We start from the raw sequence: 50,428 nt of genomic DNA on the forward strand, positions 1-50,428 counted from the left end.
CAAATGCTTCAGAAATATTAGGAATGAACGCAGAAGAGTTAAAGCAAAGTATTAAAGCAAGTGAAGGAAGAGTTATTCTTTCAGAAAATGTAGCAACAAGGGAATCATTTATAGGAGATATTACCAATTCAGAAATTGCTAGAGCTTTTGGAGCAGATTTAATTCTTCTTAATGGAGTAGATGTTTTAAAACCATATATCTTTGGTTTGGAAGTTAAGGAAGAATCCTTTGTAAAGGAACTACAAAATTTAGTGGGACGTCCTATAGGTGTGAACTTAGAGCCAGTAGATTTAGAGGCAAATATGGCGGAGGATCGTTTAACAATCAGTAAGGGGAGACAAGCTAATCTTGAGACAATTAAAGAGATTGAAAGACTAGGAATGAATTTTGTTTGCTTTACTGGAAATCCTGGTACAGGTGTAACAAATACAGAAATTGAAAAGACAATTAGGTTGGCAAAAAAATATTTCTCTGGGTTGATTATTGCAGGTAAGATGCATGGTGCTGGTGTTGATGAACCAGTTGCTGATATGAAAGCTATTGAGTCCTTTATTGAGGCAGGAGCAGATGTTATTTTGGTTCCAGCAGTTGGAACAGTACCTGGTTTTGATGAAAGTGAATTAAAAGAAGTGGTTAAATTAGCACATAGTAAAGGTGCACTTGTATTAAGTGCAATTGGAACTAGCCAAGAAAGCTCTGATGAGGATACTGTTAAGCAAATTGCTATTAGTAATAAGATTTGTGGGGTAGACATTCAACATATTGGAGATGCAGGCTATGGTGGAGTTGCACCTTATGAGAATATTTTTGCTATGAGCAAGGCTATTCGTGGTGTTCGTCATACTGTATCAATGATTGCACGTTCAATAAATCGTTAATTAAATAAATATTTGTATATTGTTATAAATACATAAATATAAAAATATATAAATATATAGTTAAAATGGTGATTCTCAGGACTTTTTTGAGATGAGTTCTAAAATTCATTTGGTTATTTAAAAGGATTTAAATTTTAAATTAGGATACAAAAATAGAGGATAGGTAATTAGCTATCCTCTTACTTTTGTAATTAAGGAGTGTATACATATGGTGTAAATAAAATATAAGTTATAGTATCTTTGAGCCAGCCGAATCCAAACAAACCAGCAGTACAAGCATAAAGAACAGCTATGGTAGGTTTGCCTTCATAAAATTTATGTGCTCCTAAGAAACCAAGGAATAGGCAAAGTAAAATAGCGGTCCATTTACTTTTTTCTTTTTTAGGTAATTTATTATATTCTTCATAAGGCTCTCTTAATATATCTATAATTTTCATATGTATCCTCCAATCTAAAATACTATTTGCTTATATTATACACCATTAATTGTAAATTTATAAAAATAAAAAAAGGAAAGTAGATAGAATAAGTTTATAAAACTATCTGCTTTCCATATATTATTTGTGAAATTAATTTTAGAAGCTGCCGCCGCCTCCACCATGAGTACTTCCACTGCTACTAGTATGAGTTGTACTATGACTTGAATTATTAGATTGCTTTTGAATCTTTCTTCTAGTGGTATTTTCTCCAACAAATATATCTTGTTTATTAGTTAAGGAGAAAGATCCTTTATCTTCGTAAGTTCTATTGTTAACAGTAACATTTCTCTTAGATCTTAGTGTAACTACTAATGTAACTAATAGCGATATTATTAAAGCAATAGCATAAGTGGCTGGAGATGTAACTTTCTCTTTTAATCTACTAGAAAAAGGAGGTGGAGTAGAGTTCTCTTCTATACTTAAATCCTCATCATCAGTAACTACTCCTTTAGTACCATAGTAATCAACCCTTTCTAGGAATTTGCTACTAGCACCTTCATAATCTCCATCTGATAAATAAGATGTTATTTCATTTATAATAGTATCTATTCTAGTATCACTAAATATATTAATTGCCTTTCCTGTTGTAGAAATCCAAATTTCTCTGGCATCCATATTTATTAATAATAAAATACCTGATTTTTCTGAATCAAAACCATAATTATTATAATCATAAAAATCATCCGCATACTCCATTGAAGTTTTACCCTCTGTATTATCAGTGATAACTATTACTGTGTCTAAATTATATTTATTTGCAACTTCATCAATACTATTTTGTAATTGTTGAACTTTGGGTTCTGATAAATAATTTAAATAGTCCTTTATGTTTTTAGTTTCAGCTGCCTTAACATTAATGGGTGATAAAGTTATTAAAAATATAAATAAACAAATAAGAGATTTAAATTTTCTAGACAATTGCAGCACCTCCAAACACAATAATTAACCAAGTTATTATAAATATAACGGATGCATATTTAATCTGACTACCATGATCAGTAGGAGCTTCACCTATAACTTTTCCAGTTTGTCCATTTATAATAAATTCATATTTTTTACCTTTGTACTCATTAACTAGTAAATAAATTGGTAACATAGCATAACTATGCTCAGTTTTAGTTATAGTAACTGTATTAGAGTTTTGTTTAAAAGTGCTATAACCAGATACTGTTTCAGCTAATCTAGACCTTAAATATTCTTTAACTCTCTTACTTGCAACCTCTTTTGCTTCTGTTGAATCTACATTATATTTTTCAGCCATAAATCCAGACATATATTTTATAGAGAAATCTGTTAGTTCATCATAATTATATGGCTCTATTTCCTCCATTAAGGAATCATCTAATTTTTTTAATCCATCTACAGGTATCCCATTATATTTAGAAGTACATTCCCTTATAATACTGTAGTACTTGGTTTGTGTATAATTGTAATCACCATCTGACCAAGTATGAACTTTTGTACCTTCACCACTAAGTTCTCCTCTTACATTATTATCAAATAACCAAAAAGGCACATATATACCAGTGATTTTTTCAATACTTTTCTTTTCCTTAAACCCTTTAGGAGCAAATTTCTTTTTCTTAATCCAATCTCTATAGATCTCTTGAGCCTTTTCTTTACCTATTTTAAATGGAATAACACTTTTGGGTGCGAATTTTCCAGAAAATCTAGTTTTAATTATAGAGTGACTTCTACAATAAACACAAAATGTTGCTGCTGTTGTATCATCTGCTATTAATTCTGCACCACAATTTGTACAAGTATAACTATCTAAATCATCTATATGTTCTTCAGTATGACTGGTATTTTCCTTAGTCATAGCATCAACTTCATCTTCATTAAATTCACTAAAGCAGTAATTACATTTCCATTTTTGAGTTTCAGGATTAAATTCTAATCCTGCATTACAGTTAGGACAATTATACTCTGTTATAGTACTCATATTTTCTCCTCCGATAAAATAATCTATAGTATATTCCACATAAATGGTATCATAATCTTATATGTGGTGTAAATTGAATTTAGGACTATTGTATGAGGTTAAAAAATATTTTAATAAAAGTATTGACAAGCCGTCAAAAACTTGTTATCGTATACATTGTAAGGACTGTTACTGATTCGATCAGGCATGACCAAAAATTAATGTGATTATCTATGGGTGATTATATTAATCTTTGGTCATTTTTTATTTTCAAATATAACAAGGGATGGAGATAATAAAGATGAAGATAGTTAAAAAGTTAAATAATAATGTTGTTTTAGCTTTAAATGATAAAGATGAAGAAATCATTGTTGTTGGAAAGGGATTAGGCTTCCGTAAGACACCATATGTTTTAGAGGATTTATCATTAATTGAGAAGAAGTATGTAATTCATGAAAACACAAAGGCTTTTGATATATTAGATTCTATCCCTAATGAAGTGATCAAAGTAACAGAAATGATTATGAGATATGGATATAAAGAACTTAATATAGGATTTAGTCCAGATATCTTATTAGCCTTATCAGATCATATTAATTTTGCTATTCAAAGAAATAATGAAGGGATAGAAATGAGAAACCCACTTCAGTGGGAAATAAAACATCTTTACCCTAAAGAGTATAGTATAGGAAATACTTCTTTAGATATTATTGAAAAAGAATTGGGTATTAGACTTCATAAAAATGAAGCTGCTTTTATAGCACTTCATTTTATAAATGCTCAATTGGGTAAGCATGATATGACTGAAACAACTAAGGTAACAAGTATAATGGGAGAAATCCTTAGTTTAATAAAGTATAAATTCAAAATAGAGTTTGATGAAGATTCATTTGAATTTACAAGGTTTGTAACTCATATAAGATACTTTATAATGAGGCAGGTAAATAATAAACCATTAGAAAATGAAAATAGTGATATGTTTACCCTTATGCAAGATAAACTGACTGAAGAGTTAGAGTGTGTTGAGATAATAGAGAAACATTTAAATAAAAACTATGGATGGAAGTGTACAAATGATGAAAAATTATATTTGATGCTTCATATTCAAAGAATAAGAAAACAAAATAACTAGGACTGTTACTGATTCGATCAGGCATGACCAAAAATTAATGTGATTGTATAGCTATAACTACAATTATGTTAGTCTTTGGTCATTTTTATTTTAGTTTAATAACTAATAAATCAATGCTAGCTAGGATTTAAAGGTTTTAAATATATATTTTAAACAAAGGTGGAGAGATACATGAATAATAAAGAATTAGCTCAAAAGATTCTTGAGTTAAGTGGTGGAGAAAAAAATATTACATATGTTACTCATTGTGCTACTAGATTAAGACTTGTAGTGAAATCTGAAGCAGAAGTAAATTTAAAAGCAATAGATAGTTTAGAAGGTGTTTTAAAAGCACAACATAGTGGTGGTCAATTACAAGTTGTAATTGGAGCTAAGGTAAACAAGATTTATGATGAATTCACTAAGCTTGGAAGTTTTACAAATAATAGTGAATCAGATATGCCAAAGGTAAAGAAAAACCCAGTCAATGCCTTTATTGAAACTATTTCAGGAATATTTACTCCAATACTTCCAGCACTTGTTGGATGTGGTATGATGAAGTGTTTATCATCACTAATGACATCAACAGGTATGGTAGATCCTTCTACAGGTTTTATTACAGTATTTAATATGATAGCTGACTGCGTATTCTATTTTATGCCATTCTTCTTAGCTGTAAGTGCAGCAAGAAAATTTAAAACTAATGAATATTTAGCAATAGCTTTAGCAGGATGTTTATTACATCCAACTATTTTAGATGCTGCAGGTAAAATTGCTGAAACTGGTATTGATAAAATAGACTTTTTAGGATTACCTATTTTATTAGTTAAGTATACTTCAACAGTAATTCCAATAATTTTATCAGTATGGCTTTTAAGTTATGTTTATAAGTTTGTCGAAAAGATAGTTCCAGATTTACTTAAGGTATTACTTGTTCCAATGATAACTTTATTAATTATGGTTCCAGTTCAATTAATAGCAATAGGACCTTTTGGTTCATATGTAGGTACATGGATAGCTGAAGGATTAAACATATTATTTGCAAAAAGCGGAATTGTTGCAGGTGCTTTATTAGGATTCTTTAGGCCTATACTTGTTATGTTTGGTATGCACTATTCAATTATGCCAATGCAAATTCAACAAGTTGCAGAAACAGGAGTTACTGTATTAACTGCAAGTGCTTTAGCAGCTAATCTTGCACAAGCAGGTGCAGCATTTGGTGTATTCTTAAAGACTAGAAATAAGACTATGAAGGCAGCAGCAGGTTCAAGTTCTCTAACAGCTCTTTTTGGTATTACAGAACCAGCTATTTATGGTGTTACTTTAAGATTTAAGAAACCTTTCTTTGCAGGATGTTTAGCTGCAGGTTTAGTAAGTGGATTCTTTGGATTAGTAAATGCAAATGCAAATGCTATTGCTCTTCCTGGTATTTTATCACTTTCAACATATAATGCTGATAAATATATTTACATTATAATTGGTGTTGTAGCAGCATTTGTTTTAGGATGTGTATTTACTCTTATTGCAGGGGTTGACGATTCTGTAATGGGTGAAGATAAGAAAGAAGAAACTGTAGTTTCTAATGAAGGAATTATTGTAAAGAGTCCAGTTGAAGGAACAGTTAAAGATTTAGCAGAAGTTAATGATAATGTGTTTGCAGAAGGTTTAATGGGAAAAGGAATTGCAGTTGAACCAAATGTTGGTAAAGTTGTAGCTCCATTTGATGGAATAGTAGAAGCAATTTTTAAAACAAATCATGCTATTGGTTTAAAATCTAATGATGGTGCAGAAGTTTTAATTCATATTGGATTAGATACTGTAAATTTAGAAGGTAAACATTTTAAGAGTCATATAGAAAAAGGTCAAACTATAAAAGCAGGAGACCTGTTAGTAGAATTTGATATAGATGCAATTAAGAAAGAAGGTTATGATGTTATAACTCCAGTTATAATTACAAACTCTGATAACTTTACGGATGTTATGGCAGTAAAAAATGGTGAAGTAACAAATAAAGATGATTTATTAAATTTAATATAAGTAGTAAAAGAGGTAGATTAATATGAAAACAGTATTTCCAGAAAACTTTTTATGGGGAGGTGCCTTATCAGCTTGTCAAGCTGAAGGTGCCTACAATGTAGATGGTAAGTCACTTACTATTCCAGAAGTAATGAAATTTAACGATAAGAACGACAGAAAAGTAACTAAACAGCTTAAAATTACAAGAGAAATGATAGAGGAAGCTAAAAATGACCCGGATACAGTTAAGTATCCCAAAAGAAGAGGAATAGATTTTTATCATACATATAAGGAAGACATGGCCTTATTTAAAGAAATGGGATTTAAGGTGTTTAGATATTCAATTTCTTGGGCACGTCTATTCCCAAATGGTGATGATAAAGAGCCAAATGAATTAGGATTAAAGTTCTATGATAGTGTTATAGATGAATGCTTAAAAAATGGAATGGAGCCATTAATAACAATATCACATTTTGACTTCCCGATTGTTCTTGTTGAAAAATTTGGTGGATGGTACAACAGAGAATTAATAGATTTATATCTAAGATATTGTGAAGTAATATTTAATAGATATAAAGGAAAAGTTAAGTATTGGGTAACATTTAATGAAATAAACATGAGTATTAAAGCTGGTCCTAAAACAATGGGAGTAATTGATGAAGGGCAAGAAAACTATGAAGAGATGTTATTCCAAGCTTTACATCATCAATTTGTTGCAGCTGCAAAGGCTACAAAACTTGCTCATGAAATAGACAAAGAAAATAAGATAGGTAGCATGGTAGCTTACTTTACTACTTACCCTTATACATGTAAGCCTGCAGATGCTTTAGCAATGCAAAAAGATGACCAAATGAAAAACTTATTCTATTTAGATATTCTAAATGGTGGTAAGTACCCTTATTATTCGAAGACATATTTTAGAGAGCATAACATTAATCTAGACATTAAAGATGGAGATTTAGAAATTATAAAGGAACATACAGCTGATTTTGTAGGAATGTCATACTACAATTCTATGATATCAAGTAATGATGGAGATCAATTAGAGCTTACTGCTGGTAATGTTCATAGTGTTTATAAGAATCCACATCTTGATGCAAATGAATGGGGATGGCAAATTGACCCAATAGGATTAAGATATACATTAAATCATGTATATGACAGATTTGGATTACCAGTATTTATACTTGAAAATAGTTCTGGATTCTTTGATGAATTAACAGAGGATAATAAAGTTCACGACCCATATAGAGTAGATTTCTTACGTAAGCATATTGAACAATTAAAGCTTGCTATTGAAGATGGAGTAGAAGTTATTGGCTACACAATGTGGGGACCAATTGACATGATTTCATCAGGAACTTCAGAAATGTCAAAACGTTATGGATTTATATATGTAGACCAAGATGACTATGGTAATGGAACAATGAAACGTTACAAGAAAGATTCATTCTATTGGTATAAAAATGTTATAGCAACAAATGGAGAAGAGCTATAATATATGAAAATACTAAAGAGTATTAGGAAAGTACCAGGGGGACTGCTTATAGTTCCCATGATACTTACCGCAGTAATCAACACTTTTTTTCCTGATATTTTTCAAATAGGAAATCCAACTACAGCACTTTTTACTAATAATAGTACTATGGTTTTAATAGGTCTTATGCTATTTGCATCTGGTACCCAATTCGATATAAGAAATATGGTAGATGTTATAAAAAGAGCTGGATTATTATGTGTTGGAAAGTTGATAATATCATATCTTATTGGAATATTAGTAATTAAGGCCTTTGGAATAGAAGGGATATTTGGAATATCAGCAGTTGCCATCATTGCTACAATAACAAGCTGTAATCCAGGACTATATCTAGCTTTAGTTAATGACTATGGAGATGAAATAGATAGAGCAGCTTTTGGATTTTTAAATCTAATAGTTGTACCTGCAGTTCCAATAATGATTTTAAGTTCAGCTAGTGGACAAGGAATAGATTTAAAAACAATAGTAGCAAATCTATTTCCATTTATATTTGGAATGATTTTAGGAAATTTAGATAGCGATTTTAAGAAACTTTATGCCCCTGCTACAGTAATACTTCTACCTTTTATGGGAATATGTTTTGGTAGCAGCATAAATATTATGGTAGCTTTAAAATCAGGAGTATCAGGAGTAGTTCTTACAGCAATATTCTATTTAGTAAGTTTATTTCCTCTATTAATATTAGATAGAAAAGTTGGAAAACGCCCTGGTTATGCGGCTATTGCAATGTCATCTGTAGCTGGTTTATCTATTTCAGTACCCTCTTTGGCTGCTGAAATGAGTAAAGTATATGCTCCTTTTATAGATATTGCAATGTCTCAGATAGCACTATCATCAATAATAACAAGTGTAATAACTCCAATGATAATTAAATATATAACTAAGAAATAGGGGTATAGGATACAGGAACGGGAATTCCAAAGGATAAGGAAATAGGTTTTGTTTATAATTCCTAAATAATTAGTGAATATCAAAAAAGTAGAAGTGATGGATGTTTTAGACAACTCTATTAGATTAGATAAGTGTAAACAGAATTTTTAGATATTTATAGTGTACAATAAACATTTTATAATAATGCTGCTTAACAAGTTAGTTAAGCAGCATTATTATATTAAGTTTTTATTTTTCTAAATTCTAAGGGAGTCTTTCCGTGAACCTTTTTGAACATTTTTATAAAGTTTCCACTATAATTATATCCAACTAATTTAGATATTTCATCTACACTTAATTGAGTAGTAGATAGAAGATTTTCTGCAATAGCCATTCTTATAGAAGTAGTATATTGGCTAATGGACATATGATATTTTGTAGAAAAACCTGCCTTGAGTTTTTGCTCATTTAGAAAAACCATTTTACTTAAGCTCTTTATAGTAGGGGGATTGCATGCCTCCTTAGTTAAAATCTCATGAGCTTTTTGTATGGCACTTACATCTGAAGCTGTTAATGTAACATATCTATCTTTTCCTATTTTTATTTCTCCATAATTTAATTGATTAGTAAAAACATTTTTAGGAGATGAATCTATTTCTTTATTAATTAAAGCTATACATTCTAGAATTTTACTTTCTAAATATAGTAGACTAAGTTCATTAATTTCTGCTAAGTTTCTTAAGTTTTGAATAATTGTAGCTATTTCAAGAGGAAGATAGTGATAAGTATAGTTTATGATAAAACTATCAAAACTCATTGTGCTTGGAAAGTTTGGATTAATAATTTCATCAAAATACTTTTTATATATAGTTATTTCTGCTCCGTGAAAGTGCTGACCGTTCTTCCAAGCCTGTTTTCCCTTTAAACCTCTCTCTGCAACAAAGAAGGAGGAGGGAGAAAAAGAGGAAAGGGGGCTATCTTCAATTTGAAAATTAGTTTCACCTTTATATACTGTTCCAAAACGTATTAGTTCTTCTTTATGATCAAAGGAAAGTGAAAAGTTAGAGGGGATTGTATAATCTCCAATACCAAAATCATAATATCCTTCTCTTGAATATTTAATAAAAAATCCAAGTTCAGTTTTTTTCTCATTTTTATATATGGTGTAATGTCCCATTGGATAGGGGGTAAATGTCATATATTCTAAAACTCTATTTTGAAATTCTTTCGTTGTTTTGCAAATCATAGCTTATTCCTTTGTTAAATTATTTATTTAGCTCTTGGTTATAATATTCTTAAGAACTTAGATTATTATAGCAGAAAATTATTAAATTGGATGATAAAATTATTAAATTAGGTGAATGGATTGAAATGAGAATCAATCTCACATAAAATTAGACCAGTAAAATAAATATAGAATTTAGTTATGGATTAACACGGAGGTATGATATGAAGAAGAATATATTAAAGACATTAGTTGTTTCATGTTTAGCTGCTATGATGTTAGTAGGATGTGGAACTAATGGTGGGTCAAATAATGATAAGTTATCAGAAAAGAAAATTACTGTTACTGATGTAAGAGGGGAAGTTGAAATACCTGCAACCCCTGAAAGAATAGTGGATTTAAGTGGAAATAGTGATATATTATCAATTTTAGGATATAAGGTTGTAGGAACTGCAAACAGTGATGCTTATGATTACACTAAGTTTCCTACATATTTAGAAGAAACTTTAAAGGGAGCAGAAATTCTAGGTTATAGCATGCAAGATACTATGGATGTAGAAGCAGTTATGAACTTAAATCCAGATTTAATTGTTATATCAACAGTTCAAGAAAAGATGTATGATCAATTAAGTGAAATTGCTCCAACAGTTATGATTCAATTAGAAGCATTAAACTGGAAAGATGATGTTAAGGCTTTTGCAAAGGTATTTAATAAAGAAGATGTTGCTAATAAGTGGTTAGCAGATTATGAAGCAAAGGCTAAGGAAGCTGGAGATAAGATTAAAACAGAATATGGTGAAAATACAACTTATCTTTCATTCTTAGCAAGTGGTGGGCAATTCTTTATCTTTGATGGAGCAGGATTTGGTAGCGTATTATATGAAGATATGGGTCTAGCTAAACCTGAAGGAATGCCAGAACAAAGTGATATTAGTTTACCAGTTGTAACTTATGAAGGATTAGCTTCAATTAAATCAGATTATATATTCTTAATTTCAACACCAGAGGATTTAAAGCAACTTGAAAGTAATGCTATATGGAATAGCTTACCTGCAGTAAAAGAAGGTAAGGTTGTAGTATTAGAATCATCACCTTACTTTAATCAAGGATATAGTTCAATAGGTAGACAATTATTAGTAGATGAAATAGGTGAAATGTTAAATGGAACAAAGTAAGAAACATACAACAATTTTTGTAATTGGTAGTTTGTTACTTTTAATAGGAGGACTGATTCTGGCTATAAGGCTAGGATCCGTCCATATTAATTTTTCAGACATTTGGAATAGTATCTTTAATTATAGTGAAACATTAGAGCTTATGCTTATTAGGGATGTACGAATTCCAAGAGCACTTTCTGTATTATTAACAGGAGGTATTTTAGGAGTAACAGGTGCCATGATTCAAGGCGTTACTAGAAATCCAATAGCTGAACCATCTATATTAGGTGTAAGCCAAGGGGCAACTTTAGTAATAGCTATTTTTTATGCAACTGGAGTAGCAATTAATACTAAAAATGTAATGATAGCTTCATTTATAGGAGCATTAATAACTGGAATTATAGTTTTAGGATTTATATCTAAGAAAGCAAATAATAATTCTATTGCAAAGATACTTTTAGCAGGAACAGCTATGAGTACATTTTTTATTTCATTAACAACTGTAATAGGATTATTATCAAATCAATCTCAAATGATAGGTTTTTGGGTATCAGGAGGCTTTAGAAATGCAAGCTGGTCTGACTTTAAACTTGTATTTATTGTAGGAATAATTGGACTTATTATAGCAATTTTATTATCACCAAAAATAAATATTTTAAATCTTGGAGACGACGTTGCCATTGGTCTTGGTGAAAATCCTGAAAGGATAAGATTTTTAACTCTTATGGTTATGATACCAATGTGTGCAGCAGCAGTTGCAGTAGGGAAAAATATAGCCTTTGTTGGTCTTATAGTTCCTCAAATAGTTAGAAAATTACTTGGGGAAGATTATAGAAGAAACATACCTTGTGCTTTTTTACTAGGAGCAGTTCTTTTAACTTATGCAGATATTGCAGCAAGAATGTTATTTGACCCTTATGAAACTCCAATTGGTGTGTTTACAGCTTTAATAGGAATACCATTCTTTATATCAGTAGCTAGAAAGGAGAGAGGATAATGAAGAAAAAAAGATTTAAAATTGCTTTAATAGTTTTACTAGCTTTATTAGTTCTCTCTTTTGTAGTTACATTGTGTTGGGGAACTTATAAGGTTTCTGTAGGGGAAGTCATAAATACCTTACTTGGTAATGGTACAAGACTTCAAAATACAGCAATATTAAATATTAGGTTACCTAGACTTTTAGTTGGTGCATTTGTAGCAATTGCCCTATCAACAGCAGGAGCAATTCTTCAAACTATAACTAAAAATGATTTAGCAGATACAGGAATTATAGGTATAAATGCTGGTGCAGCAGTAGCAGCAATTTTGTTTATTACATATCAAACATCTAATTATTACAGTGAGCTTGGGCAACTTTCAATTTTTGTATTGCCACTTATGGCTATAATAGGGGCAGCTTTAACTTCATTTGTAATATATATGCTATCTAGTAGACATGGAATAAGACCTAAAAGACTTTTATTAATAGGTATAGGACTAAATGCTGGCTTAAATGCCTTTATAACCTTCTTTACTTTTAGAGGAGGAGTGGGAGATTATAATAGAGTATTAGTTTGGACATCAGGAAGCCTTTGGGGATCAGGATGGAGCTATGCTAAAGTAATTATTCCAATAGTAACACTTATGTTTGGGGTAGTTATGTTAAATCATAAGAAACTAGATGTTTTAAATCTTTCTGATGAACTTGCCTTATCTCTAGGGTTAAATTTAGAAAGGGAAAGAAAGAAGTTCTTAAGCTATGCAGTTATATTAGCAGGCACAGCAACAGCTTTTGCAGGAAATATTGGATTTTTAGGACTTATATCTCCTCATATAGCTAAAAAGTTAGTTGGGCCATATCATAAGAACTTTGTTGTAATATCAGCAATGATTAGCGTAATAATAGTTCTTCTTGCGGATTCAGTTTCAAGAAATCTATTTTCTCCAATAGAAATTCCAGTTGGAATTACTGTGTCTATATTTGGAGTACCATATTTTATTTATTTAATGATGAAGGAGAAATAATTATGGAAGCTATTAGTGTAAGGAACTTATCAGTATCATATGAAAATAATACAATAATTGAAAATATGGATTTAAGTTTCCCAAAGGGGAAAATAAGTATAATAATTGGAGCAAATGGATGTGGAAAATCAACTTTGCTTAAGACCATATCTAGAATTAATAAGCCAAAATCGGGAGATATCTTTATAAATAATAAAAATATAAAGAAGATAAAGGAAAAGAATATAGCAAAGGAAGTTGCATTTCTTCCTCAAGGACCAGTTTGTCCAAGTGGTCTTACTGTAAGAGAGCTTGTAGCCTTTGGAAGATTTCCTCATCAAAAAATGATAGGTGGACTTAATAACCATGATAAGGAAGTTATTGATTGGGCTATAAAAGAGACAGGTCTTAGTGAGTTTGCTGACAGAGAAGTTGAAAATCTTTCTGGTGGTCAAAGACAGAGAGCTTGGATTGCTATGACTTTAGCACAAGAGACAGAAATTATAATGCTTGATGAACCTACTACTTATTTAGATATGTCTTATCAACTTGAAGTATTAGAGGTCCTTCAAAAGCTTAATAAAGAAAAGAATATTACAGTAGTTATAGTTTTACATGAGCTTAATAATGCATGTAGATTTGCAGATAACATTATTGGACTTAAAAAAGGTAAAGTAATATGCCAGGGAAAACCAATGGATGTAATTAATAAAAAAGCATTAAAAGAAATTTACGGCATAGATGCCAACCTTAAAGAAAGTGAAAATGGTGAATATCCAATATGTACAGAGTACGAGCTTTTTAGGGAGGGTGCATGAGAAATAAAAACTTTATAATAATAGTTATAGGGCAGATTATTTCACTTTTTGGAAATGCTATTCAAAGATTTAGTATGTCCCTATACTTATTAGAATTTACAGGGAGTACAGCTGCCTTTGCTAATATATTAGCAATATCAACAATACCTTATATACTATTTGCACCAATTGCAGGAAGACTTTCAGATAAAATAAATAGAAAAAAGATAATGGTTTATTTAGATCTATTCTGCTCAATTTTAATAGGGATATATGCATTTATATTACTTAGAGGAAAAGATAGTGAGTTGATAGTAGCCATAGTAATGTTTATGTTATCCGTATGTTATACTCTATATGGCCCTGCAGTAGTGTCTTCAATTCCACAAATAGTTGAAGAAGATAAGCTAACATCAGCAAATGGAATAATTAATCAAGTAGGATCTGTTGTTAACTTCCTTGGACCAATACTTGCAGGAGTACTTTATGGATTAGTAGGTATAAAATTAATAGTAATAATAAATGCCATAAGCTTTTTAGTATCAGCAATAATGGAGTTATTCTTAGATATTCCAGATGTGGTTAAGAGAGATGAGGATACAGATAAGGGCAAGGTTTTATCTGTAGAATTTATAAAGAAATCCTTTATAGATATGGGACATAGCTTTGTATACTTAAAGAAAGAAAAGAAGATAATATTAGGAATTATAGCTTCATATGCTTTATGTAATATATTCTTAGTACCTATATTATCAATAGTAGCACCATACTTTATAAATATATTACTTGGGCTACCTTCACAAGTTTATGGAGTAGTAGAAGGAATATGTGTTTTAGGTATGATTTTAGGTGGTTTTTGGATAAGTATAAAACCAAAGATGTTCTCAATGAAGAAGGTACATTATACATATTTTCCTATGATAGTAGGGGTTACTTTAATGGCTACGTTAGGATTTATTAGGTTAAATAATTATGTTTTGGCTGGACTTTTTGGTGTTAGTGGTATGGCAATTATGCTATCTCTAGCATTATCAAATGTACTAACACTAACTTTTATTCAAAAAGAGGTGCCTTCAGATATGCTAGGACGTGTATCAGCCTTTTCTACAGCAGTAGCAACTATAAGTGTAGCTCCTGGACAGTTATTGTTTGGACAAGTAATAGATATGGGAATACATATAGGAATTATATTGATAATAACAGCTATAGTTAATGTTGGGCTTATTTTATTTGTTAAGTGGAATGTAAGAGAATTAAATTAAATATTTTACTTATATTTAGTTTAAGTAGTTGGATATTTATTTTGTGGCAGGAATAGCAAAATGAATATCCACTATTTTTTATATCTTACTAGATAATTTTTTGTATGTGCTTAATTTATAGTTAACGTTTTTTTCATAGTCAAATTTAAAATAGCAAGTATATATACAATCTAAAAGATACAATAATGATAGTCTTGTTGAAAATGATGAAATTTTATTGAAATGATTTTCATTTGAACTTAAATATAAATGATAATCAGCATATTTAGTAATTGGATTCTCATTTGTAGAAGAAATTAAAATGATAGGGGTATTATTCTTTTTTAAAATATTAGCTAAGTTTTCTATTATTAATCCTCTGCCTTCAAAAGAAACAATTATTGCAACATGTTTTTCATCACTAGTAGGAGCAGTTAAAAGTTGATGATATTCTTCTATAGGTACATTTATAAAAGTGCCGATTTCTTGCATTTGAAACTTAAAGTTTTCTGCAAAAAATATGTTTCCAGCAGAAGTATAAAAATCAATATATATAGCTTTTTTTAGAATGCTTGCTACCAATTTTAATGTATTTAAATCTATCAAATTTAAAGAAGAGTGTATAGTTTGTTCATATAGTTCTTTCATTTTTAATATAACCTGATTTTGTGTTTCATTTTGTTTAAATGGATAATCAAAGTTAAGTGAATTTTGTTCCTTTAAATACTCATTAATTGATAAGGAGACTTGTACTTTTAATTCAGCCAAGCCAGCTAAACCTATCTTTTTGCATAGTCTATAAATGCTTGATGTTGAAACAAAGCAAGCTTTACTAATTTCAGAAGCACTCATTCTTATAAAGTCTTCAGAATTATCCTGCATATAGCATACTAATGTTTTTTCATTTTGAGTTAAATCTGTTAATTTATCTAGTTTACTAAAAATGTTCATGAAGATCACCTCATGAACATTATACAACATATTATTTAACTTTCTAATCCTTTTATATATTTGCTTAGAGTATAAGCAATTCCATCTTCTTCATTTGATAAGGTTATTTCATTAGCTATAGCCTTTAAATCATCTACGGCATTCTCCATAGCAACTCCAATACCAGCGTATTTAACCATTGAAGCATCATTGTGCCCATCTCCAAAAGCAATCATTTCTTCTTTTTTATATCCCATAGGAATAAGTACAGTATCTAACGCCTTTGCTTTATCAATGCCTTTTGCAGTAAATTCAAAATAGAAAGGTCCTGTAAACATACAGTTTAATGTATCCTTAAAAGGCTCCATCATTTCTTTATAATGTTCTTGTAAATAGTCAGGATCTCCAGCAGTTAAAATTTTATTTAGTGGATAGTTAGCAAAAGCAGCTAAATCATCCACTTCACATAGTTTAAACTTACCACCACGAGATTCATATTTAATTACATTAAAAGGTGCTCCTTTAAATTGGATTTCATTATCAAAAACATTATTAACATACATGTAGTCGTCTTTATCAATCATAGGCTTAACTTTGAATTTCTTCATGTGTTCAAGAACTGCTTGTCCTTGTTCTACCGTCATGGTTTCATTAAATAGAACTTTATTAGTTTCACAGTCAACTACCTTTGATCCATTAAAAGAAACTAAAAGGCCATGATTTTCATCCATTTTTAATTCCTTTGCAAAATCAATTAATCCAGATGTAGGTCTTCCAGAGGCTAATATTAGAATAGCTCCTAGCTCTTGGGCTTTAATTAGAGCATTTTTAGTTTTTTTAGGAATTTCTTTTTTGCTATTAGTTAATGTGCCATCAACATCCATAATAATTACTTTAATGTTACTCATATATCTTTCCCCCTTCGTTATATATTTCATTATACTAATACTAAATTTAGGAATAAACAGGTTAACTTAAGATTGAATAATATGTATCATAAATAGTAAAGTTATCTAACAAAACAATGGAATAAATTTTTCGTTGTAGAATAATCTTGTATGATGTTTATATTTTGTTAATATAGGAGTATAGTATATAATAGATAAGGAAAAGGAGCGATATGGATGAAATTAAGTAGAAATGACGCATGTTGGTGTGGTAGTGGAAAGAAATATAAGAATTGCCACCTAAACTTTGATGAAAAAATCCTATCTTATGGATTAAGAGGTGCTATTGTTCCACCTAGACAAATTATAAAAAATGAAGCTCAAATCCAAGGGATAAAAGAGAGTGCTAAAATAAATACAGCTGTACTAGATTTAGTTGCTGAGAATATAAAGGCAGGAATGTCTACAGAAGATATAAATACTTTAGTACACGATTTTACAGTTTCACAAGGTGCCATTCCTGCACCATTAAATTATGGTGGATTCCCTAAGAGTGTATGTACTTCTATAAATGAAGAAGTATGTCATGGAATTCCAAGTAAAGATATCATACTTAAGGATGGAGATATAATAAATGTAGATGTATCTACTATATATAATGGATATTATTCAGATGCATCAAGAATGTTTATGATAGGTAACGTACATCCAGAGGTTGAAAAGCTTGTTAAAGTAGCGAAGGAATGTTTGGATTTAGGGCTTCAAGCTGCTAAGCCATGGGGATTCTTAGGTGATATTTCAGAGGCTTGTCAGACACATGCTGAGAAAAATGGTTACTCAGTAGTTAGAGAATTTGGAGGACATGGGGTAGGAATACAATTCCATGAGGATCCATTTGTTCCCCATGTAGGTAAGAAGGGAACAGATATGCTTTTAGTTCCAGGTATGATATTTACAATAGAGCCAATGATTAATATGGGTAAGAAAGATATATATGTAGACTCTGATAATGATTGGACAGCTATTACAGAAGATGGTTCACCATCAGCTCAATGGGAATATACAGTTTTAATAACTGAAGATGGAGCTGAGATATTAACTTATTAATAAGATGAAGAAAACTAGCAGTATTGCTAGTTTTTTTTATTGTAACTATTATGTATAATAGAATAAAAAACAAAGGAGGAGAGTTATGGAACTTAGAAAAACTAATATAAGTGATGTAAATAGTGTTATGAAAATAATATCTCAATCACAAGATTACTTTAAATTAAAAGGTATTGACCAATGGCAAAATAATTATCCTAATGAGAATACTATAATAGAGGATATTAATAATGGCTATAGTTATGTTCTAGAAAAGGACAATAAAATTATTGCAACCTTAGCTTTATCATTTAATGGGGAAGTAACTTATAATAAGATATACCAAGGAGAATGGTTAAGTAATAAAGAATACGCTGTAATACATAGAATAGCTGTAGATAATGACCTAAAGGGTAATGGTATATCTTCCTATTTAATTGAATGTGTTAAGAAGATAGCATTAGATTTGAATGTCCATAGTATAAAGGTAGATACACATGAAGATAATATATCTATGCAAAGGTTATTAGAAAAGAATGATTTTAAATATTGTGGAATTATATATTTAGAAGATGGAAACAAAAGAATAGCATTTGAAAAACTAATATAGGACGAGGTTGAAAATGAATAAAAAAGTTTTACAAAGGATAGGAATAATTTTATTATATGGAATACTAGCAGGAATAGGTGTAAACTGCTTTTTAACGCCTGCAAAGGTATATTCAGGTGGGGTAACAGGGTTATCTATGCTTTTATCATCAATAGGAAATGACTTTGTAGGAGTTAATATTGATATATCTACTTGGGTATTAATAATTAACTTACCACTTTTATATTTATCTTGGAAAAAGCTTGGAAATAAATTTACTATATACAGTTTATTTGCTGTAATTTCAGCTTCATTATTTATTAAGGTTATACCAGAAACCCTAGTAACTGAAAATGTTTTCTTAGCTGCAATATTTGGAGGTGCCTTAACTGGAGTAGGATCAGGACTTTGTTTTAGAGCAGGTTTTTCTACAGCTGGAACTGATATAATTGTTTTAGTTGTACAAAAACTTACAGGTAAATCTGTTGGGGTTATAGGGTTTATATTAAATGGTATTATAGTTTCGCTTGCAGGAATAATGTATGGAATAGAAATGGGGCTTTATAGTTTAGTATCTATATTTGCAACAACAAAGCTTGTGGATATATTCTATGTTCAACAATATAAACTTACAGTAAATATATATACAAGAAAAGAAAAGGAAGTTGTAAAGGCGTTATTAGCCAATAATTTAAGGGGAGTTACTGTTCATACAGCATTAAAAGGTGGATACACAAATGATCCTTTATCTTCAATTGTTACAGTAATTTCAAAGCATGAATTACTTTTTATAAAGAAAATTCTTATGGAAGTTGATGAAGATGCCTTTATTAATGTTCAACCTACTGTAGAAGTTGTAGGAAAGTTTATAGATAAATCTCTTATATAAATTAACAAAAGAATTAAATTGGAATATAATATTATAGATAAAATATTTCTAAAAAATATATGGGGTGTCGTATAGCGTAAAAATTGGCAGTATAGTTCTTATTACTGCCAATTTTTAATATGTTAATTAAATTTATAAATGTCAGACAATTCTATGTTAAACCTTTCCACTCTTGAATCAATAGATTTCCTATTAGAATTGATTTCTTTATTATTACATTTTCTAATAGGAAGATAAAAAATAAATTCTGTTCCTTCAGTATAGTTTTCATTTAAATAAATATCCCCACTATGCATTTCTATAATGGATTTCACAATGTTTAAACCAAGACCACTACCTATATTAGATTTTGTTATTTCATTATTAACTTGAGTGAATCTTTTAAATATATAATGAGAATTTTCTTTTGATATACCAATGCCATTATCCTTTAATGAAACATATAATCTCTTATTATTCCAATCAGTTGATATAGTAATATTTATAATTCCGTCATCACTTGTGTACTTCAGAGCGTTAGATATTAAATTTAGCATAACCCTTTCAACTTTTTCAAGGTCACAGCATAAATACACTTCTTCTTCATCAGTATCAAATATTATATTTTTACCAAGGATATGTATATAATCTGCTATAGAAGTTACAATACCTTCTAAAAACTGTATTATATTTACATTTTCTTTATATAAATTTATAGCACCATCATCTAATTTTGTCACATCGATTAAGTTATTAATTAAGCGTAACAGCCTATAAGAATTATACTTTATACTTTCCAGGTAATTGCAATACTTACTATTAATAGTTGAGGCATCGTTTTCAAATCTTTCTAAAATTAACTGAGAAGCAGATATAATTATATTTAAGGGGGTTTTAAAATCATGGGACATATTTGCTAAAAACTCAGATTTATGAGTTTCTAAGTTTATTCTGTTTTGTAAAGTTAATAATTCATCCATATTTTTTCCTATTATAAAAATCTGTTCAGTGCTTTTATCATAAGAGTAGCTAAGCTCTATTAGTTTTGTGCTAGTATCTTTGGCTAATATGTTGCAATAGATATGAGTATCGTTACATTTCTCTTTCATTTCACTAATAGAGGGTAATGCGTTTTTGTAAAAAGGGCTTAATAAATGATTTAATTTCTTATTTGCTATATCTTTATTTGACCATCCTAAAAGCTTTAAAAAGCTATTGCTAACTTTTTTTATAACACCATCATCATTAGTGATTATATACAAATCTGTGGATATATTTAAAAAGTATTCAAATTCTTTTTCAATCTCCTCTTTAAGCTCTAATTCTTTTTTTAAAGAGTTGGTTAGATATAAGTTATCCAGAGATAATATAAGTCTTTTAGCTATGTTATTTATACAATTGTTTACTGTAGAGTTAAAATTATCTTTAGTAAAATAAACAGTTATAAGTCCTAAAAGATTATGACCAGATACTAATGGATAAGCAGTCATATATTCATTTTTAAACATTCTTTTATAATAAGGGTCTTCAAAAATATAATAACCCTTCCATAAATAATATTCTGACAAGTTATGGGTGGTACTAATAATATTACAATCTAAAAGTATTTCTTTTTTATTTTTATCTAAGTCTATACAAATATTTTGTGGGGTAAGTTCTGAAATTCCCAATGCATATTCCTTAATTAGTTGTTTAGCAGTAGTGTTATATGTCCATAAAGTAACTCCACTTAAGTTCAGGTCTTTATAAATATCAGATATATATTCGTATATTTCCCTTACAGAGTTTGAACTATTATCAAAATAGTTACTAAAGTCAATAGTGTTAGTATTACCTACCTTATCATGTAATTCTAACATATAAGTCACCTCCCTTTATGTGTAATCTTTTTTAATAAAAAATCTAATATAAATAAAACCATAATTATAGTATCCTATTTTTGCAAAAACATATAAAGAGAATTTAAAAAAAATTAACTGATAATTAACATTAAATTTTATTTATTGAAACAAATGGGATATATAATAGCACTAAATATTTTAAGTATATTTATTTTGCTGAGGAGAGTGTATCATATGCCGCTGATAAAAAAGATTAGTCCAGGCAGATTAATTGTATTAGGATTTGCACTAGTTATAATCATGGGAACCATATTATTAATGTTACCAATTTCTCTGAATGAAGGAGTAGAAATATCCTTTATAGATGCATTATTTACTTCCACTAGTGCTGTATGTGTAACAGGGTTAATAGCAGTTGATACAGCTGATACCTTTAATGTTTTTGGAAGAACTGTAGTAGCCATGCTTATTCAAATTGGTGGACTTGGAGTTACCTCAGTAGGAGTTGGATTTATACTTCTAGCAGGTAAGAAGGTAAGTATTAAAGGACGTAAATTAATTAAAGAAGCTATGAATTTAGAGAGCATGAAAGGGTTAGTGAAAATAGTTAAGGCAGTGCTTTTAATGACTTTACTATTTGAATTAGTAGGGGTAATACTAAGTTACATTGTATTTTCACAGGATTATGAACCATTAAAGGCTTTAGGAATAAGTGTTTTTCACTCCATAGCTGCATTTAATAATTCTGGATTTGATATATTAGGGGGATTACAAAATCTCATACCATATCAAAGTAATATTCTTTTAAATTTAACAACATGTTTTCTTATTATTTTTGGTGGACTAGGTTTTTTAGTAATAAAAGAAATATTTGAAAAAAGATCTTTTAAGAAGTTTTGTCTTCATACAAAAGTTGTATTGTTAATGACTACTTTATTGCTTATAGTTGGCACCATTCTTTTAAAGATGACAGAAAATATATCTTGGCTTGGAGCGTTCTTTTTTAGTACTTCAGCTAGGACAGCTGGATTTAGTACATATAACTTAGGTACCTTTACAAATGCAGGGTTATTTACATTGGTAATATTAATGTTTATAGGAGCATCCCCTGGATCAACAGGTGGTGGTGTAAAAACTACTACAGCCTTTATTATAGCTAAGAGTTTATATGCTAACTCTACTAATAAACATTGTGGTGCATTTAAAAGGAAATTTCCTGTAAGTGTAATATGGAAGGCATTTAATCTTGTGATTCTAGCTTTCTTAGTAGTTATTATAGGAACCTTTATCTTATGTATATTAGAGCCAGAAAGTTCATTTATGCAATTACTATTTGAGGTTACAAGTGCCTTTGGAACTGTAGGATTATCTACTGGTATAACTCCACATCTTGCATCATTAAGTAAATTTATTATTGTATTAATTATGTTTATTGGAAGGCTTGGACCTATTACCATGGCAACAATTTGGTATCAAAAGAAGCTTCCAGAAGCACGTTATTCAGAAGAGTCTGTAATTATTGGATAGGAGGATTTTATGTTTAAAGAGAATAAATCTATGGAGTATGGAATAATTGGTCTTGGGAGGTTTGGATTTGCTCTAGCAAAAACTTTAATAGAAGCTGGAAAAGAAGTATTAGTTATAGATAGTGATGAGAGCAAAATAAAACAAATAAGGCAATATACAAGTAATGCTTTTGTGGTAGAGATACTAAATAGAGAAACATTAGAAGAAACAGGAATACAAAACTGTGAAACAGCAGTTGTATGTATTGGTGAAAAAATGGATGCTAGCATTCTTACAACTTTAAATTTAATTAATATGGGAATCCCAAGAGTTATAGCAAAGGCAGTAAGTTTTGACCATGGATCTGTGCTAACAAAGATTGGAGCAGGAGTGGTATATCCAGAAAATGATATGGCTATAAGAGTTGCAAATAGACTTTTATATTCAAAGGCTTTAGATTTTATAGAGCTTAATGATGATATAAATATTTGCGAAATGGAAGTGCCTAAAAAACTTGATGGAGTTCAAATAAGAGAGTCAAACATAAGAAAGAAGTACAAGCTTAATATTATTGCTATTGAAGGAGAAGGGGGAACCATATTAGAAGTATCACCAGATTACATTTTAAAGTCTGGTGAACTAATAGTAGTAATAGGAAAAAAGAATAATATAACTAGGTTTGAAGAATATTTACTTGATGAGTAATAGATATAGTTTATATCATTTACTTTAGGAGAAATAGTTGACAAAATATTTATAGAATAGTATTATCTAAGTGAGAAGAATAATCAATAGTGATTAGTAATTACAATTATGAAAAAGTACAATATTTTTATCAATGTACTTACACACTACATTGACTTAGTTGAATACATCGTGAATTATATAAATTGTACTGCATAATTATAAGTAGTTGGAGACCTATACACTATGTGTAGGTCTCTTTTGTAAAATAGCTAAATTTTTATTTATATAGATTTAAGGAGTGATATTTATGAAAACTTATGTAGAAATAATCGACATAGTTGGAAGACAAATTTTAGATTCTAGATGTTTCCCTACTGTAGAGGTTGAAGTTTACTTAGAAGACGGAACAGTAGGAAGAGCAGCTGTACCTTCAGGAGCATCAACAGGTATATACGAAGCTGTAGAATTAAGAGATGGTGACAAAGATAACTATCTAGGAAAGAGCGTAGAAAATGCTGTTAAAAACGTTAATGATATAATTGCAGAAGAATTAATAGGTTGTAACGTATTCGACCAACCATATATTGATAAAACTATGATTGAATTAGATGGTACACCAAACAAAGGAAAGCTTGGTGCTAATGCTATCTTAGGAGTATCTTTAGCATGTGCACAAGCGGCTGCTAACTCATTAGGATTGCCTCTTTACAAGTATATTGGAGGAGTTAATTCTAAGACTTTACCAGTACCAATGATGAATATTATAAATGGGGGATCACATGCTGATAACTCAGTTGATTTACAAGAATTCATGGTTATGCCAGTAGGGGCTAAAACTTTCTCAGATGCTATGAGAATGTGCGCTACAGTATACCACACTTTAAAGAAGACATTACATGATAAGGGATATTCAACAGCTATTGGAGATGAAGGTGGATTCGCTCCAAATCTTAAATCAAACGAAGAAGCTATTGAAGTTATTATCGAAGCTATAACTAAGGCTGGATACAAGGCAGGAGAAGATATGTTTATCGCTATCGATGCTGCATCTTCAGAATACTACAAAGATGGTAAGTATGTATTAGAGCATGAAGGTAAAACTTTAACTGCTGAAGAAATGGTAGACTTCTTAGAAGCTTGGGTTAACAAGTATCCAATAATCTCAATCGAAGACGGTATGGCTGAAGAAGATTGGGAAGGATGGAAGCTACTTACTGACAGATTAGGTAAGAAGGTTCAATTAGTAGGAGACGATTTATTCGTAACTAACACTGAAAGATTAGAAATGGGAATTGAAAAGGGAGTTGCTAACTCAATTCTTATCAAGCTTAACCAAATCGGTACTTTAACTGAAACTTTAAATGCTATTGAAATGGCTAACAGAGCAGGAATGACTGCAGTAGTTTCTCATAGATCAGGAGAAACTGAAGATACAACAATAGCTGATTTAGTTGTTGCTGTTAATGCAGGACAAATTAAAACTGGTGCACCAGCTAGATCTGAAAGAGTTGCTAAGTACAATCAATTAATTAGAATTGAAGAGGAATTAGAAGATGTAGCTGAATATAGAGGAAGAAAAGCTTTCTTCAACATAAAATAGTAAATGTTTTTTATAGAACTGCCTTAGGCAGTTCTTTTTTAGTAAAATAGATAGGTAATGGAGAAATGAAACTATACCTTTTATATAAGTATAGTTATTTTCATTCCTCTACCTTCAATACTTTCAGCATAAATAGCTCCTGAATGTGCCTCTATTATATCATGAGCTATTGCCATACCTAATCCAGAACCTTCTACCTGACTTGAAGTATTAGTGCCTCTATAATATCTTTCAAAAATGTATCTTAAGTCTTTTTGACATACACCTTTGCCATCATCTTTTATTAGAATTTTCACCCTAGACTTATTTATTCTTTCAACCTTTACTTCTACATTAACCTTATAGTCGTTATGAAGGAAGGCGTTTATAATTAAATTAATAAAAACTCTTTTAATTAAGTTTTCATCTAAACTAATCTTTATATCTTTCTCATAAAAAGTGAAATTAATTGAGCCATTATTAAATTTATCATCATTCATTATATCTATTATTACATGTCTTATTAGAGTAATAATATTTACTTCCTTTTTATTTAATAGTAAGTTCTTATCTTTAAGATGAGAGGAAAGGTTTAAATCCTCAACTAAATTTTTAATGTAATCAACCTTATTAATAATTATGTTAGAATACCTAATTCTTTGGTCATCATTAATTTTATAATCTTTTACAGACATTATTTCTGCATTTCCCCTAATTGAAGTTAGAGGAGTTTTTATATCATGGGATATATTTGAAATCCATTCTTTTCTCATTTCCTCTAGTTTATTTCTTTCAAGTTCATTAGTATACAATCTATTTGAAAGTATATTTAGGCTTTCTCTAACATCTGAATATATTCCTTTTCCAACATTCTCTATAGAATATTTCCCTTTGGATAGATTATTAATTCTATCCACTAATCTCTTAATTGGACGGGTAATATGTATTAAATATATACAGCTAATAAGTAGTATAAAAATTATAACTATTGCTATAAACAATGGGAAATTATGAGCTTTAATCAATTGGTCTTTATTATAAGCAAATATTAATCTTTCGACTTTATTAGGACTAAAAAACAAAAGAGTAGTATAACTATTTCCTTGGAAATAATTGGAAAATAAAAACATGGTTTGATCTGGATTTGTATATAGATTAATTAAGGTTTCATTATTATATTCTGTTGGATAGTCCTTTGGTTTATTATAGCTATAAACTTCCTTATTATTTATATCTAGTATTTGGAGTTTTACATCATTGCTATTTAGTAAAGCTAACCCTTCAGAATCTACATAAATATTATTACTATCATCTAAATGTATATGTGTTTTAAATGAATTAATAAAGTCAGAAGGATAATAGTCTGAAGTAAAGCTATGCTTAACACTTACATCATATAGTCCTATTGTTATGCAAATTAATATTATTGCAATTATAGAAGAAACTATAAACTTTAATGAAGGTTTAAATATCATTTTTACGCTCCCTTATAAATTTATATCCAAGTCCTATTACTGTAGTTATATATTTAGGATTTGAGGGGTCATTTTCAATTTTCTTTCTAAGCTTTCTAATATGAACAGTTATAGTATTGTCGTATCCAAAGAAATCTTCCCCCCAAACCTCGTTACAGATCATCTCTTTACTTAAAATTCTATTAGGATTATCAATAAAGTATAAAAGAAGTTTTAACTCCTTTGCAGTAAATTCTAATAGTTTACCATCCTTATATACTGTTCCTTTATCTTTATGTATTTCTATATTATCAAATTTAATTACTTTATTATCATCTATACTGGTTTTACTAAATCTTCTAAGACGAGCTTTAACCCTAAAAGCAACTTCTCTTGCACTAAAAGGTTTTGTGATATAATCATCAGCTCCTAGGGCAAATCCTAGAAGTCTATCTACTTCTTCTGATTTTGCTGAAAGAAAGAGTATTGGAACTTCACTTGTTTTTCTTATTTCTTTAAAAACATCATATCCTATAATGTCTGGAAGCATTATATCCAAAAGTACTATATCAGGATTTTCTTTTCTAAATAGTTCTATTCCTTCCTTTCCTGAAGTTGCCCTATATATATGCTTAAAACCTTCCATTTCTAAAACAGTAGTTAAAATATCTAAAATTTCAATTTCATCATCTATTAATAAAATTTTATTCATTTCAATCATCCTTTGTTTTTTTATAAATTATAACATAAATAGTTTTTCCTAAAATATTTAAGTAAATTAATTAAGATGGATTTAAGACCATTTTTATTTAGAATAAATAACTCTCCCTTAAAGTAGTAGTGACAAAAGAAAAAAGTGAGGGAAAAACAATGAGAAATAATTTTAAAATAGCTTATAGATTTATAAAGTCTAATAAAGCTCAGACAATTTTAATAGCATTAGGTATTGCTTTAGGAGTTACAGTACAACTTTTCTTAGGGTTACTTATTAATAACTTAAATGATAATTTATTAAATAAAACAATAGGTAATACCTCTCAGATAACAGTTTCTTCAAAAGATAAGGGGATATCTAATTATAATGACATTATAGCTAATATAAAAGATAAAGAAGATAAGATTACAAATATAATGGGGGTATTAGATAATCCTGCAATAGTAAAAGAAGGAGATTCTAATAAATCAATTATAGTTAGAGGGTTAGATTTATCTAAAGAAAATGATATTTATGATTTAAGTAATAAAATAAGTGAAGGGGAATTTCCTCAAAATGAAAATGAAGTGCTAATAGGTAAGGGATTAAGTGAAGATTTAAATTTAAAAGTGGATGATGAATTAGGGTTTTCATCTCCTAGCATTGGGGAAAAGAAGGTTAGGGTAACTGGAATAGTTGACTTGAAAGTAAAAGGAATGAATGATTCATGGGTAATTACAACTTTAGCCAACTCTCAAAAGATTTTCTCTAAAGAGGGGGAAGTTTCATCTATAGAAATGAAGATTAATAATGATTATGTTTTTGAGAGTGATGAAATTAGTAAAAGTATATCTTCCTACATTCCTAGTGATTTAGATATTGTAAATTGGAAAGAGGATAATGAAAGTTTATTAGATGCATTAAGTGGACAGAAGACATCAAGTATTACAATTCAAGTATTTATTATAATATCTGTAACAATGAGTATAGCTGGAGTGTTAGCTATTTCAGTTATTCAAAAGTCAAAGCAAATAGGAATACTTAAGGCAATGGGAATAAGAAATAGAAGTGCAGCAGCTATTTTTATACTTCAAGGATTAATTTTTGGTGTAGTTGGAGCTTTATCTGGAGGAATATTAGGAATAACCTTATTTAAGATATTTACAGTTATGGTTAAAACATCTGATGGAAGTCCATTAGTTCCAGGAAATATGTATTATGGGTTTATTTTAATGAGCATAATTATTTCAATATTAGCAGCAGTTTTAGCATCAATAATAGCAGCTAAAAAATCACTTAAATTAGATCCAATAGATATTATAAGAAACAATTAGGAGGAAGTTATGAGTGCATTAGAGCTTAAAAATATAACAAAAGTATATGGAGAAAAAGTAAAAGCTAAGGTATTAAATAATACAGATTTAACAATAAACGAAGGAGAATTTGTTTCTATTATAGGACAAAGTGGAAGTGGTAAAAGTACATTGCTAAACATAATGGGAACTTTATCTAAAGGAAGTAGTGGAACACTTTATATTAATGGTATTAATGTAGAAGGTATGAACAAGAATGAACTTGCTAATTTAAGAAATAGTGAACTAGGCTTTATATTTCAGTTTCATTATCTTTTGCCTGAATTTACAGTTCTTGAAAATATATTAATGCCTTATTCTATATCTGGAAAAAAGGTAAACAAGGAAATCTTAGAAAGGGCTAAAGAGCTTATAGATTTAGTTGGATTAACTAAAGTAAAAAATAATATGGCTACAGATTTATCCGGTGGACAACAGCAAAGAGCAGCAATAGCTAGAGCCTTAATAAATAATCCTAAAATAATTTTGGCAGATGAACCAACGGGGAATTTAGATTCTAATACGACTAATGAGATATATAATCTACTTAGAGATATTAATAAAAAGTATAATACAACCTTTGTAATAATAACTCATGATAACAGAATAGCTGAAAAGGCAGATAGAGTTATAGAAGTATTAGATGGGAATATAATAAAAGATTATTTAAATTAGGTGAAAATAATAAATTAATCATTGATTTTATTATGAGAAGAGAGGGTATTTATTTTGAACATAATAATCAAAATAAATACCCTCTCTAATTTTATTGCCTAATCCACTCTACAACACCAGGTGTAAGTGAAGCTAAATCTTCTTTATCAACTTTATTTACAAAAATCATATCTTTTTCTTCTAAGAAGTCTTTTAAGAATGAAACTATTTCTTCAGAATTTTTATCAGTTTTTACTAAGAAACTTGTAGGCATTAAATGAGCCCATGCTCCTAATGTTTTTATATGTGCTGTTACTTCGTAGTCATCACGTTCTTCATGATGGTGGTGATGATGATCATGGTCACCATGGTCTCCACATCCACAAGAATGAGATTCTTCTTTTAAATAATAAGTTATTAAATATGTATTCATTTTTGTACCTACCTTTAATTAATGTTTAAATTAATAATAATATAGATAGCTTTTAAATGCTAGTTAAATATATAATAAATAATGGGATCTACACAAAGTAGGAGTATAATATCTAAAGAATTACATGAAGGAGACTAGCTTAAGTAAGAGTTTATATAGATATAGGAGAGGAATATGGTTAAGATACAAAAACCTAAATTTATAGATTTAGAAGAGGTTGAAGATTTTTATGATGAAGTTATATATGAAGAAAAGATAGTAAGTAAAATTGTTGAGGGATATTCTATAAAAGGAAAAAATGAAGGAGGATTAACTATAGATTCCTGCAAGTTTAAAAATGTTGTATTTACTAATTGTTCTTTTGAAAATCTTGATTTAATAGATACTAGATTTGAAAGCTGTGATTTATCAAATGTAAACTTAAGTAATAGTGGAATTCATAGGGTAGAATTTATAAATTGTAAGCTTGTTGGTACTAGATTTGATGAAAGTAATATAAAAGATGTACTAATTAAGGATTCAATAGGAAGATATTCTAATTTCTCATTTTCAAAAGTAAATGGTATGTATATATTAAATAGTGATTTTGAAGAAGCAACCTTTCAAGAGGTTAAACATAAGAAGTTAGCAGTTGAGGAAAGTAGTTTTATAAATGCATATTGTAATAAAACTTCCTTTGAAAAGGTGGATTTAACCTCATGTGATATAGATGGTATAAATGTAGATATTGAAGATGTTAGGGGGGCTATTGTTACAACAATGCAAGCATTACATTTAACTAAGTTATTAAATTTGCAAATTAAATAAGATTTTTAACTGACTATAAGCGCAAATTTTGTTATAATAAGACGAAAAACTAAGACAGATGGAGGAGTTTATGACAATATTAAGTATTATTGCTTCGTTTTTTATAGGGTCTATACCTACAGGATATATTTTAGCTAAGAAATTTAAGGGGGTAGATATAAGAACTGAAGGTAGTGGAAATATTGGTTCCACAAATGTTAGAAGAGTATTAGGTCATAAATTGGCAGTAGCAACACAGGTTATTGATGTGTTAAAGGGGCTTGTACCTGTAGCGATAGCAATAGGGATACATAAAAGTGGACTTGTAGATATGGACTATTCCTTATATGTTTCATTAGTAGCATTAGCTTCTATACTAGGACATAATTTCACACCTTTTTTATCATTTAAAGGAGGAAAGGGAGTTAACACAACTCTAGGATCTTTCTTTTTATTAAGTCCTTTATCAGTAGTGGTAGGAGTAGCTACTTACTTTATATTAAAGTATTTTACTAAAATTGTATCTATTAGATCTATGGCTCTTGGAATATCTATGCCAATTACTTGTTTATTAACAGGAGCAGATATGACAATTACAATTGCAGCGCTTTTATCTACACTATTATTAATAGTAAGACATAAAGCTAACATTATTAGAATAATGAATGGTACTGAAAAATAATTTTATAAGGTATATTAAAACCCACCTAAGTTCAGGTGGTTTTTAATTTTGCTATAAATATTTCAATAAAGATCCAAGCCTTTGGAAATAAAAAATAAAAGGGTTAAATTCTCATTGTAAGAATTTAACCCTTAATTATTATACTATTTAGTATAGTTATCAAAATATCCTTGAATGTATATAATAGGAGTTCCTTTATCACCACTACCAGATGTTAAGTCAGATAAAGAACCTATTAAATCAGTAAGTCTTCTTGGAGTTGTTCCTTGAGAAGCCATATTACCAACTAAATCTGCATCTTTATTCTTAATGTATTCAGAGATAGCCTTCTTTAATTCCTCACCTTTTAAATCAGCAAAATCATTATCAGCAAGATATTTTAATTTGATTTCATTTGGAGTTCCTTCTAATCCAGCAGTATAAGCAGGAGATACAACTGGGTCAGCAAGTTCCCATATCTTACCTACAGGATCCTTGAAAGCCCCGTCTCCATAAACCATAACTTCAACTTCTTTTCCTGTTTTTTCTTTTAATATAGCTTGAATTTTATCAACTATTGGTTGACAGTTACGAGGGAAAAGCTTAACTTTGTCCTCTGTAGATTTGTTAGAACCTAAAAGACCATAAGCTTCATTACATCCACTTCCATCAATTGATTCTGATAATATGTTATCAAGGCTGTATATCTTTTCTCCACCATTAGCCTTTAAGATTCTCTTAGTTCTAAATCTTGAGTGAATATCACAAGCTAATACACTCTTTGTATAATTTAAAATTGTCTTTGCATCATTAGAGAAGATTACTTCACATTCTACACCATATTCTTCAATTAATGACTTGTAGTATTCAACGTAGTCAACACCAGTGAAAGGATGCTTATTATATCCAAATAGCTCACGGAATTTAGCTTCTGTTAAAACATCAGTCCATGGGTTAACTCCCTTTTCATCTAACATGTCTAAATCAACTAAGTGGTTACCAACTTCATCAGAAGGGTAGCTAAGCATAAGAACTATTTTCTTATGAGCTCCTTTAGCAATTCCTCTTAAACATATAGCAAAACGGTTACGGCTAAGAATTGGGAATATAACACCTATTGTATCTTCACCAAATTTAGCTTGTACATCCTTAGCTATATTATCTATTGAAGCATAGTTTCCTTGAGCACGAGCTACTATTGATTCAGTAACTGTAACTACATCCTTATCTTGAATTTCAAATCCTTCAACTTCAGATGCCTTTAATACGCTTTCAACAACTATATTTTCAATGCTGTCACCTTCTTTAATAATAGGGCAACGTAACCCTCTAACAACAGTTCCTACTACTCTTTCCACTTTGTAATCTCTCCTTATTTAAAAATATAATAATTATTTCCATATGCTTGTAATATACTCCATATAGTGATATAAGTAAAATAAATAGATTAAATAGTAGGTATAAGGAGTGCTTATATGATTACAAAGTTAGATTTATATAAAGTATTTAGCCAAGTAGTAAAAAGCAAAAGTTTTTCTAAAGCAGCTAAAGAATTGTATATGACACAACCAGCTGTTAGTCAAGCTATAATGGCCCTTGAAAGAGAGTTAGATATAAGATTATTTAATAGAACTCCTAAGGGAGTATCTCTTACTAATGAGGGAACTTTATTATTTGAATACATTAATTCAGCAATGAATTTGATAAAACTTGGGGAAGAAAAGATATTAGAGTTTCAAAATCTTGCAATTGGAGAATTAAAGATTGGAGTGGGAGATACAATATCTAAATATTTCTTAGTACCTTTTTTAGAAAAGTTTCATAACAAATATCCTAATATAAAGTTCAAAATTAACAATAGTACAACCTTAGAACTTTGTGAATTATTAAAATCAGGAGATATTGATATTGCTATATGTAATCTTCCTATAGAAGATCCTTCAATAGAATCCAGCTCTTGCTTTGAAGTAGGTGATATTTTTATATGTGGCGAAAAGTTTAAGCATTTATCAAGAGAAAGTATAGAATTTAGTGAGATATGTAAATATCCTTTAATATTTTTAGAGCCTAATTCTAACTCAAGAAAGTATGTTGAAAAGTTTTTGCTATCTAAGGGTGTTAAAATATCTCCAGAGTTTGAGCTTGGCTCATATGATTTACTTTTAGAATTTGCAAAGATAAATTTAGGGGTAGCATGTGTTGTAAAAGAATTCACTAAGGAATATTTAGATGAAGGTACTATATACCAAGTGAAATTGAAAGAAGATATTCCAAGAAGAAGTATAGGTATTTGTCATTTGAAAAGTGTTCCTATGTCTATAGCCTCAACTAAGTTTGTTGAAATAATTAATAATGGCATATAGAATTGTAAATAATATAATACTATGATATTATAAAATCTCAATATAAGATACGAAGGAGAAATGTAGAGTATGAACGATTTTCCAAATTGTCCAAAATGTAATTCTGAATACACTTATGAGGATGGAAGTCTTTTTGTTTGTCCAGAATGTGCTTATGAATGGAGTAAAGAAGGAAACAATGAAGCTAGCGATGATGTTTTAGTTGTTAAAGATTCTAATGGAAACATTTTAAGTGATGGAGATACTGTAACAATAATTAAGGACCTTAAAGTTAAAGGTGCATCATCTGCTTTAAAAAAGGGAACTAAGGTTAAAAACATAAAGTTAGTAGAGGGTGACCATAACATAGATTGCAAGATTGATGGATTTGGTGCTATGAGCCTTAAATCTGAATTTGTTAAAAAACTTTAGTATAAAAATTAACTGGACAAAGTAAGATGTTCAGTTAATTTTTTGTTTTATATACATAAAATGATTAATATAGAGGGATTAATTAGTTTTTTTACATTTTACTCCTTAACATCAGGTTTAATTGGTAATATAATAATATAAAGTACATTTTTGAAAGGTGATGAATATGGGGTTAGGTAAATTTGTAAAGAAGACAATAAATGTTGTTGGAACTGCTGCTAAGGTAGGTGTTGAACTTGGGGCTGATGCTGTTGGTGCAATAGCAGAAAAAATTGATGATAACCCAGAGAGCAAGGAAAAATATCAAAACATGGGAAAGAAACTTGGTGCTAATATTAAAAGTGGTGCAAGTAAAATAGCTGATAGTTCAGTAGATGTTGTTGATAATGCAGTAGAATCAGGAAGTAAAATCTGCAGAAATATTGGAGATGAAATAAGTGAAAAGATAAGCTCTGTTAAGACAAAGGGTGCAGATGCAAAAAAAGGTACTGTTGTTAAGAATGTAGATTTTGAAGAAGTAAAAGAAGATGGAAATTACGGAGTAATAAAAATAAATAATAATGATAATATAGATAATTAATATAATGAAGAAACGCTTTTGTATGAAGTGTTTCTTTTTTTTTGTTGCAAACTTTTGGAAGTTGTGGTATATATAAAACATAACAGCGTTATAAAAAGTAATAAAGTTATAAAAGAGGAGAAGAGAATGGGAAGAGAAGGACAAAACAAAAGAAGTGAACGTATGAAGCAAGAGATATTAGATACAGCTATGGAAATAGGTATAGAAGAAGGATTTGAAGCTCTAACAGTTAGAAAAATAAGTGATAGGATGGATTACACGACAGGAGTTATATATCATCACTTTAAGGATAAGCAAGAAATAATTGATGAGATTCAAAAAAATGCTAACTTAGAGATGAAGAAAAGAATTTTAGCAGTAATAAAGCCAGATGGGGGCTTTATAGAGAATGCTACTAGAGTTTTTCATAGCATAATGGAATTGGCCATTAATGAAAGGGAAAGATACAATCTTATTGTTTTGGATAAGTATTCTACAAATAGGAATGAAGAGAGTAGTGAATTTCTTCATCTCTTAGAAGCTAATATAGAAAAGGGGATAGAGCTTGGAGAAATTAAAAAGGTTGATATTAAGAAAACAGCCCTTTGTATCTGGAGTTCATTTTTAGGATTCAATTTAATTATGAGTAAAACTAATATTATAACTATGGAAGAAGCGGAAGAGTTATTTAAAGTTCAAACATCATTAATTTTTAGTGGATTAAAAAAATAAGGGGAGAAGGGAATTGAGAAGAATGGGAAAGATTATTTTAATTATTTTAGGTGTTTTGGTTGTGCTGTTTATTGCAGCTATGTTTTTTTTCAAAATCTACTTAAATCTTAATACTAAAGAATTAAGTCCAAATGAAAAGATATTAAATGGAAACGCTTATAAGAAGGCTTTAGTACTATATCAAAAATCAAAGCATGACACTGCTACTAATATTACTATGGCTTTAGCTGAAGAGCTAAATGAAAATGGATACACTGTGGTTATAAATCATCCATCCTCAGAATTGAATTATAATGTTGAAGATTATGAACTTTTAGTATTTGGTAGTGCTGTCTATATGGGAACAGTATCAGAGCCATTACAAAAATATATTGACAATGCTCCTTTAGAAGGGAAGGATGTTATAGTTTATTCTGTTGGAGGTTCTCTAGATGAAAAGCAGGAACTAGAATTGCTGAAAGATAAAGCGTCTAGAGCAAAGAGTGTTAAGGGTATTAAGGTGTCAAAGGGACAAGAGGATGTAATGAAAAGCTTTATAAAAAAGTGCATAAACAAATAAATATGTAAATATATATTTTTATAAATATATAAAGATATGTTTTTATAAATATACCAATATATAAATATGGGGAGCTCTAGAATTATTCTAGGGCTTCTTGTTTTATCTTTGGAAAATTATAATTGGAATTAAATTGTGATAGCTTCAATATTTTAATGCTAATGAAGTTTGTTTGGTCTTAAAAAATAAAGTATATGTGCAGCAAGATTTCCATCAGATAAGTTTGGAAAATTTAGATGGCAAAAAATTATGGCTTAATAATGGCCTGGGAAATTTTTTATTAATGAAATTTTACCAAGTGATCTTGAAATAAAAAATCTTGAATGAACTGTTATTACAGTGATAGAAGATGAAAAAATAAAAATGAAATCAAATATTCATTTGCTTGGTAAACTTTTTATAAAACTTGAATTAATAAGTGATGAGAGAGATAATAGATTTATTAAATGGCTTATTTCCATTGGATTAACATTAACATGAGATGTATTTAAATTTAGAAACAACTTCATGTGGTAATTGTGAAATCATTGATTAACATTAACATTAACATGATATGTATTAAATAAGGTTAGTTATATTTAGAAAATTAAAGATATGTAGAATAAAATAGCATGTCTTTATTTATTATAAAAGAAAAACCTAGAAAACTAGTTTTTTCTTTGTGAAGCAACATAACCAATAAATTAGTTTAAAGGAGCAATATGTATGTTTAAGATATCAATTTAGTCTTTAAAAAATTATGTAATAGATCTTTACCAGTTCTAGTTTTTATAATTTCTTCCATCCTATCCAAACCAATCTCATAATATCCTTCTTCAAAAACATTAATCATAAGATCAGCCTCAACTAAAACTTGAAAATCAATTCTATCTATTTTTTCATAGCAGTGATGCATCTTTATTAAATATAGTATTCTATGAATTGCTTTTTCTTCATAGCCAGCATTTTTTAAGAACTCACGAGCTAATAGGGGAGCCTCTTTTCTTTGAAGTTTTTGGCTTGCATCTCCATATTTTTCTTTACAAATTTTTATCCCTATATCATGTAATATAGCTGAGGCATGTAATACTAATTTCTCTTTTTCTGAAAGACCTTCACAGTCCCCAATGGTTTTTGCTAGAGCATAGACTTTTAAAATATGATTGCTTCTACGGTTATGACCCTCCTCAAAATTAAGTGCTGAAAGCATAAGTTTAGATTCTTTGTTCATATGTCTTCTCCTATTCACAAAATGAATTTAATGGCATTAATTATAATACAACAATGGATAATATTCAACAAATAGTAAAATATTGTATTATAAAATTTAAATGCTAAAATTATAAATGTACAAAGTTTTAGGAGGGAAAGTATGAAAAAAGGATGGGGCAAGATATTTGTTATATTAATAATATTAATTACTCCTTTATTGTTATTTTTAAATGAGAGTGAGAAGTCAACAGGACTTTCTAAGAAAGATAAGGTAGAAGAAGTTGAATATCTTTGTAAAACTATAGAAGAGAATTATCCTTTTTTAGAGGTTAATGAAAGGCTTACAGGGATAGATTGGCTTAGTAAGAAAGAAGAATATATAAAGAAAGCTAAAAAAACTAAAAGTGATGAAGAATATTTAGGTGTAATAAGCAATATGATTTTTGAATTACATAATGGACATACGCAAATTCTTAGGAATAAAGAAGAAGTTATGGGGTTATATCATATTTATATTCATAATAATAATTGGCAAAGAAGTATGGTAGATGTGATTAAAGATGAAAAAGTTATGAACAGATATGGAATTAATAAAGAGGACCTAGAAAAAGGTGAAAATCAAGAGAATACAGAAAGTACATCAAAGCAGGTTAATGTGAATGCTAGGGTTAAAGATATAGTTTCGGGGAAGGTGGGATATGTTGAAGTCCCTCAAATGATAAGCTTTTTTGAAATGGATAAAGATGAAAAACTACTTAGTGATTATTTTAATAAGGTGAAGAATTATCAAGCTTTAGTAATTGATATTAGAGGAAACAGTGGTGGTGATTCAGCTTATTGGATGATGAATATTGTTGAAAAGCTTGCATCAAAACCCTATAGTAGTACAACTTACGTATTTCTAAAGGATGGGGAAGTAATTAATAAATATAAGGAAGAACTTAAAAAAGTTAGTGAAGATCCTTATGAAAGTATAGAAAATCTAGATACAACAAAGCTTCCTAATCTTCCTCCTGAAGTAGAGGAGAAATTTAAGTATTATGATGAGTTTACAATGACAATAACCCCTAATGATTCAGTTAATTTTAAAGGAAATATATATTTGTTAGTGGATAATGTAGTATATTCATCTGCTGAAGCCTTTGCAGTTTTTTCTAAGGATTCAGGCTTTGCAACATTAATAGGAAAGACAACTGGTGGAGATGGTTTAGGTAGTGATCCTATTCTTTTATCCCTTCCTAAAAGTGGCTATATTTTAAGGATGTCTAAGGATATGGGAACTTCATATGATGGAACATGTAACGAGGAATACAAAACTATTCCAGATTATGAAGTTACAATTGCTAGGAAGAAAGAGAATTACCTGGCTGATGAATGTATACAAAAGGTGTTAGAACTTGAAAATTTAAAATAGTAAAAAGGACTATGTAATTAAATATTCATAGTCCTTTTTTGTTTAATTATTACTTGGTTACATCTTAATTTAGAAGAGTAGGAAGACAAAAATATGAATATTCTTAAAGTTCTATATATAAAATATTACAAAATTGTTGATAAATGTAAAATTGAAGTTATAATATATTATAGAGTTAATTTAGGAGGCATAATATGTTTAATAGTTTTGTTAATAAGAGTTATGTTACTTCAACAGAGATTGAGGAATTATTAAGAAGTTCTATTGATAAATATGATGAGTGCATATGGATTAAAAATATAAATGGTAAATATCTTTATGTTAATAATAGTTTTTGTGATGTTATAGGACGAGAAAAAGAATATTTATTAGAAAATAATTGTAAAGAAATATTTGATAGAAGATGCTATAAGATTGATATTGAAAATGACAGAGGGGTAATTAAAAATAAGAAGTATAGTATTATAAATAAATATTTGTGTATTAATGGTAAGGAGTGTTTGCTGCATGTTCACAAGATTCCTATAATTGATAGTAATGATAAATGCGTATCATTAATTGCAATAGCAAAACAGTTAGATAGTAATAAGCTTAATGATGAGAAGTATTTAGATTATGGCGACTTTACAGCTATTATTACAGAAAATAGAGATAAGATTAACTTAAATAATTATAATGATATATTAAGTTATATAGAAGAAATTAATGATGATGAATCTGTTTTTGGTGTTAGTGTATGGATACTTAAAGATAAGTCAAAACTTAAAAAGATGGTGGGGGTTGGTGTATTAGATAAATTTTTATATGATTATGAAGTAAACTTATCTAGGCATGATATTCATTACTTAAAGAGTATTAATTCAGATTTGTTACTACCTAAATACGAGGAAATGATAGCAGATTTTTACAGAAAAAATAAACTTTATAAAATCTATGATAAGCTATTTAAGGGCACAGATAAATTAATCATTCCTATATTAGTAGACAACAATTTATTCGGAATCATAAATTTATTTTGTAATATGGAAAATTATACAAAGAAAACTGAAAAGTATTTAAAAAGTGTGGCTAGTAGAATTGCCTATAGAATTCAAAATATAGAGTTATCAAAAGTAATAGCAGAACAGTTTTCTAAAAAAGTGAGAATAGAAAATGATCTGAATATTTTTTTGAAACTTTCAACTGACTTATGTATCTTAATAGACTTAAAAGGAAATATAAAGAAAGTTAGTTCTAATGCAATAGAACTTTTAGGGTGGGGAAAAGAAGAACTATCTAAAATGACAATTGATAATATTATAGAGTTAACAGAGCAAAGTATAGATTTAAATGAAATTTATACGAATCATAGTCATAAATGTTATGGAGGTATATTTAAGCTTAGATGTAAAAATGGATTTTTTAAAGTTATGGAATGGTATTATTATAATGAATCCGCTACTGAGCAGATATACATAGTTGGAAGTGAGATAAGCTTTATTTTTAGATTAGAGGAGGAACTAAAAGAGATTGAAAATAAATTGAAGGAGGAGGTTTATAAATCAAAATTTATATCTAACATTTCTCATGAGTTTAGAACTCCTATTAATATTATACTTTCAACAATACAGCTACTAGAGCTATATGAAGGAGATAATAAAAGTGGTGAAAGATATAGATATCTTACTACTGTCAAGAATAATGGATATAGATTATTACGGCTTATAAATAATCTGATTGATTTGAATAATATTGAAAGTGGAAAAATAAAACTTAATAAAGTAATTATAAATATTGTTTCATTAGTAGAAGATATAGTTAATTCTATAGTTGATTATGTTGGTAGAATGAAAAGGAATATTATTTTTGATACCGATGAGGAAGAGGTTTTTCTATCTGTAGATATTAAAAGAATAGAAAAGGTAATTTTAAATTTAATTTCAAATGCTATTAAGTTTACAGATGAGGGTGGCAATATTGAAGTTTATATAGAAACAGATTGGAAAGAAAGTAGAGTATATATATATGTTAAAGATGACGGTGTAGGTATTCCACAGAAAGATATAAAAACTATCTTTAATATATTTAATCAGGTAGATAGTACATTTTCTAGAAGAGCAGAGGGGAGTGGAATAGGGCTTTGCTTAATAAAAGCATTTGTAGAAATGCATGGTGGAGGTATATTATTAAAAAGTAAATTAGGAGTTGGGTCTAGGTTTGGTTTTTACTTACCTATAGACCAAATTAGACCAAAAGAAATAGTATATAATACGGAGAACACATGGGATTCAGCATTTAAAAGCGCTGAAATTGAGTTCTCTGATATATATGATATTTAGTTTTTAAAAATATAAGAGGTGTAATTGTGAAGGGTTGGGCAAATTTAAACTTAAATGAAATAAAGTTTGCATGTAATAGTAAATATAGCAAAATAAACTTTAGTTGTATGTCCTTTTATAAACAGATCCAGTTTATTTTACAAATGCTAAAATATTATGGATTTAGTAGCTTTTCAGTAGAAGATGTAAATACTATGTATCAATTGATAAATGTAAAACCTATTGAAAATACTAATGATGTAGGATATATACTAACAAAGCTTAATACTAAGGATATTGAAACAAGGCTATATGAAGAGATATTGTTACATGGATATAAAAAAGGATACATAGAAGATAGTAATATATATATGAGTAAGAGATTAAATTATAAAGAAAGAAATGACTAGAATATTAAATTAATAGAGATAAAGTTTAATTTATATGAAGGTGCAAACGTAAATCTTGCATCTTATTTTTATGTTAAAATATACTTAAAATAAAAGTTGAGGTGTTAAGGATTGATGATGCAAAATTTTAAAGATAAAGATGTATTAGATGAGGCTAAAAAGATGACAGATTCTGAAGTCATTGAGTATATTAAAGGACTTATTGAGGATATTGAATTTGAAAAAAATATATAAATTAGATAATATGTAACTGTAAGCATAAATATTAAGATATAGGAGTGGTATTATGGGGATAGGTATAAGTGTTTATCCACTATTAAGTTCAAAGGAAGATAACTTAAATTATATAAAAAAGGCTTATGATTTAGGTTATTCAAGAATTTTCACATCAATGCTTGAGGTTGATTCTGAAAAGGAAAAGGCTCTTAAACAAATAGAGTGTTATAGAGAAATAATGAATTATGCTAAAAACTTAGGAATGAGAGTTTTTATAGATATAAATCCTCAGGTCCTTAAGAATATTGGGGTAGACCCAACTGATTTAAAGTTTTTTCTTGAATTAGGTGTTACTGGAATAAGATTAGATGGAATATTTAATGGAATTCATGAAATGATGATGACGTATAATGAGTATAATTTAGATATAGAAATAAATGGTTCATTAAATACATCCTATGCAAATAATATAGTTGATTTTGGGTGCAAGAAAGAAAAGCTATTTGTATGCCATAATTTCTATCCTGAAGAATATACAGGTCTTTCTTTAGAGTTCTTTAATAACTGTATGGACAGGCATAAATCATTGGGATTAAAGACAGGAGCTTTTGTAAATGGAACTAAAGGTGGCAAGATGGGACCTTGGCCTACTAATGATGGTCTTCCAACATTAGAAAAACACAGATATAAAGATATAATAGCTCAAGCAGATGAATTATTTGCCTTAGGTGTAGATGATGTAATAATAGGAAATGCCTTTGCTACAAATGAAGAGTTAGAAGCTTTAGCTAATTTAGATAAAGATATAATTAAGCTTAAATTTAAAGCATCAAAAGAATTAACAGAGGTAGAAAAAAACTTCTTTAATAAGGTCATTAATGATAGACATGAAAGTAGTGAGCAAATAATAAGATATTCTATGGGAAGAGTAGAGTTTAAGAATACATCAATTCCAAGTGATAATACTGGAAACAAGGTTGTTAAAAGAGGTACTGTTCTTATAAATAATGATGAATATCTAAATTATAAAGGAGAATTAATAGTTGCAAGAGAAGAGTTAAAAATAGATAACAGAAGAAATGTTATAGGTGTTATTGAAGAGGATTATTTAGATTTATTAGATTATATTAAGTATGGCAAAAAGTTCATTATTGAAAATTAAAAGTAAAAGGGGTTGTATCAAATAATAAATTATTTTGATACAGCCCTCTTAATTTAGAATTTTCAATTATTCTAAATGTATTAAGGGGTAGATAGAAAGTTAATAAAATGTTAAAAACTCTACACTAAGAGAATAAATATGGACATCTATATAGGTGTATATATATGCTAAAATATAAAATATAAAATCTTTGTAATAAAGAAGGAGAAGTATTATGAGCGGGGGATATGAGGGGATATACAAATTAATTTCTATTGATAAAGAAAATGCTTTATATGCATATTCAGGAGATAATTTTAGCTTTCCAGCTGAGGAAAAGTTAGCTGACTCATTAGATGGTAGACTTCAAATTAATTTATCTGTTTTGGAAAATAATGAGTGTTTTGATTGTTTTAAAAAAGGAAAAGTTAGGGTTCTAAAGGATTGTTATTATGCTGAAAAAAATGAGTTGGGAATAGATATTTTTGCTTTTAGAGCAGTTCTTAATATCTTAAAAAGGTATGATGAAAGCAAGGAATTACCTAAAGACGGTCATTGGGTAGTATAAAATGTATAGGTATTAAATTATAGAACATACTAAACCTATAAAGGAGGTTCTTGTATGGGATATAATGGTAAAAAAAATACTTCTGATAGTAATACTTTTTTAAGGTGGATAGGAAGAATGGTAATAGTAGCTATTATTTTAGGAGTTACATCTTTTTTAACACCTGGATTTACTATCTATGGATTATGGTCATATTTAATTGCAGCAGTTGTAATATCTGCTCTCGATTATTTAGTAGAGTCTTTTATGAATGAGAATATATCGCCTTTTGGTAAAGGGATAAAGGGATTTCTAATTTCTGCTGTTATTATTTATGTAGCACAATTCTTCGTTCCATATATGGGAGTATCAATAATTGGTGCAATACTAGCAGCAGTTGTTATTGGCATATTAGATGCTATTTTCCCTATAAAAGTTTTATAATTATTTCTTCAGTATAAGATGAGTGGATATTTATTTTGATGTATTTAAGCAAAATAAATATCCACTTTACTTTTTTCTTTGGAATATTTAATATATGTTATTGTAAAAATATGGTACAATGGTTATAATTATCATTAAAAATATTATTGGAGGCATAGAAATGGCGTATTATTTTAATGAACCATCACATACATTTAGTGAGTATTTATTGGTGCCAGGATACTCATCAGCAGAATGTATACCAGCAAAAGCAAGTTTAAGAACACCAATTGTAAAGTTTAAAAAAGGTGAAGAACCTTCTATTACTATGAATATTCCTCTTGTTTCTGCGGTTATGCAGTCAGTATCAGATGATAAAATGGCTATAGCCCTTGCTAAAGAGGGGGGAATATCATTTATATATGGTTCTCAAACTATTAAAAATCAAGCTGAAATGGTAAGAAGAGTTAAAAACTATAAAGCTGGATTTGTTACTAGTGATTCAAGTATAAAACCTAACGAAACTCTTGAAGATATACTTAATTTGAAAGAAAAAACAGGACATAGCACAGTTGCAGTAACAGATGATGGAACATCCACAGGAAAATTGGTTGGAATTGTTACAAGTAGAGATTATCGTATAAGTCGTATGGACAAGTCTGCAAAGGTTTCTGAATTTATGACACCTATAGACAAGGTTATTTATGCAAAGGAAGGAATAAGTCTTAGTGAGGCAAACGATATAATTTGGGATAATAAACTTAATGCACTTCCAATATTAAATGATGAACAAAGACTTGTTGCTTTCGTTTTTAGAAAGGATTATGATTCTCACAAAGAAAATCCAAATGAGCTTTTAGATGAACAAAAGAGATTTGTTGTAGGAGCTGGAATTAATACAAGAGACTATGAAGAAAGGGTGCCAGCATTAATAGATGCAGGAGTAGACATTCTTTGTATAGATTCATCTGAAGGCTTTACAGAATGGCAAAAGAGAACTATTGCCTTTATTCGTGAAAAATATGGTGATAAGGTAAAGGTTGGGGCTGGAAACATAGTAGATAGAGAAGGCTTTAGATTCCTAGCTGAAGCAGGAGCAGATTTTATAAAGATAGGTATAGGTGGAGGATCTATATGTATTACTCGTGAAACCAAAGGTATTGGAAGAGGACAAGCTACAGCTGTAATTGAGGTTGCAAAAGCACGTGATGAATATTATAAGGAAACAGGAATCTATATTCCAATATGTTCTGATGGTGGAATAGTTCATGATTATCATATTACCTTAGCTCTTGCCATGGGAGCAGATTTCTGTATGCTTGGTAGGTATTTTTCAAGATTTGAAGAAAGCCCAACAAATAAAGTAATTATAAATGGTAACTATATGAAGGAATATTGGGGAGAAGGTTCTGCAAGAGCAAGAAATTGGCAAAGGTATGATATGGGTGGAGCAAGTAAGCTTTCCTTTGAAGAGGGAGTAGATTCCTATGTTCCTTATGCAGGACACTTACATGGTAATTTAGAAGTTACCTTAGCAAAAATTAAATCAACTATGTGTAATTGTGGGGCTTTAACTATTCCAGAGCTTCAAGAAAAGGCAAGGATAACTTTAGTTTCATCTACAAGTATAGTTGAAGGTGGAGCACATGATGTTTTGTTAAAAGACAAAAATGGAATGACAGTTAAATAATTAAGGTTAAAAAGTAATAAGAATATAAAAAAAACACCACTATTGTTGGTGTTTTTTTTATATTCTTACTTATAAGTTACTATCTTTTTTATTAGTTAGTGAAGGCTAGTTTTCTATAAATTATGCTATAAGATGTACAAAGATTAAATAAAGAATTAAACACAGTAGAGCATACCTCTGTAGCATTTATATAATCCCATTTATAACTAGGGTCTCCAAGTCTATATAATTTAATTTGTTCAATAATATAAGAATTCAAGGTTTCTGGTTCGTATAATATATTTGAATTTTCAGTGTTTATATTATTATCTATTGCCACTTCGCTACTTTCCTCATCAAGTATAAACTTCTCTAAGTCATTTTCGTATTTAAGATGTTTTCTTAAGGAATTGAAGTTTCCTCTTATATGAGCATAACAACAGAAATCACATAAATAATGAACTATTATACCTGCTCTTATAGAGTTAAATATATTAAGTTTACCTGAGTTTGAGATTTTTTCTATTTTGCTATAAACATATTCTGATGATTCTTCAAAGTAATGAGGATGAACTTTATATGAAGCAATTAAGTCAGGTAATATTGTTCCAAGATAAAAAAATGGTGAGTAATATTTTAATAAAACATTATCCTTGTTATTGTTTATTATCTTTTTTGCTATAAATAAATGCGTTTTTAATTTCATAAAATCTAGCTCCCGTAAAAATTTTGTTACGTGGTTTTATTATATGCAAAAGTTCTCAAATTACTAACTTAAATATAACGGAGATAATTAAAAAAGTAAAACTGTAATTGTTACCTATAAGGGAATTTATTGTTCCGTAAAGTTTTCAAGTAGCTAAATTTAATATTATATTACTATGTTTTGAAATATTTTTCATTTAAATAGTATACATAATGTGGAAGAATATGAAAAATTAATATTGACTGTAGTGTATATACGTGTTAATATCTGTATATAGACAGTATATACACTTAGGAGGGAAAATGAATATATTAATTAGTAATTCTTCATCAGTTCCATTATATGAACAAATTTCTAACCAAGTAAAAAATCAGATATTAAATGGTGAATTAAAGCCTAGTGAAGCCTTACCTTCAATAAGAATGCTAGCAAAAGATTTGAGGGTAAGTATTATAACAACTAAAAGAGCATATGAAGAACTTGAAAAAGAAGGTTTTATAAAAACAGTAGCTGGAAAAGGAACCTTTGTTTCAGAAGGTAATTCTGACAGACTTAAGGAAGCAGCTATATGTGAAATAGAAAGTAAGTTAGATGATGCTATTAGCCAAGCTAAAGCTATTGGATTAACATTGGATGAATGCTTAGAAATATTTAAAAGTTTATTTTTGGAGGAGTAATTTTTATGAAAGCTATAGAATTTAAAGGAGTTAAAAAAAGAAGAGGGAAGTTTCAACTCTCTATAGATGATTTGTTAATTGAAAGTGGATACATAACAGGTTTCATTGGACCCAATGGTTCAGGTAAAACTACAACAATAAAATTAATAATGAATATGCTCAAGGTGGATTCTGGAATCATAAAGGTTTTTAATAATGATATACAAGATTATTTTACTTATAAAAGTGAAATTGGTTATGTAGGGGATGAAGCAGGTTTTCTAGATACTGTTAAGGTAAAAAATATAAAAAAGTACATGAGTAATTTTTATGAAAAATGGGATGAAGGTTTATATAAAAATTATATAAATAGGTTTAGAATAGATGAAAATAAGGCATATAAAGATCTTTCAAAGGGTCAGAAAAAACAATTTGAACTTATAATTGCCTTATGTCATCATCCAAAGCTAATTATTATGGATGAGCCAACTGCTAACTTAGATCCAAGGGTTAGAAGTGAATTGTTAGAAATGCTTCAGGAGCATATTGAAAGAGAGGAAGCAACAGTTTTTTATTCCACTCATATAACATCTGATTTAGAAAAGAGAGCAGATTATATAGTTATGATTTATGAAGGTAAAATAATTTTAACTGGAATAAAAGATGAAATATTAGAAGAGCATGCCATTATAAGGGGAAAAGCTGAACTTTTGGATATAGAATCTGAGAAAATTTTAAGAGGAATTAAAATAAATAGGTATGGATTTGAAGGAATGACATCTGATAAAAATAAAGCTTATGAGATATTTGGTAAAGAAGTGGTTTATGATAAGGCCACTTTAGAAGATATTTTATTATTTTATACTAGAGGTGATGAGAATGCGTAATGTTATAAGTCTTGTTAAAATGCAATTTGAAAATTTATTTTCATTAAATAGAACTTTTTTAGCCATGATTGGAATAAGTGTATTTATACCTTTTGTAATTCCAGAGATGGCTACATATGCTGTTGGGATAATAGTTATAGCATTTACAAATATTACAGTTGGAAGAGAGAAAGCATGTAATATTGATAATCTTGTGAGAACACTACCAATAAAGGTAAATGAATATATTTTATCTAGATATGTATTTGGAATAATAGGAATTTTCATTTCTATGGCAATTATGTCCATAGTAGCATTATTGTTAGAGGGAAGCCCATATATATCAGTAGAAAGTGTTATAATATCAGCTCTTGTACTTGGAAGTGTAATAGTAGGAATAATAACTCCTATTGTAACAATATTAGGTCCTGAAAGGGGTAAGATAGTTGTAATTCTTCTTACACTTTTACCACTTATGTTTATAATGAAATTACCTGAGATATTAAGTGGTATAAACATAAATATATTAAATAAGAATATACTATTTTTACTAACTATGTTGATTACAATACTAATAATGTATATATCTTATTTAGTAACAGCTAATATATACAAGAGAATAGAACTTTAATTGTAGACATGCGTCTTTATTGATGCATGTCTTTTTATAATATTATCACAAAGAAATGAGGCAAGGTGAAAAAATAAGTTTATAATCTTACAGATAAAGATGTAAAAAAATTGAGGCTTTTATATTTACAGCTATATGGAAATTTAGTAGATAAATTTAATAATGTTGAAATAGATTTTTCGCTTAGTCCTGATGAAGATATTAATTTAGGAAATATATTTGGACTGTTTTCATATATGTATATTTTAAGGGGGCGCTATGGGAATTTACGAAAGAGATTTAAGCTTACCTGTATTTGGACTTTAGATATGTTATACTTATATTAATCTAAGTTATTGAAAGGAAATCATTATATGTTAAAAAATATAAATACAGATGATAAAAAGTATATATATGTTGCAAATTATCCTCCTTATGAAAAGGAGTTATATAAAATGGAGATGAAGTCTTTATTTAAGAATGATATAGAAGAAAAGTACTTTTTCTCTGATATATGGATTAATCCTTCAAGAAGTCCATTTATAAAAGAAGCTTTAAAAGTTATTTATGAAGGGGATAGTGTAGAAGAAATTTGTGACAAGATAAAGGAAGACAAATTATCTTATGAAGCTTTTAAGGTTATCTATGTTAAAGCAGAAGAGAAGAACACTACATATGAAGAGAGATTAAATAGTTTAAGGGCAGTTGGTTTTGTTATAACTGGTGAGCCTGATATTCATAACCCTAGAGTAAGAATTGGAATTAGCAAAATAGGGGACAAGTGGTATTTGGGTGAATATGAAAAGAACGACTTTGAATGGCATATTCATGATAAAAAGCCTTACTCATATTCAAATTCCTTAGGGTTAAAGCTGGCAAGAGCCTTAGTTAATATAGCCGCAGGAAATGACTTTAATATAAAAATGGTGGACCCTTGTTGTGGAGTAGGAACTGTTGTTATAGAAGGGGTGTCCATGGGATTTAATATTAAAGGATTTGATATTAATAAACAGATCTGTAGTAATGCTAGACGAAATTTAGAGTTCTTTGGTTATAATGATGTGGTTAAAGGAATGGATATTAAAGACATAGAAGAGAAATTTGATGTGGCAATAATAGATTTACCTTATGGATTATTTACACCAATAAGACCTAATGAACAGATGAATATTATAAACTCTGCAAGGAAAATAGCAGATAAATTAATTTTAGTTACATTTGAAGATATGGATGAATTTGTGTATAATGCTGGATTTAAAATTATTGATAGATGTAAGGTATCTAAAGGGAAATTTATTAGATACATAAGTATTTGTATTTAAATGAGGGTGCTCACAAAAAGTGATGCACCCTCAATTTTTGTAAAAAAACTGCTAAATTTATCAATATGTATAGGAATGATGGCTAACTTAGTATATAATGTAAAATGAGTATGATAATATTCGATAAATAATTACAATATAGTTATTAAGGAGAGTATTTTGTATGAATAAGAAAAAAATACTACAAATAATTTTAGCTGGTGCAACTTTTTCAGGAGGAATGTCATTAGCTAATAGTTCTGTAGCTGCTACTGAATTAACTAATGATAATATTTTGGATGTAGAAAGTATTATTAATTTAAATGAATCATATGAAGGAAAGATTGTAAATGTTGATAGTAATTTGAGAGTAAGAGAAGGTGCAAGCTTACAATCAACTGTTATAGGGTATTTAGTAAATGGTGAAGTAGTTAATATAAAGGGCGAAACTGAAGAATGGTATAGAATTGACTTTAAAGGACATGAAGCATATGTATCAAAGGAATATATAGAGGTTAATACTTTATCAAAAGCATCTAGAACAGTTCAAAAGGGACAGGTGTATAACACAGATGGAGTAGGGCTAAATGTTAGACAAGCTGCTAGTTCAACTTCAGCAAAAATAGGAATATTAAAAGATGGTGAAGTTGTACAAATTAATTCTAAAAGTGGAGATTGGTATAATATAAGTTATGGTAATAAAACAGGATTTGTACATAGCCAATATATTAAGCTTATTCAAACAACTGAATCTGGTACAAATACTAACATAACTAAAGGAAAAGTAAATAATATTACAAGCAATCTTAGAGTTAGACAAGCTCCAAGCACTAGTGCTTTAACTATTGGTTACCTTTTAAGTGGACAAGAGGTTGAAATAACTGGTGAAAGTGGAGACTGGTATAAAATTAACTTCAATGGGAAAGTAGGATATTCTCATAAAGATTACATAACAAAAATATCTAATGGTTCAAGTGGTTCATCAAATAATAATAGTGGGTCAACTGTTACAGAAAAAGATGGAACTGTAAACGCAACAGAGGGATTAAGAGTAAGAGAAGGAGCAGGAACAAACACTAAGATACTAGGAGTATTAAATCATGGTTCATCTGTTAAAATAGTTGATACTAAT

General features: G+C 29.0%; 50 protein-coding genes (1 of these 50 running past the window's edge). 37 read left to right on the top strand and 13 right to left on the bottom strand.

The genetic code is table 11. The features are described from left to right. A protein-coding gene (locus tag KIB46_RS02010) for a haloacid dehalogenase-like hydrolase (RefSeq protein WP_291670446.1) crosses the window boundary here: on the top strand, positions 1 to 878 show its 3' portion. It extends 22 nt beyond the left edge of the window; only the last 878 of its 900 coding nucleotides appear in the window; the start codon falls outside the window, past its left edge; it ends in the stop codon at positions 876 to 878. Positions 879 to 1,069: 191 nt separating this feature from the next. Here KIB46_RS02010 and KIB46_RS02015 read toward each other — a convergent pair whose 3' ends face one another. The 3 genes from KIB46_RS02015 to KIB46_RS02025 form a co-directional block, all read right to left on the bottom strand. Next, positions 1,070 to 1,315 carry a TM2 domain-containing protein gene (locus KIB46_RS02015; protein ID WP_291670448.1) on the bottom strand — a complete coding sequence of 82 codons (246 nt, stop codon included), beginning with the start codon at positions 1,313 to 1,315 and terminating at the stop codon, positions 1,070 to 1,072. Between the two features lie 138 nt (positions 1,316 to 1,453). Next, positions 1,454 to 2,275, bottom strand: a complete 822-nt coding sequence (locus tag KIB46_RS02020) for a TPM domain-containing protein (protein WP_291670451.1) — start codon at positions 2,273 to 2,275, stop codon at positions 1,454 to 1,456. Then, positions 2,268 to 3,302 (bottom strand): DNA helicase PriA, encoded by a 1,035-nt coding sequence (locus KIB46_RS02025; protein WP_291670453.1) that lies wholly within the window; start codon positions 3,300 to 3,302, stop codon positions 2,268 to 2,270. The genes KIB46_RS02020 and KIB46_RS02025 overlap by 8 nt, the downstream gene beginning before the upstream one ends. A 280-nt stretch (positions 3,303 to 3,582) precedes the next feature. On the opposite strand from KIB46_RS02025, the gene KIB46_RS02030 reads away from it, so the two are divergent. From KIB46_RS02030 to KIB46_RS02045, 4 genes are all read left to right on the top strand, one after another. Beyond that, positions 3,583 to 4,413, top strand: coding sequence for a PRD domain-containing protein (locus KIB46_RS02030; protein ID WP_291670455.1), 831 nt, complete (start codon positions 3,583 to 3,585; stop codon positions 4,411 to 4,413). A gap of 171 nt (positions 4,414 to 4,584) precedes the next feature. Beyond that, a complete protein-coding gene (locus KIB46_RS02035) occupies positions 4,585 to 6,429 on the top strand; it encodes a beta-glucoside-specific PTS transporter subunit IIABC (protein WP_291670457.1) in 1,845 nt (614 codons plus the stop codon). Positions 6,430 to 6,451: 22 nt separating this feature from the next. Next, complete coding sequence (locus KIB46_RS02040) at positions 6,452 to 7,906, top strand: glycoside hydrolase family 1 protein (protein WP_291670459.1); 1,455 nt, start codon at positions 6,452 to 6,454, stop codon at positions 7,904 to 7,906. Between the two features lie 3 nt (positions 7,907 to 7,909). Further along, positions 7,910 to 8,836 carry a 2-keto-3-deoxygluconate permease gene (locus KIB46_RS02045; protein ID WP_291670461.1) on the top strand — a complete coding sequence of 309 codons (927 nt, stop codon included), beginning with the start codon at positions 7,910 to 7,912 and terminating at the stop codon, positions 8,834 to 8,836. Positions 8,837 to 9,056: 220 nt separating this feature from the next. Here KIB46_RS02045 and KIB46_RS02050 read toward each other — a convergent pair whose 3' ends face one another. Further along, positions 9,057 to 10,061 (bottom strand): AraC family transcriptional regulator, encoded by a 1,005-nt coding sequence (locus KIB46_RS02050; protein WP_291670463.1) that lies wholly within the window; start codon positions 10,059 to 10,061, stop codon positions 9,057 to 9,059. Between the two features lie 203 nt (positions 10,062 to 10,264). On the opposite strand from KIB46_RS02050, the gene KIB46_RS02055 reads away from it, so the two are divergent. From KIB46_RS02055 to KIB46_RS02075, 5 genes are read left to right on the top strand one after another with little or no spacing between them, the layout of a single operon-like run. Then, complete coding sequence (locus KIB46_RS02055) at positions 10,265 to 11,215, top strand: iron-hydroxamate ABC transporter substrate-binding protein (RefSeq protein WP_291670465.1); 951 nt, start codon at positions 10,265 to 10,267, stop codon at positions 11,213 to 11,215. Then, entirely contained in the window at positions 11,202 to 12,194 is a 993-nt protein-coding gene (locus KIB46_RS02060) for an iron ABC transporter permease (RefSeq protein WP_291670467.1), read from the top strand. The genes KIB46_RS02055 and KIB46_RS02060 overlap by 14 nt, the downstream gene beginning before the upstream one ends. Further along, positions 12,194 to 13,201: an iron ABC transporter permease gene (locus tag KIB46_RS02065; RefSeq protein ID WP_291670469.1), complete on the top strand. Its 1,008-nt coding sequence runs from the start codon at positions 12,194 to 12,196 to the stop codon at positions 13,199 to 13,201. The genes KIB46_RS02060 and KIB46_RS02065 overlap by 1 nt, the downstream gene beginning before the upstream one ends. Before the next feature lie 2 nt (positions 13,202 to 13,203). Then, on the top strand, positions 13,204 to 13,998 hold the full coding sequence (locus KIB46_RS02070) for an ABC transporter ATP-binding protein (RefSeq protein ID WP_156559925.1): 795 nt from the start codon (positions 13,204 to 13,206) through the stop codon (positions 13,996 to 13,998). Then, the gene (locus KIB46_RS02075) at positions 13,995 to 15,239 is read left to right on the top strand and encodes an MFS transporter (protein WP_291670473.1); all 1,245 of its coding nucleotides are present in this window, start codon (positions 13,995 to 13,997) and stop codon (positions 15,237 to 15,239) included. The genes KIB46_RS02070 and KIB46_RS02075 overlap by 4 nt, the downstream gene beginning before the upstream one ends. Before the next feature lie 78 nt (positions 15,240 to 15,317). Here the strand turns inward: KIB46_RS02075 and KIB46_RS02080 are convergent, their stop codons facing one another. Then, positions 15,318 to 16,169 (bottom strand): MurR/RpiR family transcriptional regulator, encoded by an 852-nt coding sequence (locus KIB46_RS02080; RefSeq protein ID WP_291670476.1) that lies wholly within the window; start codon positions 16,167 to 16,169, stop codon positions 15,318 to 15,320. A gap of 35 nt (positions 16,170 to 16,204) precedes the next feature. Further along, positions 16,205 to 17,056, bottom strand: a complete 852-nt coding sequence (locus tag KIB46_RS02085; protein WP_291670478.1) for a Cof-type HAD-IIB family hydrolase — start codon at positions 17,054 to 17,056, stop codon at positions 16,205 to 16,207. A gap of 216 nt (positions 17,057 to 17,272) precedes the next feature. On the opposite strand from KIB46_RS02085, the gene KIB46_RS02090 reads away from it, so the two are divergent. The 3 genes from KIB46_RS02090 (at position 17,273) to KIB46_RS02100 (ending at position 19,599) form a co-directional block, all read left to right on the top strand. Further along, entirely contained in the window at positions 17,273 to 18,142 is an 870-nt protein-coding gene (locus tag KIB46_RS02090) for a methionyl aminopeptidase (RefSeq protein ID WP_291670479.1), read from the top strand. 85 nt (positions 18,143 to 18,227) lie between these two features. Then, a complete protein-coding gene (locus KIB46_RS02095) occupies positions 18,228 to 18,731 on the top strand; it encodes a GNAT family N-acetyltransferase (RefSeq protein WP_291670482.1) in 504 nt (167 codons plus the stop codon). 13 nt (positions 18,732 to 18,744) lie between these two features. Continuing rightward, complete coding sequence (locus tag KIB46_RS02100; RefSeq protein WP_291670484.1) at positions 18,745 to 19,599, top strand: YitT family protein; 855 nt, start codon at positions 18,745 to 18,747, stop codon at positions 19,597 to 19,599. A 122-nt stretch (positions 19,600 to 19,721) separates the two neighbouring features. Here KIB46_RS02100 and KIB46_RS02105 read toward each other — a convergent pair whose 3' ends face one another. Then, positions 19,722 to 21,437: an ATP-binding protein gene (locus KIB46_RS02105; protein ID WP_291670487.1), complete on the bottom strand. Its 1,716-nt coding sequence runs from the start codon at positions 21,435 to 21,437 to the stop codon at positions 19,722 to 19,724. Between the two features lie 216 nt (positions 21,438 to 21,653). Here KIB46_RS02105 and KIB46_RS02110 point away from each other — a divergent pair, with 216 nt between their 5' ends. From KIB46_RS02110 to eno, 3 genes are all read left to right on the top strand, one after another. Further along, entirely contained in the window at positions 21,654 to 22,946 is a 1,293-nt protein-coding gene (locus KIB46_RS02110; RefSeq protein WP_156559949.1) for a potassium transporter TrkG, read from the top strand. Positions 22,947 to 22,955: 9 nt separating this feature from the next. Further along, positions 22,956 to 23,630 carry a TrkA family potassium uptake protein gene (locus KIB46_RS02115; protein WP_156559951.1) on the top strand — a complete coding sequence of 225 codons (675 nt, stop codon included), beginning with the start codon at positions 22,956 to 22,958 and terminating at the stop codon, positions 23,628 to 23,630. Positions 23,631 to 23,919: 289 nt separating this feature from the next. Further along, entirely contained in the window at positions 23,920 to 25,212 is a 1,293-nt protein-coding gene (gene eno, locus KIB46_RS02120; protein WP_291670491.1) for a phosphopyruvate hydratase, read from the top strand. Between the two features lie 80 nt (positions 25,213 to 25,292). Here the strand turns inward: eno and KIB46_RS02125 are convergent, their stop codons facing one another. Continuing rightward, positions 25,293 to 26,666 carry a HAMP domain-containing sensor histidine kinase gene (locus tag KIB46_RS02125; protein WP_291670492.1) on the bottom strand — a complete coding sequence of 458 codons (1,374 nt, stop codon included), beginning with the start codon at positions 26,664 to 26,666 and terminating at the stop codon, positions 25,293 to 25,295. Then, positions 26,656 to 27,357, bottom strand: a complete 702-nt coding sequence (locus tag KIB46_RS02130) for a response regulator transcription factor (protein ID WP_291670494.1) — start codon at positions 27,355 to 27,357, stop codon at positions 26,656 to 26,658. The genes KIB46_RS02125 and KIB46_RS02130 overlap by 11 nt, the downstream gene beginning before the upstream one ends. 158 nt (positions 27,358 to 27,515) lie before the next feature. On the opposite strand from KIB46_RS02130, the gene KIB46_RS02135 reads away from it, so the two are divergent. Further along, on the top strand, positions 27,516 to 28,673 hold the full coding sequence (locus tag KIB46_RS02135; protein ID WP_291670519.1) for an FtsX-like permease family protein: 1,158 nt from the start codon (positions 27,516 to 27,518) through the stop codon (positions 28,671 to 28,673). A gap of 9 nt (positions 28,674 to 28,682) precedes the next feature. After that, positions 28,683 to 29,366 carry an ABC transporter ATP-binding protein gene (locus KIB46_RS02140; RefSeq protein WP_156559965.1) on the top strand — a complete coding sequence of 228 codons (684 nt, stop codon included), beginning with the start codon at positions 28,683 to 28,685 and terminating at the stop codon, positions 29,364 to 29,366. Between the two features lie 91 nt (positions 29,367 to 29,457). Here the strand turns inward: KIB46_RS02140 and KIB46_RS02145 are convergent, their stop codons facing one another. Beyond that, positions 29,458 to 29,778 (bottom strand): hypothetical protein, encoded by a 321-nt coding sequence (locus tag KIB46_RS02145; RefSeq protein WP_156559967.1) that lies wholly within the window; start codon positions 29,776 to 29,778, stop codon positions 29,458 to 29,460. A gap of 174 nt (positions 29,779 to 29,952) precedes the next feature. On the opposite strand from KIB46_RS02145, the gene KIB46_RS02150 reads away from it, so the two are divergent. Both KIB46_RS02150 and plsY read left to right on the top strand, forming a co-directional pair. Further along, on the top strand, positions 29,953 to 30,585 hold the full coding sequence (locus KIB46_RS02150) for a pentapeptide repeat-containing protein (RefSeq protein WP_291670520.1): 633 nt from the start codon (positions 29,953 to 29,955) through the stop codon (positions 30,583 to 30,585). Positions 30,586 to 30,655: 70 nt separating this feature from the next. Further along, entirely contained in the window at positions 30,656 to 31,246 is a 591-nt protein-coding gene (gene plsY, locus KIB46_RS02155) for a glycerol-3-phosphate 1-O-acyltransferase PlsY (RefSeq protein ID WP_156559973.1), read from the top strand. Positions 31,247 to 31,389: 143 nt separating this feature from the next. Here plsY and KIB46_RS02160 read toward each other — a convergent pair whose 3' ends face one another. Then, positions 31,390 to 32,583: a coenzyme F420-0:L-glutamate ligase gene (locus tag KIB46_RS02160; RefSeq protein ID WP_291670521.1), complete on the bottom strand. Its 1,194-nt coding sequence runs from the start codon at positions 32,581 to 32,583 to the stop codon at positions 31,390 to 31,392. A gap of 117 nt (positions 32,584 to 32,700) precedes the next feature. Here KIB46_RS02160 and KIB46_RS02165 point away from each other — a divergent pair, with 117 nt between their 5' ends. From KIB46_RS02165 to KIB46_RS02185, 5 genes are all read left to right on the top strand, one after another. After that, the gene (locus tag KIB46_RS02165) at positions 32,701 to 33,588 is read left to right on the top strand and encodes a LysR family transcriptional regulator (RefSeq protein ID WP_156559978.1); all 888 of its coding nucleotides are present in this window, start codon (positions 32,701 to 32,703) and stop codon (positions 33,586 to 33,588) included. A 69-nt stretch (positions 33,589 to 33,657) separates the two neighbouring features. Further along, on the top strand, positions 33,658 to 33,999 hold the full coding sequence (locus KIB46_RS02170; protein ID WP_156559981.1) for a zinc ribbon domain-containing protein YjdM: 342 nt from the start codon (positions 33,658 to 33,660) through the stop codon (positions 33,997 to 33,999). 166 nt (positions 34,000 to 34,165) lie between these two features. Further along, positions 34,166 to 34,579, top strand: coding sequence for a hypothetical protein (locus tag KIB46_RS02175; RefSeq protein WP_291670522.1), 414 nt, complete (start codon positions 34,166 to 34,168; stop codon positions 34,577 to 34,579). A gap of 126 nt (positions 34,580 to 34,705) precedes the next feature. Beyond that, complete coding sequence (locus KIB46_RS02180; RefSeq protein ID WP_291670523.1) at positions 34,706 to 35,290, top strand: TetR/AcrR family transcriptional regulator; 585 nt, start codon at positions 34,706 to 34,708, stop codon at positions 35,288 to 35,290. Positions 35,291 to 35,312: 22 nt separating this feature from the next. Then, positions 35,313 to 35,849, top strand: coding sequence for a flavodoxin domain-containing protein (locus KIB46_RS02185; protein ID WP_291670549.1), 537 nt, complete (start codon positions 35,313 to 35,315; stop codon positions 35,847 to 35,849). A gap of 709 nt (positions 35,850 to 36,558) precedes the next feature. Here KIB46_RS02185 and KIB46_RS02190 read toward each other — a convergent pair. Next, positions 36,559 to 37,059 carry an HD domain-containing protein gene (locus KIB46_RS02190; RefSeq protein ID WP_156560009.1) on the bottom strand — a complete coding sequence of 167 codons (501 nt, stop codon included), beginning with the start codon at positions 37,057 to 37,059 and terminating at the stop codon, positions 36,559 to 36,561. A gap of 141 nt (positions 37,060 to 37,200) precedes the next feature. Between KIB46_RS02190 and KIB46_RS02195 the strand changes: the two genes are divergently transcribed. The 7 genes from KIB46_RS02195 (at position 37,201) to KIB46_RS02225 (ending at position 45,178) form a co-directional block, all read left to right on the top strand. After that, positions 37,201 to 38,454: a S41 family peptidase gene (locus KIB46_RS02195; RefSeq protein WP_291670524.1), complete on the top strand. Its 1,254-nt coding sequence runs from the start codon at positions 37,201 to 37,203 to the stop codon at positions 38,452 to 38,454. Positions 38,455 to 38,648: 194 nt separating this feature from the next. Continuing rightward, positions 38,649 to 40,772, top strand: coding sequence for an ATP-binding protein (locus KIB46_RS02200; RefSeq protein WP_291670525.1), 2,124 nt, complete (start codon positions 38,649 to 38,651; stop codon positions 40,770 to 40,772). A 26-nt stretch (positions 40,773 to 40,798) separates the two neighbouring features. After that, positions 40,799 to 41,161, top strand: a complete 363-nt coding sequence (locus KIB46_RS02205; RefSeq protein ID WP_291670526.1) for a hypothetical protein — start codon at positions 40,799 to 40,801, stop codon at positions 41,159 to 41,161. A gap of 286 nt (positions 41,162 to 41,447) precedes the next feature. Then, positions 41,448 to 42,539, top strand: coding sequence for a MupG family TIM beta-alpha barrel fold protein (locus KIB46_RS02210; protein ID WP_291670528.1), 1,092 nt, complete (start codon positions 41,448 to 41,450; stop codon positions 42,537 to 42,539). Positions 42,540 to 42,753: 214 nt separating this feature from the next. Then, the gene (locus KIB46_RS02215) at positions 42,754 to 43,086 is read left to right on the top strand and encodes a hypothetical protein (RefSeq protein ID WP_156560019.1); all 333 of its coding nucleotides are present in this window, start codon (positions 42,754 to 42,756) and stop codon (positions 43,084 to 43,086) included. 54 nt (positions 43,087 to 43,140) lie between these two features. Beyond that, positions 43,141 to 43,509, top strand: coding sequence for a phage holin family protein (locus KIB46_RS02220; protein ID WP_291670531.1), 369 nt, complete (start codon positions 43,141 to 43,143; stop codon positions 43,507 to 43,509). Between the two features lie 160 nt (positions 43,510 to 43,669). After that, entirely contained in the window at positions 43,670 to 45,178 is a 1,509-nt protein-coding gene (locus KIB46_RS02225; protein ID WP_291670533.1) for an IMP dehydrogenase, read from the top strand. 91 nt (positions 45,179 to 45,269) lie between these two features. Here the strand turns inward: KIB46_RS02225 and KIB46_RS02230 are convergent, their stop codons facing one another. Continuing rightward, complete coding sequence (locus tag KIB46_RS02230; protein ID WP_291670535.1) at positions 45,270 to 45,863, bottom strand: zinc dependent phospholipase C family protein; 594 nt, start codon at positions 45,861 to 45,863, stop codon at positions 45,270 to 45,272. A gap of 302 nt (positions 45,864 to 46,165) precedes the next feature. Between KIB46_RS02230 and KIB46_RS02235 the strand changes: the two genes are divergently transcribed. The 5 genes from KIB46_RS02235 to KIB46_RS02255 form a co-directional block, all read left to right on the top strand. Beyond that, positions 46,166 to 46,540: a GntR family transcriptional regulator gene (locus KIB46_RS02235; protein ID WP_291670537.1), complete on the top strand. Its 375-nt coding sequence runs from the start codon at positions 46,166 to 46,168 to the stop codon at positions 46,538 to 46,540. 5 nt (positions 46,541 to 46,545) lie between these two features. Next, a complete protein-coding gene (locus KIB46_RS02240; protein ID WP_291670539.1) occupies positions 46,546 to 47,406 on the top strand; it encodes an ABC transporter ATP-binding protein in 861 nt (286 codons plus the stop codon). Next, the gene (locus KIB46_RS02245; protein ID WP_291670541.1) at positions 47,399 to 48,016 is read left to right on the top strand and encodes an ABC-2 transporter permease; all 618 of its coding nucleotides are present in this window, start codon (positions 47,399 to 47,401) and stop codon (positions 48,014 to 48,016) included. Before KIB46_RS02240 ends, KIB46_RS02245 begins: the two co-directional genes overlap by 8 nt. Before the next feature lie 353 nt (positions 48,017 to 48,369). After that, entirely contained in the window at positions 48,370 to 49,317 is a 948-nt protein-coding gene (locus KIB46_RS02250) for an SAM-dependent methyltransferase (RefSeq protein ID WP_291670543.1), read from the top strand. Between the two features lie 163 nt (positions 49,318 to 49,480). Beyond that, on the top strand, positions 49,481 to 50,428 hold a 948-nt coding region (locus KIB46_RS02255), incomplete at its 3' end, for an SH3 domain-containing protein (RefSeq protein ID WP_291670545.1).

This window comes from Clostridium sp., assembly GCF_018372875.1.
GTDB lineage: Bacteria > Bacillota > Clostridia > Clostridiales > Clostridiaceae > Clostridium.

What these genes read in the sequence shown, in the direction of transcription:
- KIB46_RS02015 (WP_291670448.1), bottom strand. Translation starts at nt 1,315, where the DNA reads ATGAAAATTATAGATATATTAAGAGAGCCTTATGAAGAATATAATAAA.
- KIB46_RS02025 (WP_291670453.1), bottom strand. Translation starts at nt 3,302, where the DNA reads ATGAGTACTATAACAGAGTATAATTGTCCTAACTGTAATGCAGGATTA.
- KIB46_RS02030 (WP_291670455.1), top strand. Translation starts at nt 3,583, where the DNA reads ATGAAGATAGTTAAAAAGTTAAATAATAATGTTGTTTTAGCTTTAAAT.
- KIB46_RS02035 (WP_291670457.1), top strand. Translation starts at nt 4,585, where the DNA reads ATGAATAATAAAGAATTAGCTCAAAAGATTCTTGAGTTAAGTGGTGGA.
- KIB46_RS02040 (WP_291670459.1), top strand. Translation starts at nt 6,452, where the DNA reads ATGAAAACAGTATTTCCAGAAAACTTTTTATGGGGAGGTGCCTTATCA.
- KIB46_RS02045 (WP_291670461.1), top strand. Translation starts at nt 7,910, where the DNA reads ATGAAAATACTAAAGAGTATTAGGAAAGTACCAGGGGGACTGCTTATA.
- KIB46_RS02050 (WP_291670463.1), bottom strand. Translation starts at nt 10,061, where the DNA reads ATGATTTGCAAAACAACGAAAGAATTTCAAAATAGAGTTTTAGAATAT.
- KIB46_RS02055 (WP_291670465.1), top strand. Translation starts at nt 10,265, where the DNA reads ATGAAGAAGAATATATTAAAGACATTAGTTGTTTCATGTTTAGCTGCT.
- KIB46_RS02060 (WP_291670467.1), top strand. Translation starts at nt 11,202, where the DNA reads ATGGAACAAAGTAAGAAACATACAACAATTTTTGTAATTGGTAGTTTG.
- KIB46_RS02065 (WP_291670469.1), top strand. Translation starts at nt 12,194, where the DNA reads ATGAAGAAAAAAAGATTTAAAATTGCTTTAATAGTTTTACTAGCTTTA.
- KIB46_RS02070 (WP_156559925.1), top strand. Translation starts at nt 13,204, where the DNA reads ATGGAAGCTATTAGTGTAAGGAACTTATCAGTATCATATGAAAATAAT.
- KIB46_RS02075 (WP_291670473.1), top strand. Translation starts at nt 13,995, where the DNA reads ATGAGAAATAAAAACTTTATAATAATAGTTATAGGGCAGATTATTTCA.
- KIB46_RS02080 (WP_291670476.1), bottom strand. Translation starts at nt 16,169, where the DNA reads ATGAACATTTTTAGTAAACTAGATAAATTAACAGATTTAACTCAAAAT.
- KIB46_RS02085 (WP_291670478.1), bottom strand. Translation starts at nt 17,056, where the DNA reads ATGAGTAACATTAAAGTAATTATTATGGATGTTGATGGCACATTAACT.
- KIB46_RS02090 (WP_291670479.1), top strand. Translation starts at nt 17,273, where the DNA reads ATGAAATTAAGTAGAAATGACGCATGTTGGTGTGGTAGTGGAAAGAAA.
- KIB46_RS02095 (WP_291670482.1), top strand. Translation starts at nt 18,228, where the DNA reads ATGGAACTTAGAAAAACTAATATAAGTGATGTAAATAGTGTTATGAAA.
- KIB46_RS02100 (WP_291670484.1), top strand. Translation starts at nt 18,745, where the DNA reads ATGAATAAAAAAGTTTTACAAAGGATAGGAATAATTTTATTATATGGA.
- KIB46_RS02105 (WP_291670487.1), bottom strand. Translation starts at nt 21,437, where the DNA reads ATGTTAGAATTACATGATAAGGTAGGTAATACTAACACTATTGACTTT.
- KIB46_RS02110 (WP_156559949.1), top strand. Translation starts at nt 21,654, where the DNA reads ATGCCGCTGATAAAAAAGATTAGTCCAGGCAGATTAATTGTATTAGGA.
- KIB46_RS02115 (WP_156559951.1), top strand. Translation starts at nt 22,956, where the DNA reads ATGTTTAAAGAGAATAAATCTATGGAGTATGGAATAATTGGTCTTGGG.
- eno (WP_291670491.1), top strand. Translation starts at nt 23,920, where the DNA reads ATGAAAACTTATGTAGAAATAATCGACATAGTTGGAAGACAAATTTTA.
- KIB46_RS02125 (WP_291670492.1), bottom strand. Translation starts at nt 26,666, where the DNA reads ATGATATTTAAACCTTCATTAAAGTTTATAGTTTCTTCTATAATTGCA.
- KIB46_RS02130 (WP_291670494.1), bottom strand. Translation starts at nt 27,357, where the DNA reads ATGAATAAAATTTTATTAATAGATGATGAAATTGAAATTTTAGATATT.
- KIB46_RS02135 (WP_291670519.1), top strand. Translation starts at nt 27,516, where the DNA reads ATGAGAAATAATTTTAAAATAGCTTATAGATTTATAAAGTCTAATAAA.
- KIB46_RS02140 (WP_156559965.1), top strand. Translation starts at nt 28,683, where the DNA reads ATGAGTGCATTAGAGCTTAAAAATATAACAAAAGTATATGGAGAAAAA.
- KIB46_RS02145 (WP_156559967.1), bottom strand. Translation starts at nt 29,778, where the DNA reads ATGAATACATATTTAATAACTTATTATTTAAAAGAAGAATCTCATTCT.
- KIB46_RS02150 (WP_291670520.1), top strand. Translation starts at nt 29,953, where the DNA reads ATGGTTAAGATACAAAAACCTAAATTTATAGATTTAGAAGAGGTTGAA.
- plsY (WP_156559973.1), top strand. Translation starts at nt 30,656, where the DNA reads ATGACAATATTAAGTATTATTGCTTCGTTTTTTATAGGGTCTATACCT.
- KIB46_RS02165 (WP_156559978.1), top strand. Translation starts at nt 32,701, where the DNA reads ATGATTACAAAGTTAGATTTATATAAAGTATTTAGCCAAGTAGTAAAA.
- KIB46_RS02170 (WP_156559981.1), top strand. Translation starts at nt 33,658, where the DNA reads ATGAACGATTTTCCAAATTGTCCAAAATGTAATTCTGAATACACTTAT.
- KIB46_RS02175 (WP_291670522.1), top strand. Translation starts at nt 34,166, where the DNA reads ATGGGGTTAGGTAAATTTGTAAAGAAGACAATAAATGTTGTTGGAACT.
- KIB46_RS02180 (WP_291670523.1), top strand. Translation starts at nt 34,706, where the DNA reads ATGGGAAGAGAAGGACAAAACAAAAGAAGTGAACGTATGAAGCAAGAG.
- KIB46_RS02185 (WP_291670549.1), top strand. Translation starts at nt 35,313, where the DNA reads ATGGGAAAGATTATTTTAATTATTTTAGGTGTTTTGGTTGTGCTGTTT.
- KIB46_RS02190 (WP_156560009.1), bottom strand. Translation starts at nt 37,059, where the DNA reads ATGAACAAAGAATCTAAACTTATGCTTTCAGCACTTAATTTTGAGGAG.
- KIB46_RS02195 (WP_291670524.1), top strand. Translation starts at nt 37,201, where the DNA reads ATGAAAAAAGGATGGGGCAAGATATTTGTTATATTAATAATATTAATT.
- KIB46_RS02200 (WP_291670525.1), top strand. Translation starts at nt 38,649, where the DNA reads ATGTTTAATAGTTTTGTTAATAAGAGTTATGTTACTTCAACAGAGATT.
- KIB46_RS02210 (WP_291670528.1), top strand. Translation starts at nt 41,448, where the DNA reads ATGGGGATAGGTATAAGTGTTTATCCACTATTAAGTTCAAAGGAAGAT.
- KIB46_RS02215 (WP_156560019.1), top strand. Translation starts at nt 42,754, where the DNA reads ATGAGCGGGGGATATGAGGGGATATACAAATTAATTTCTATTGATAAA.
- KIB46_RS02220 (WP_291670531.1), top strand. Translation starts at nt 43,141, where the DNA reads ATGGGATATAATGGTAAAAAAAATACTTCTGATAGTAATACTTTTTTA.
- KIB46_RS02225 (WP_291670533.1), top strand. Translation starts at nt 43,670, where the DNA reads ATGGCGTATTATTTTAATGAACCATCACATACATTTAGTGAGTATTTA.
- KIB46_RS02230 (WP_291670535.1), bottom strand. Translation starts at nt 45,863, where the DNA reads ATGAAATTAAAAACGCATTTATTTATAGCAAAAAAGATAATAAACAAT.
- KIB46_RS02235 (WP_291670537.1), top strand. Translation starts at nt 46,166, where the DNA reads ATGAATATATTAATTAGTAATTCTTCATCAGTTCCATTATATGAACAA.
- KIB46_RS02240 (WP_291670539.1), top strand. Translation starts at nt 46,546, where the DNA reads ATGAAAGCTATAGAATTTAAAGGAGTTAAAAAAAGAAGAGGGAAGTTT.
- KIB46_RS02245 (WP_291670541.1), top strand. Translation starts at nt 47,399, where the DNA reads ATGCGTAATGTTATAAGTCTTGTTAAAATGCAATTTGAAAATTTATTT.
- KIB46_RS02250 (WP_291670543.1), top strand. Translation starts at nt 48,370, where the DNA reads ATGTTAAAAAATATAAATACAGATGATAAAAAGTATATATATGTTGCA.